The 57,671-nt window shown below is 62.2% G+C and carries 47 protein-coding genes, 2 pseudogenes and 1 riboswitch (2 of these 50 running past the window's edge); of the genes and pseudogenes, 15 read left to right on the top strand and 34 right to left on the bottom strand.

Annotation, left to right across the window (positions count from 1 at the left end; all coding sequences use genetic code 11):
• The 8 genes from GA566_RS19130 to GA566_RS19165 form a co-directional block, all read right to left on the bottom strand.
• Positions 1–133, bottom strand: partial view of a tripartite tricarboxylate transporter substrate binding protein gene (locus GA566_RS19130; RefSeq protein ID WP_160473699.1) — the beginning only. It extends 851 nt beyond the left edge of the window; only the first 133 of its 984 coding nucleotides appear in the window; it begins with the start codon at positions 131–133; its stop codon lies off the left edge, out of view.
• Positions 134–235: 102 nt separating this feature from the next.
• Positions 236–1,021, bottom strand: a complete 786-nt coding sequence (locus tag GA566_RS19135) for a heme ABC transporter ATP-binding protein (RefSeq protein ID WP_160473700.1) — start codon at positions 1,019–1,021, stop codon at positions 236–238.
• 1 nt (position 1,022) lies between these two features.
• Positions 1,023–2,012: an iron ABC transporter permease gene (locus tag GA566_RS19140; RefSeq protein ID WP_137928034.1), complete on the bottom strand. Its 990-nt coding sequence runs from the start codon at positions 2,010–2,012 to the stop codon at positions 1,023–1,025.
• Positions 2,012–2,863: a hemin ABC transporter substrate-binding protein gene (locus tag GA566_RS19145; protein WP_137928033.1), complete on the bottom strand. Its 852-nt coding sequence runs from the start codon at positions 2,861–2,863 to the stop codon at positions 2,012–2,014. Before GA566_RS19145 ends, GA566_RS19140 begins: the two co-directional genes overlap by 1 nt.
• A gap of 31 nt (positions 2,864–2,894) precedes the next feature.
• On the bottom strand, positions 2,895–3,929 hold the full coding sequence (locus tag GA566_RS19150) for a hemin-degrading factor (RefSeq protein WP_160473701.1): 1,035 nt from the start codon (positions 3,927–3,929) through the stop codon (positions 2,895–2,897).
• Positions 3,930–3,954: 25 nt separating this feature from the next.
• Complete coding sequence (locus GA566_RS19155) at positions 3,955–5,289, bottom strand: HmuY family protein (RefSeq protein ID WP_237380481.1); 1,335 nt, start codon at positions 5,287–5,289, stop codon at positions 3,955–3,957.
• A gap of 24 nt (positions 5,290–5,313) precedes the next feature.
• Complete coding sequence (locus GA566_RS19160; protein WP_160473702.1) at positions 5,314–7,299, bottom strand: TonB-dependent siderophore receptor; 1,986 nt, start codon at positions 7,297–7,299, stop codon at positions 5,314–5,316.
• 243 nt (positions 7,300–7,542) lie between these two features.
• Entirely contained in the window at positions 7,543–7,911 is a 369-nt protein-coding gene (locus tag GA566_RS19165; RefSeq protein ID WP_237380483.1) for a winged helix-turn-helix domain-containing protein, read from the bottom strand.
• A 68-nt stretch (positions 7,912–7,979) separates the two neighbouring features.
• Here GA566_RS19165 and GA566_RS19170 point away from each other — a divergent pair, with 68 nt between their 5' ends.
• Positions 7,980–9,113 (top strand): substrate-binding domain-containing protein, encoded by a 1,134-nt coding sequence (locus tag GA566_RS19170; protein WP_237380485.1) that lies wholly within the window; start codon positions 7,980–7,982, stop codon positions 9,111–9,113.
• A gap of 65 nt (positions 9,114–9,178) precedes the next feature.
• Here the strand turns inward: GA566_RS19170 and GA566_RS19175 are convergent, their stop codons facing one another.
• Positions 9,179–10,483: a sensor histidine kinase gene (locus GA566_RS19175; protein WP_137925182.1), complete on the bottom strand. Its 1,305-nt coding sequence runs from the start codon at positions 10,481–10,483 to the stop codon at positions 9,179–9,181.
• A 45-nt stretch (positions 10,484–10,528) separates the two neighbouring features.
• On the bottom strand, positions 10,529–11,824 hold the full coding sequence (gene cqsA / locus GA566_RS19180; protein ID WP_137925183.1) for an alpha-hydroxyketone-type quorum-sensing autoinducer synthase: 1,296 nt from the start codon (positions 11,822–11,824) through the stop codon (positions 10,529–10,531).
• A gap of 378 nt (positions 11,825–12,202) precedes the next feature.
• Between cqsA and GA566_RS19185 the strand changes: the two genes are divergently transcribed.
• Genes GA566_RS19185 through GA566_RS19200 form a run of 4 tightly spaced genes read left to right on the top strand, consistent with a single transcriptional unit; the run spans position 12,203 to position 16,973 of the window.
• On the top strand, positions 12,203–12,475 hold the full coding sequence (locus GA566_RS19185; protein ID WP_137925184.1) for a hypothetical protein: 273 nt from the start codon (positions 12,203–12,205) through the stop codon (positions 12,473–12,475).
• Positions 12,472–13,521 (top strand): multidrug transporter subunit MdtN, encoded by a 1,050-nt coding sequence (gene mdtN / locus GA566_RS19190; protein ID WP_160473703.1) that lies wholly within the window; start codon positions 12,472–12,474, stop codon positions 13,519–13,521. Before GA566_RS19185 ends, mdtN begins: the two co-directional genes overlap by 4 nt.
• Positions 13,502–15,454 carry an FUSC family protein gene (locus GA566_RS19195; protein ID WP_160473704.1) on the top strand — a complete coding sequence of 651 codons (1,953 nt, stop codon included), beginning with the start codon at positions 13,502–13,504 and terminating at the stop codon, positions 15,452–15,454. The genes mdtN and GA566_RS19195 overlap by 20 nt, the downstream gene beginning before the upstream one ends.
• Positions 15,441–16,973 (top strand): TolC family protein, encoded by a 1,533-nt coding sequence (locus tag GA566_RS19200; RefSeq protein ID WP_160473705.1) that lies wholly within the window; start codon positions 15,441–15,443, stop codon positions 16,971–16,973. The genes GA566_RS19195 and GA566_RS19200 overlap by 14 nt, the downstream gene beginning before the upstream one ends.
• A 27-nt stretch (positions 16,974–17,000) precedes the next feature.
• Here the strand turns inward: GA566_RS19200 and GA566_RS19205 are convergent, their stop codons facing one another.
• From GA566_RS19205 to GA566_RS19220, 5 genes are all read right to left on the bottom strand, one after another.
• A complete protein-coding gene (locus GA566_RS19205; protein WP_160473706.1) occupies positions 17,001–17,630 on the bottom strand; it encodes a LysE family translocator in 630 nt (209 codons plus the stop codon).
• Between the two features lie 279 nt (positions 17,631–17,909).
• Positions 17,910–18,296 carry a VOC family protein gene (locus GA566_RS19210; RefSeq protein WP_160473707.1) on the bottom strand — a complete coding sequence of 129 codons (387 nt, stop codon included), beginning with the start codon at positions 18,294–18,296 and terminating at the stop codon, positions 17,910–17,912.
• Positions 18,297–18,322: 26 nt separating this feature from the next.
• Positions 18,323–19,879, bottom strand: coding sequence for a serine hydrolase (locus GA566_RS19215; RefSeq protein WP_370459327.1), 1,557 nt, complete (start codon positions 19,877–19,879; stop codon positions 18,323–18,325).
• On the bottom strand, positions 19,876–20,019 hold the full coding sequence (locus GA566_RS33280) for a serine hydrolase (RefSeq protein ID WP_237380489.1): 144 nt from the start codon (positions 20,017–20,019) through the stop codon (positions 19,876–19,878). The genes GA566_RS19215 and GA566_RS33280 overlap by 4 nt, the downstream gene beginning before the upstream one ends.
• A gap of 131 nt (positions 20,020–20,150) precedes the next feature.
• Positions 20,151–21,053 carry a LysR substrate-binding domain-containing protein gene (locus GA566_RS19220; RefSeq protein WP_160473708.1) on the bottom strand — a complete coding sequence of 301 codons (903 nt, stop codon included), beginning with the start codon at positions 21,051–21,053 and terminating at the stop codon, positions 20,151–20,153.
• 110 nt (positions 21,054–21,163) lie between these two features.
• On the opposite strand from GA566_RS19220, the gene GA566_RS19225 reads away from it, so the two are divergent.
• A complete protein-coding gene (locus GA566_RS19225) occupies positions 21,164–22,159 on the top strand; it encodes a tripartite tricarboxylate transporter substrate binding protein (RefSeq protein ID WP_171020404.1) in 996 nt (331 codons plus the stop codon).
• A 13-nt stretch (positions 22,160–22,172) separates the two neighbouring features.
• Positions 22,173–23,624 carry an amidohydrolase family protein gene (locus GA566_RS19230; protein WP_160473709.1) on the top strand — a complete coding sequence of 484 codons (1,452 nt, stop codon included), beginning with the start codon at positions 22,173–22,175 and terminating at the stop codon, positions 23,622–23,624.
• Here GA566_RS19230 and cobW read toward each other — a convergent pair.
• The 4 genes from cobW to GA566_RS19250 form a co-directional block, all read right to left on the bottom strand.
• Positions 23,613–24,677: a cobalamin biosynthesis protein CobW gene (cobW, locus tag GA566_RS19235; RefSeq protein ID WP_160473710.1), complete on the bottom strand. Its 1,065-nt coding sequence runs from the start codon at positions 24,675–24,677 to the stop codon at positions 23,613–23,615. The genes GA566_RS19230 and cobW overlap by 12 nt on opposite strands.
• A 20-nt stretch (positions 24,678–24,697) precedes the next feature.
• A complete protein-coding gene (locus GA566_RS19240; protein ID WP_160473711.1) occupies positions 24,698–26,920 on the bottom strand; it encodes a TonB-dependent siderophore receptor in 2,223 nt (740 codons plus the stop codon).
• Positions 26,921–26,952: 32 nt separating this feature from the next.
• A riboswitch (cobalamin riboswitch) is annotated at positions 26,953–27,204 on the bottom strand.
• Between the two features lie 96 nt (positions 27,205–27,300).
• A complete protein-coding gene (locus GA566_RS19245) occupies positions 27,301–28,965 on the bottom strand; it encodes an ABC-F family ATP-binding cassette domain-containing protein (RefSeq protein WP_160473712.1) in 1,665 nt (554 codons plus the stop codon).
• A 255-nt stretch (positions 28,966–29,220) separates the two neighbouring features.
• On the bottom strand, positions 29,221–30,153 hold the full coding sequence (locus tag GA566_RS19250; RefSeq protein ID WP_137925196.1) for an MBL fold metallo-hydrolase: 933 nt from the start codon (positions 30,151–30,153) through the stop codon (positions 29,221–29,223).
• 461 nt (positions 30,154–30,614) lie between these two features.
• Here GA566_RS19250 and GA566_RS19255 point away from each other — a divergent pair, with 461 nt between their 5' ends.
• Positions 30,615–32,120: an aminotransferase class V-fold PLP-dependent enzyme gene (locus tag GA566_RS19255; protein ID WP_160473713.1), complete on the top strand. Its 1,506-nt coding sequence runs from the start codon at positions 30,615–30,617 to the stop codon at positions 32,118–32,120.
• Positions 32,121–32,135: 15 nt separating this feature from the next.
• Here the strand turns inward: GA566_RS19255 and GA566_RS19260 are convergent, their stop codons facing one another.
• Both GA566_RS19260 and GA566_RS19265 read right to left on the bottom strand, forming a co-directional pair.
• Complete coding sequence (locus GA566_RS19260; protein ID WP_137925198.1) at positions 32,136–32,672, bottom strand: ProQ/FinO family protein; 537 nt, start codon at positions 32,670–32,672, stop codon at positions 32,136–32,138.
• Positions 32,673–32,878: 206 nt separating this feature from the next.
• The gene (locus tag GA566_RS19265; protein ID WP_160473714.1) at positions 32,879–34,300 is read right to left on the bottom strand and encodes a PLP-dependent aminotransferase family protein; all 1,422 of its coding nucleotides are present in this window, start codon (positions 34,298–34,300) and stop codon (positions 32,879–32,881) included.
• A 152-nt stretch (positions 34,301–34,452) separates the two neighbouring features.
• Here GA566_RS19265 and GA566_RS19270 point away from each other — a divergent pair, with 152 nt between their 5' ends.
• On the top strand, positions 34,453–34,899 hold the full coding sequence (locus GA566_RS19270) for a carboxymuconolactone decarboxylase family protein (RefSeq protein ID WP_137925200.1): 447 nt from the start codon (positions 34,453–34,455) through the stop codon (positions 34,897–34,899).
• Between the two features lie 57 nt (positions 34,900–34,956).
• Here the strand turns inward: GA566_RS19270 and GA566_RS19275 are convergent, their stop codons facing one another.
• A complete protein-coding gene (locus GA566_RS19275; protein WP_160473715.1) occupies positions 34,957–35,847 on the bottom strand; it encodes a serine hydrolase in 891 nt (296 codons plus the stop codon).
• Between the two features lie 350 nt (positions 35,848–36,197).
• Here GA566_RS19275 and GA566_RS19280 point away from each other — a divergent pair, with 350 nt between their 5' ends.
• Positions 36,198–38,060 carry an McrB family protein gene (locus tag GA566_RS19280; RefSeq protein ID WP_137925202.1) on the top strand — a complete coding sequence of 621 codons (1,863 nt, stop codon included), beginning with the start codon at positions 36,198–36,200 and terminating at the stop codon, positions 38,058–38,060.
• Positions 38,057–39,334: an McrC family protein gene (locus tag GA566_RS19285; RefSeq protein ID WP_160473716.1), complete on the top strand. Its 1,278-nt coding sequence runs from the start codon at positions 38,057–38,059 to the stop codon at positions 39,332–39,334. The genes GA566_RS19280 and GA566_RS19285 overlap by 4 nt, the downstream gene beginning before the upstream one ends.
• 246 nt (positions 39,335–39,580) lie before the next feature.
• Here GA566_RS19285 and GA566_RS19290 read toward each other — a convergent pair whose 3' ends face one another.
• From GA566_RS19290 to GA566_RS33690, 5 genes are all read right to left on the bottom strand, one after another.
• Positions 39,581–40,786 carry a PepSY domain-containing protein gene (locus GA566_RS19290; RefSeq protein WP_237380493.1) on the bottom strand — a complete coding sequence of 402 codons (1,206 nt, stop codon included), beginning with the start codon at positions 40,784–40,786 and terminating at the stop codon, positions 39,581–39,583.
• Complete coding sequence (locus GA566_RS19295; protein WP_160473717.1) at positions 40,786–43,326, bottom strand: TonB-dependent siderophore receptor; 2,541 nt, start codon at positions 43,324–43,326, stop codon at positions 40,786–40,788. The genes GA566_RS19290 and GA566_RS19295 overlap by 1 nt, the downstream gene beginning before the upstream one ends.
• A gap of 80 nt (positions 43,327–43,406) precedes the next feature.
• On the bottom strand, positions 43,407–44,459 hold the full coding sequence (locus GA566_RS19300) for a FecR domain-containing protein (RefSeq protein ID WP_160473718.1): 1,053 nt from the start codon (positions 44,457–44,459) through the stop codon (positions 43,407–43,409).
• Positions 44,460–44,461: 2 nt separating this feature from the next.
• Positions 44,462–44,998: a sigma-70 family RNA polymerase sigma factor gene (locus tag GA566_RS19305; RefSeq protein WP_160473719.1), complete on the bottom strand. Its 537-nt coding sequence runs from the start codon at positions 44,996–44,998 to the stop codon at positions 44,462–44,464.
• 102 nt (positions 44,999–45,100) lie between these two features.
• Positions 45,101–45,289: a hypothetical protein gene (locus GA566_RS33690; protein WP_160473720.1), complete on the bottom strand. Its 189-nt coding sequence runs from the start codon at positions 45,287–45,289 to the stop codon at positions 45,101–45,103.
• A gap of 135 nt (positions 45,290–45,424) precedes the next feature.
• Here GA566_RS33690 and GA566_RS19315 point away from each other — a divergent pair.
• Positions 45,425–46,635: pseudogene (locus GA566_RS19315) on the top strand (nitrate/nitrite transporter).
• A 70-nt stretch (positions 46,636–46,705) separates the two neighbouring features.
• Here GA566_RS19315 and GA566_RS19320 read toward each other — a convergent pair.
• On the bottom strand, positions 46,706–47,881 hold the full coding sequence (locus tag GA566_RS19320) for a hypothetical protein (RefSeq protein WP_237380495.1): 1,176 nt from the start codon (positions 47,879–47,881) through the stop codon (positions 46,706–46,708).
• 181 nt (positions 47,882–48,062) lie between these two features.
• Between GA566_RS19320 and GA566_RS19325 the strand changes: the two genes are divergently transcribed.
• Positions 48,063–48,656 carry a hypothetical protein gene (locus tag GA566_RS19325; protein WP_160473721.1) on the top strand — a complete coding sequence of 198 codons (594 nt, stop codon included), beginning with the start codon at positions 48,063–48,065 and terminating at the stop codon, positions 48,654–48,656.
• Between the two features lie 372 nt (positions 48,657–49,028).
• On the opposite strand, the gene GA566_RS19330 is transcribed toward GA566_RS19325, so the two are convergent.
• Complete coding sequence (locus GA566_RS19330; protein WP_160473722.1) at positions 49,029–50,222, bottom strand: DUF4382 domain-containing protein; 1,194 nt, start codon at positions 50,220–50,222, stop codon at positions 49,029–49,031.
• Positions 50,223–50,585: 363 nt separating this feature from the next.
• Here GA566_RS19330 and GA566_RS19335 point away from each other — a divergent pair, with 363 nt between their 5' ends.
• On the top strand, positions 50,586–50,867 hold the full coding sequence (locus GA566_RS19335; RefSeq protein ID WP_137925210.1) for a DUF2502 domain-containing protein: 282 nt from the start codon (positions 50,586–50,588) through the stop codon (positions 50,865–50,867).
• Positions 50,868–50,963: 96 nt separating this feature from the next.
• Here the strand turns inward: GA566_RS19335 and GA566_RS19340 are convergent, their stop codons facing one another.
• From GA566_RS19340 to GA566_RS19350, 3 genes and pseudogenes are all read right to left on the bottom strand, one after another.
• On the bottom strand, positions 50,964–51,764 hold the full coding sequence (locus GA566_RS19340; RefSeq protein WP_137925211.1) for a YecA family protein: 801 nt from the start codon (positions 51,762–51,764) through the stop codon (positions 50,964–50,966).
• Positions 51,765–51,964: 200 nt separating this feature from the next.
• Positions 51,965–52,807 (bottom strand): lysophospholipid acyltransferase family protein, encoded by an 843-nt coding sequence (locus GA566_RS19345; protein WP_137925254.1) that lies wholly within the window; start codon positions 52,805–52,807, stop codon positions 51,965–51,967.
• A 331-nt stretch (positions 52,808–53,138) separates the two neighbouring features.
• A pseudogene (locus GA566_RS19350) lies at positions 53,139–53,327 on the bottom strand (L-serine ammonia-lyase, iron-sulfur-dependent, subunit beta); the annotation flags it as partial.
• Positions 53,328–53,507: 180 nt separating this feature from the next.
• Between GA566_RS19350 and GA566_RS19355 the strand changes: the two are divergent.
• Positions 53,508–54,416: a LysR family transcriptional regulator gene (locus GA566_RS19355; RefSeq protein ID WP_160473723.1), complete on the top strand. Its 909-nt coding sequence runs from the start codon at positions 53,508–53,510 to the stop codon at positions 54,414–54,416.
• Positions 54,417–54,844: 428 nt separating this feature from the next.
• Here GA566_RS19355 and GA566_RS19360 read toward each other — a convergent pair whose 3' ends face one another.
• Together GA566_RS19360 and GA566_RS19365 are read right to left on the bottom strand one after the other, a co-directional pair.
• Positions 54,845–56,338, bottom strand: a complete 1,494-nt coding sequence (locus GA566_RS19360; protein ID WP_137925213.1) for a DUF1254 domain-containing protein — start codon at positions 56,336–56,338, stop codon at positions 54,845–54,847.
• Between the two features lie 90 nt (positions 56,339–56,428).
• Positions 56,429–57,671, bottom strand: partial view of a DUF1254 domain-containing protein gene (locus GA566_RS19365; protein ID WP_160473724.1) — the 3' portion only. Its footprint extends 188 nt past the window's final position; the window shows 1,243 of its 1,431 coding nt (coding positions 189–1,431); its start codon lies beyond the right edge, outside the window; the stop codon is at positions 56,429–56,431.

Below are 57,671 nucleotides of genomic sequence, written 5' to 3' on the forward strand. Positions count from 1 at the left end.
CGCCGCCGGGTGGGTAAGGCGCAACGAGGCGAATGGGCCGGCTGGGATAGGTTTCAGCGAGGGCGTTGCCGGAAACGGTCACGCCGAGCGCCACGGAGAGCAGGGTGCTGCGCAGGAGAAAGCGGGAAGACATGAGGACAACCGTACAGAAAGGCCGTGCAGGTTACCCCGCCTTCCGCTCCAGCCAAACAACTGATCTGCAATATGGATATAACGGCGTCCGACTTCCGGCGATTTACCCAAACACCACCAGCGGCACCCCCACATGCACCGGCGATGGCAACACGCTTGCCGGCATGCCGTAGACCTTGGCGAGAATCTCCGGGGTCAATACCTCGGCGGACGGTCCGTACGCGGCGGTGCGGCCATCGGCGAGCAGCAGCAGTTGATCGCACCATCGCGCCGCAAGATTGACGTCGTGCAGCACAACGAGCACCGCCAGGCCATCGGTGCGGCTCAGCGTCTTCACGGCGTCGAGCAGCAGAAGCTGGTGGCGCGGATCGAGGCTCGAGATCGGTTCGTCGAGCAGCAGCGCACGATAGGTATCCGATTCCCGGCAAGCCAGTACCTGCACCAGCGTGCGGGCAAATTGCACGCGTTGTTGCTCGCCGCCAGACAGGCTCTGGTATTCGCGCGTGGCCAGGTGTGGCACATCGGCCAGGGCGAGTGCACGGCGTATGAGCGCGTTCAGTGCCGTGCGGTCGAGTTCCGGGAACGGATATGCGCCCATCGTGACCACTTCGGTGACATCGAGGTCGAAGCCAAGTCCCGGCGATTGCGGCAGTACAGCGCGGCTGCGCGCGAGTTCCTGCACGGGCCATTTGCCGAGCGCACGATCGTTCAGTGTGATGGCGGCATCGTGCGCAGGAATCTCGCCCGCAAGCACGCCCAGCAGCGTGCTCTTGCCCGCGCCGTTCGCACCGAGCACACCGAGCACCTGCCCGGCGCGCAGTTCGAGATCGATACCACTGAGCACTTCGCGGCGACCGCGTGTGCAACGGAGATTTCTGGCGAGCAGCATGTCAGGTCTTTTTCCGCGTCAGCATCCACAGCAGGAACGGCCCGCCCACGATGCTGGTCACGATGCCGATGGGAAGTTCGGCGGGGATGACGACCGTGCGCGACAGCCAGTCCGCGAGTGTCATGGCAATCGCGCCACCAGCAATCGCATTTGGCAGCAGCCAACGATGATCCGCACCAAGTGGCATGCGAATCAGGTGCGGCACGACGAGGCCAACGAACGAAATGGTGCCGGTCACGGCGACGACGGGGCCGACGAGCAGGGCGGTCAGCACAATCAACCGGCGCCGTAGTCGCTTGAGATCGAAGCCGAGGTGTTGCGCTTCGCGCTCGCCAAGCAGCAGGGCATTCATCGCGCGCCAGTCCCGCAGGAGCAAGGCGCAGAGCACGGTCACCAGCGGCACGAGCCACGCCAGCATCTGCCACGTAGCACCAGCAAGGCTGCCCATGTTCCAGAACGTGAGATTGCGCAGTTGCACGTCGCTGGCCTGATACGTGAAGAAGCCGACGATAGCCGCGCAGATCGCATTGATGGCGATGCCGGCCAGCAACAGATTGGCCACGCCGCCGCGCCGCGAACCGAGCCGGTACGCAAACGCGGTGGCGATGAGACTGCCCAGGAACGCTGCCGGTGCAATGCTGCCCAGCCCTTCGGCGCCGAGCACGATCGCGGCCACGGCACCCGCCGCACCGCCGAGCGAGATGCCGATCAAGCCCGGTTCGGCCAGAGGATTGCGGAACAGCGCCTGCATGACCGCGCCGGACAACGCCAGCGCGGCGCCCACGGTCACGGCCAATACGATGCGCGGCAACCGTACTTCGATCAGCACGTTGCGCCACATCGCGTCATCCCCGTCCGTGGGCGATGACCACAGCAGCGGCAACAGCTTGGCATGCGGAATGGAGAGCGCGCCGCTGGCGGCCGCCCAGAGGGCGGTGAACACCAGCATGGCGCAGAGGGCGGTGAAGACGCCCAGTCGGTGCGCGCGCATCAGCGAGCAGCCGATGGCGGCGAAGTTGGCGCTGAAACCAGGCCCGTTTGCAGCAGGCGCAGCGCTTCCGGCAACCGGGGACCAAAGCCAAGCAGCAGCAGGTCATCCATCACGACGATGCGCTTGTTTCGCGCAGCCGGCGTGGCGTTCAAGCCCGGCTGGGCGAGGAATGCTTCCGCGCTTCCGCTGGCGCCTACCGACATCGTCGTGGTGACAATGACATCCGGCTTCAGTGCCGCCGCTGCCTCGGCAGAGAACGGCTTGAAGCCGGTCTGGTTGCCGAGCACGTTCGTCGCGCCCGCGAGCTTGAGCATCGCATTGCCGGCCGTATCCGCGCCCACCGCCTGCATCTTGCCGGTATGGCTGCTCACCATCAGCACGCGCACCGTGCCGCTGACGGGCTTGATGTCGCGCAGTTCGGCGTGCAGCTTGTCGACCAGTGCGCGCCCGCGCTCCGGCATTTCCAGCGCGTTGGCCGTGCCGATGATCCGCTGATCGAGCGCCTCGATCGTTGGCTCGGATGGCAGCGTCACCACCTTGCTGCCAAGCTTGCGCACTTGCTCCAGTGCTTGCGGCGGGCCGCTCTGATCGGAGGCGAGCACGAGATCGGGCTTGAGGCTCGCAATGCCTTCGACCGAAAACGACCGGTAGTAGCCTACCTTCGGCAACTTCAATGCAGACGCCGGATAGATGCTCGACGAATCGGCACCGACCAGCGTCTTGCCTGCATCGAGCGCGTAGACGATTTCGGTGACCGCGCCACCGAGCCCGACAACGCGGGCAGGCGGCGCGGCCTGGGCAAGACCTGCCGCGCACAGCAGGGACAACAGCGCAGGGCGCAGCAGTTTCATCGCTTGGTTCCTTGTTGCCATCACACTGCCATCAGGCCGCCAGTGCCACCGGGCACAGCGACTGGAGCAGCGCGCGCCATTCGGCCAGTTCCGGCTTGCCGGGCTTGCGCTCGCCGAAGAACTGCACGATCAGCTCGCCACTGGCGCCGTACAGCTCCAGCGACGTCACCCAGCCATCGACGGTCGGCTTGTTCACTACCCAGCTCGACACCACGGCCTCGGTATTGAGGTGCAGGTTGAACGATGGATCGAGCACGTTGAACCACGGGCCGGTACGCACCAGCTTCTTCACCGGACCGGTGTGGATCTGCACGATGCCGCGGTTGGCCACGAAGCACATGATCGGCAGGCCGGTTTCCGCGGCGCGGTGCAACACGGTTTCCACAGCGATGTCATTGACCTGTTGCGCAAGATCCTGCCCCGCCGTACGCAGTGCGCCGAGACGTGACACCTTGAACTGCCGCAGCATGGAGAAGAAGTCGTGCGTGTCTTTCAGGCCGCGCCAGTGGGTCCGGAATGCATCGCCATCGGCGGGCACGTCGGCTTCCTGGGTAGCTACGACCGGTTCGATTGTGACCGGTGCGATGGCATCCACCGCATGGCGGTCGATGTACGCCTGCCATGCGGCAGCGTCGGTGGCATCGGTCTTGTAGACCTTGTGCACCGCATCGCCGGCCTTGTCGAAGAACTGGATGCTCTCGCGGCCGTTCTCCGTCACGGCGTAGAAATGCCGCCAGCTGCCAAAGAACATGCGCAGGTCGATGTCCGGGCCGAGCACGATGCCCATGGGTCCTTCGGCTTCGATACCCGTGTACGCACCGTGGCGCTCATGCACGGCATTGTCGTTGCGCGACAGTGCCATCACGGCACCCAGCGTACCGAGGTCGCGGAACAACTCCTGTGCCGTGCCGCCGAGTTGCTTCGATACCAGGCCGCAACCTGCGGCCACCAGTTCGGCCTCCGTCACACCGAGCCGCTGTGCGCGGTCTCGGATGCGAAGCTTGGGCTCTGCTGCCACCAACGCCTCATGACGTTGGCGCAGCGTTTCAACATCCTGTTGTGTCATGTTTGTGGGGACTGTAGTCATTCAATCAGGGCTGGACGTCGAAATTGATGGTCCAGGTCTGCTGGCTGCTGTTCACGTTCGGGTCTGCGTAGGCGATCTTCGTCAGGTGGAAGCGCGCATACGTGGTGCCTTCGCCGCCACGGATCAGGCCGCCGGCATCGGTATTGGCCGCGATCAGGTGAGCGACAGACGGCAGACCATTGGCGGCGGCGGCTGCAGCGGTCGGGAAGTACGAGAACCAGCCGTAGTTCAGCGGGTTCGGATACGTGCCGGTGTAGGCCGGGTTCAGCACGGAAGCCGTCGAATCCTTGACCCACGCCGAGGCAGAAGCCGGTACGGCCAGCGTCAGGTCGGACAGGTCAGCCAGCGTGGCGGTCAGGTTGTTCACGTCGGTGAACTTCGCTGCCACAGGCTTGTTCGACGAATCATAGAAACCAGCCGGGGTCTTGCCCAGGAAGCCCGCGACCGTGCCCGTGCCCGACTCGCCACCGTTCAGCTTCACGTTGTAGCGGTTGAAGGCGATATGCCACGTACCCGTCGAGGTGGTGGTGACGCGGTTCACGAGGTCGTAGTAGACCCAGTCGGTCGAGGCATTGACCTGTGCCGTGTAGACGGTAGCCGGCGCATTGCGATCCACGAAGCGGAAGCTCGGATAGCCCGACGTCGTGCCGCCTGCACCACCGTAATAACCGGTGACCTGGAGCGCGAACACGGTGGACGGCGTAGCGCCCGTGGCATCGGCCGCAGCGCTGTTCGTGGTGATCACGAACGTACGGAACGTGGGATACAGCGAGTGGTCCGTCGCCGCGCCGGTCACGCCGTATTCGAACGTGGCGGAGCCGATATCGTTGGTGCTGGCAAACACGCCGCTGGCCGAGTCCTTCAGGAACACGGCTGCGGGCAGGGCGCCGTTGACCGGATCGGTCGTGGCATTTTTCCAGGCCGACAGGTTGCTCCAGGTGTGGTCGAACGGGCTGCCGAACGCGCCGCCGTTGCCGGTGCCGCTGGTGCCGCTGTTCGTCCACAGCTTGGCCGTACGGCCACCAGTATCCGTCTTGACCTTCAGGTCCCACGCCGTGCCCGAGCACGCGGTCTCGGCCTTTGCGTTGAAGTCGTAGCAGAGCGATGCACCAGCCGCCGGCAGGGCGAAACTCCATTCGGCTGATTGCGTGAAGGCCGTGGTGGCTGCCGGCGGCGTGGTCGTGCCGCCGCCCGTGTTGGAGTTGCCACCGGTGCTGGGCGTCGTGGTGGTGCTGTCGTCGCCACCGCCGCCGCAGGCGGCGAGCGTCAGCGCCAGCGCGGCCACGCCAATTGCGCCCAGCGTGCGGCGATGCAAGGAGAGTGTGTCGTTCTTCATCATGAGTGCTTCCCCGTTGAGTTCTTGTTAGCGAGCGACGTCGAAGTTGAACCGTGCGCCCAGGTAGATAAAGCGCCCCGCCACGGGCCCGAAGTCACTGGCATTCGCAAAATCGCGTTGACGATTGAAGAGGTTGTTGACGCCGACGAAGCCCGTGACGTTGCGTCCGATCTTCTGGTTCAGCACCAGGTCCAGCGTGCCCCAGCCCGGCGAGCGAGCGCCCGTCACGGAGTCGGTCAGTTCGCTGCTCTGGAAGCGCGCGCGCGTGGTCAGTTCGGTAGACGGGAAGATGCGCCAGTCAGCGCCCACGCGGCCCATATGACGCGGACGGCGAGTCAGTTCGGTGCCGGTATTGAGGTCTTCCGTGTCTGTGAAGGTGTAGGCGGCCGTCAGGTTCAGCGTGTTGGTGGCGCGCCAGCGCAGCGAAGTTTCCGCGCCTTGCGTCTTGGCGCGCGCCACGTTGCGGTAGGTGTAGACCGCGATGCCGTTGACCATCTGGAAGTTGGTCATGTCGGTCTGGATCAGGTCCGTCACGCGGTTGTAGAACAGATTCGCATCGAGCGTGACGCGGTCGCGCCAGCTCAACTGGCCGCCAAGCTGGAAGCTGTTCGACGATTCGGGCTTCAGGTTCGGGTTGCCGAGCACCACATAGCCCAGCGAGCTATGGTCGAACAGGTAATGACGTTCCTTGAGGTTCGGCACGCGATAACCCTGACCGTAGTTGGCGCGCAGCACACCCTTCCAGGTTTCGGTGGCCAGCAGGTTGGCGCGCACGCCCACCTTCGGCGCGAAGTGGCTGCCAAAATCGGAATCGTGCTGGCCGCGCAGGCCGAACACCATTTCCCAGGTCTCGTTGAAGATGACGTCGTTCTGCACGTACAACTCGCCCGCTGTGCGTTCGGCGTTGCCCGAGCCCGCAAGCTCGGAGGCACCGTTGACGTTCTGGTTCAGCGTCTCGCGATGGAAGTCGCCGCCGAACTGCCACAGTTGCCGATACCAGGCCGGCATGTCGAACTGCGCGGAGACGTGATCGGTCTGCTGCGCGGAGTTGCGCGTGGAAGTCTGGAAGCCGTTCGAGTATTCGCGCGACGTGCTGTCGTAGGTTTCGTGTACACCGGCCAGCCGGGCACGCACACCATTGTCGAAGCCCCACTGGCCGCCATACGTATAGCGATTGCGGTCGATATCCTCGGTCTTGCGCTGCGGCACGTACTGCGGCGGCGCGTAATACTGGTAGCGCTGCTCGTCGGTCTCGCGATAGGCACTGGCATCGAACCAGAACTTGCCTGCCTTCGTCGGTAGCCATTCGAGCCGGCCCGAATACTGCTGGCGGCGCACCTTGTCGCCATGGCGCGTCCAGTTGTCCGGCTCCACGGCAAAACCCTTGTTATCGAGCGCATCGGCACTGACGCGCGCCCGGAAGTGCTCCGTGCCACCTTCCAGCCGAACGTTTCCGTGCAGCGCGCCGGGCGAGCCGTCGGCGTTCTGGCCGCCATAGGTGCCTGCATCGGCCGTGGCTGCACCACGGAAACCCTTCTCGATGGGACGCGTGATCACATTGATGACGCCGCCCATGGCGGAGCTGCCGTACTGGGCCGAACTGGCGCCCTTGACCACTTCGATGTGATCGACTTCGGTGAGCAGGTATTGCGAAACGTCTACCGTCGAACCAGTGCTGGCGGTGATGGGCAGCCCATCGATCAGGATCAGCACCTGATCCGCCGTCATGCCCTGCAGCGTGACCTCGTACCCCGATTTGCCGTGGATTTCGCGCAGTTGCAGGCCGGGCACGTTCTCCAGCGCATCCTTGAGCGTGCGGGCGTGGGTACGTTCGATTTCCTGGCGGTCGACCACTTCGGTACGGATCGGCGTCTCGTCGAGCGTCTTTTCCGAACGGGTGCCGGTGACCACCACGGTGGAGAGGGACGTATCGGCAGCGACCGGCTGGGCACGAAGATGCGGCGCAGTGGAAAGCAGAGTGCCGGCGACGACGGCAAGGGTTTTCAGACGCATGAAGGGGGCGGACCTGCTCGGTTAGAAACAGACGCAAATGATAATGATTCTGATATCCACTTTTATTAACTTTCCTTAACCGTTTATGGCAACGGTGCGGCGTGGTCATGCGGGGAAGCGAAAAACGGGGAAAGAGGTAGAAAGACGGAAGGAAAGCGAGGGAAGGCGGGGGAAGGCGAAAGAAGAGGGCGGGGTGGGGCGGGGAGGGACGGACGCGCCGGACGAACGTCCGGCGCTGGAAACTCAGTTCAGCAGTTCGAGCAGGGATTCAATCTCGCTGGCGCAGGCGCGGGCAGCGATGGATTCGATGCGGCGATACAGGTCGATAACCGCTTCACCTTCCTTTGTGAGGACGGTGCCACCCCGCGCATCGCCGCCATGTTCGGAGACAACAGCCGGACTCCGCATCGCGGCGTTCAAATCCTGCACCAGCAGCCAGGCACGCCGATAAGACATCTGCATGCTGCGCGCTGCAGCGGAAATGGACCCATGATCCCGAATAGCTTCAAGCAGCGAGATCTTGCCGGGGCCGATGGCGATGACGTCCGCAACGGTCACCCGCATGCGAAACCTGACCTGGGCCTGGTTTTTGGTTTCCGGTTTTTTTGCCATGGCGGGCAGTCTACTGCATCCCATCCCGTGGGAGTGCGCTGTGCTGCTTCAGTGGCATCGATCGTGTCATGCTCCGCCGTTATATCCAGTGGTATATTTCGGGAACCGCGCTGACCCGGATACCTATCGCCATGAAGTTCCGCTTCGAATTGTCACCGTCCATCGATCTCGCTGAAGGCCCGCAGCCGGCTGGCAATGTGTTCAGCCTGCTGGGCGCCATTCGCGAAACCGGCTCGTTGCAGCAGGCTGCGCTGCGCGTGGGGCTTTCCTATCGCTACGCATGGGGCTCGATCCGCCACTGGGAGAGCCTGTTCGATCGCAGCATCGTCACGATGCAACGGGGCAAGGGCGCCGAACTGACGCGCTTCGGCGAGAGCCTGCTGGTGGCGGAAAACCGGGTCCGGGAAGTTGTCGAGCCGGTCATCGAATCGGCAGCGGCGGAATTCCACCGGTATCTGGGCGATTCCCTGACGTCGCGCACGCAGGTGCGCTTCTCCGGCAGGCCAGATGCGGCGATCGACGTCATGAAGGATTCGCTTGCGATTGGCGAGGCCGATATGTCGCTCGATACCGTGTTCTGCGGTGCCGTGGATGGATTGATCTGCCTGCACGAACGTCAGGCGGAGCTGGCGGGTTTCCACGTGTCGCCGGTCCATCAACCGGGCACGCGGCTTCATGCTGCGTTCAAGCCCTGGCTCAAACCGTCGGACGTGCGACTCGTGCGCGTGGCATGGCGCGATCAGGGACTCATGATGGCGCCGCGACTCGCCAGATCGGTCAAAAGCGTGGCGGACCTGGCCTCGCCCGAGATCCGCTTCATCAATCGTGAGCGCGGTTCCTCCACGCGCGCACTGTTCGACCAGGTGGTAGCATCGGGTGGCGTCCATGCCGAGCGGATCGCCGGCTACGAGCGCTATGCCTTCGGCAATCGAATGGTGGGAGAGGCCGTGCAGCACGGAGAGGCCGATGTAGGCTTCGGCCTCCGGTCCACCGCCGAGACGCTCGGCCTGCACTACGTGCCGTTGACGCGCGAAGCGTATTACCTGGCCCTGCGCAACAGCGACCGCGACGCAGCATGGGTCACGGCGCTGCTCGATATGCTCCGGTCAGAACAGGTGGCTGGCCAGATCAGCGCCATTCCGGGCTATCAGCCGGAGCCTTCGCTGCGGCTGATGCCCGTGCATGAAGCCTTGCCCTGGTGACAGAGAGCCGGGCACGGGCGCAGGTCGCGCCGTTCGCAGACGGGGTGATCGAAGAATTTGTAGACTCAGCCCTTCGGTCTTGGAAACTGCAACTCGAACTCCGTGAACTCGTGTTCGACGGAGCGGCATGAGATCGACGCATTCCAGCTACGCAGCACGTCGCGGCAGAACGCCAGCCCGATGCCGGTTCCCCGGTGCGCCGGGTACGAGAAAAATGGCTGGAACATCTTGGCCAGTACGTGCGGCGGCATGCCCGTGGCGGTGTCGCGGAACACCACGCGGATGCCGGTTGGAGTGCCTTCGCAGCGGATGCGGATGTCGCCCTTGCCGGCCCGGCGAATGGCCTCCAGTGCGTTTTTTGTCAGGTTGGTGATGACGAGTGCGAACAGTTGCGCGTTGCCCATCACCAGCATGGGCTCGCACGTTTCAATCGTCACGATGTGCTGATGCTCGGGTTCGAATGGAAAGCGCTCGATGCTCTCGCGGACCGCGCTGCCGATATCGAACAGTTCCTGTCGCGCTGATCTGGGGTCCTTCGAATTGGCCACTAGTAGCTCGATGCTGCTATTCACATGGGCGATGTCGGCTTGCAATCGCGCCACTGCCTGCAGCAATGCCTCGCGCTGGGGGGCGCCGGCGTCCAGCGCGGCAGGCAGGCGGTTGCGTAGCGCGGTGGCCGTCATGCCGAGGCTGGTCAGCGGTGTGCGCAGTTCATGCGCCACGGTGGCCAGCGCCACGGCCATCCCGCGACGCTTCTGTTCCATCAGAAGCTGACGGTCGAGCTTGATGACCACCAGCACGGCAATCACGAAGGCGATGATCGGGATCTGCAGCAGCAAGGATGCCCAGGGTATGCCGGCCATGGAGTGGCCCGCGAGGACGAACATCGCAAATGCACCCGCAGCGCCTGCAATCAGGGCGATGGTCGCAAACGCCGCACTGAAGTGGTACAGCACCACCACGGCGATGATGACGGATTCCGCCCAGACCAGCGAGCCGTGATTCTCCAGGTAGAAAAAGATAAAGGCGAACGGCATCCCGACCGTTATTGCAAACAGGGCATACGCAGGCAGCCACCGTTTGTGCGAGAGCGCCGAGGCAAACAGCAGCGGCACGAACAGCGCCGTGCATATCAGCCTCAGCCAGATGTTCTCGTACGGTTGCGGAAAGACATAGGACCAGATGACGAAGTACAGCGGATGGCCGAGCACACCCAGCGCACCCACCATCTGGATGCGCCGCAGCCGCATGACGCTCTCTTCGTCGAGCAGTGTGGTGCGCGACGCCGACTCGAACACAGCCCGCCATAACTTCATGGCAGGCCGTGTCTGCGGTGCGTCGCCGCTTGCTTGCTCTTGCGTGGCTTCCATCTCCAGCGTTGTCTCCTGGATCCTAGAGGGTTCGGGCGCTTTCGTTCAATGTTGTTGCTCGTCTTTCCCGCGGCTCGCCGGCTGCGTGTTGCGGGGAACGCGGTGCGCGCGGCGCGTGGACGACCATTCTGCCAGCCTGACCTCGTCCCGGATCTCCGCAAGCACACTGATCAACCGGTCGATATCCGAAGCGGCTAGTTTCGCATGCAGAGTAAGGCGCATCAATGCCCTATTCTTGGGGGTGGCCGGCGAGCAGAATACCGCGCCGAAAATGCCGCGTCGCTGCAAGGCATCGCGCAACACCATGACCTGTGGCTCGGTGCCCGCCTCCAGCCCGATGATCTGCTCGGACCCGTCACTGATGTTGTAGCCTAGTTCGGCAATCGCGGTACGCGTATGGCGCGTGATCGCATGCAGGTCGGCGCGCCGGTCGTCCGCTGCCGCAATGAAGTCCGTTGCGGCATCGAACCATGCAATCTCATGCCGCAACAGGCCAGAACTGAAAATGGCCGGCCGTGCTTCCACGGCAAAAAAGTCCTTGAACGCCGTGGAGCAGGTCACGAATCCGGCCCGCCCCGCAAATGCCTTGGCCAGCGATGCCGTCCTGAAATGCACGCGCTCCGAGAGTCCGAGTTCCGGCACCAGGCCGCCGCCGGACGGCCCGTGCGTGCCGAGCGCGTGAGACTCGTCCACCACAAGTACCGATCCCGATTGCTCCGCCACCTCGACAAATTCGCGGATGGGCGCGACGCTGCCCGTCGTGCTGTAGACCGAATCCACCATGATGACGCCCGGACCATTGCGCTCGATCTGCCGCGCTGCATGGCCAAAGTCGTTGTGGCGAACCGGCACGGCGGTGGCGCCTGCCGCGCTGATACCTTCCCACAGCGAAGCGTGCCCATTCGTGTCGATGTACACCGGCACGCCGGGGCCGGCAATGCATTGGACCAATCCCACGTTTGCCGCCCAGCCAGACTGTGCGATCAAGCCATCCTCCGCCTGCATCAATGCGGCCAGCTTGCGCTCGACGCGCTGCTGGGGGGTGTCGCCGTGGCGGAAGACGGAAGACATCAGCAGTTCGGGCTGTTCGTCGAGCAGCGCGCGGGCCTGCGCCTGCACCAGCGGCGCCTCGCCCAGCAGGCAGAGATAGTCGTTGCTGCTCAGGTGAAGGGCATCCGGTCCCGGGGTCCGACCATGCAGCAGATGATCCCCTCCCCACAACGTGCCCATCCGGTCGATGAAATGCGTGTCCATCCGGGTAGAGATCCAGGCCGGAAGCGGCGCGGATTTGCTGCGACTGACAGAATTTGTCAGGTGTTGGTGAAGATCGGAAAACGACATCGGATTCCCTCCAGGTCGTAACTGCCAGGGTTAAAGGTGAAAAACGAGTGAAAAAGCGTGTTGAGAAAGCTTGAGGCTTACAGAGGTAACGCACAGTGGGCCCTCCTGCCTATTGGTACGAACCGAGGGAGTCCCCGATAAGAAACGTCGCCAAATCACAACATCAGGAACGTTTCACCCCCGGCAATCACCGGGAATCTCCTGATCTTGACGAATAACGGGACGCGATCACGCCAAGCATGATTCCGCCAGGCAGATCATGCGTCCGGACCGGTCAAGTCCAGCATGGATTAACGCCCGAGCCCACCGGACGGATACCAGACAATCCGAAAGGGGCGCTGTTATATTGCCAACACCGATTCTGCCGCTCCTCCGCCCATGGCACGCCCGTTTGCATTGGTTGCGTTGATTGCGTTGGCCACTTCCCTGCACGGTTGCGCAGGCGCTCCCTCCATTGGTCTGTTCGGGGCGTATTTCCCGCTCTGGCTGTTGAGTGCGCTGGCTGGCATTGCTGGCGCCGTCGTGGCCTGGCGGGTATTCATCGCAACGGGACTGGTTGAAACGGTCCCGTTTCAACTGCTGGTCAACACAGCGATTGGCCTGATGATTGCCGAAATCGTCTGGCTGATCGGGTCGGGACACATTCCATGAAAATGGCTGGCACCCCCCGTCGTCCCCTGCGCGGGAAACTGATCGCGCTGGCTATCGTAATGCTGGCCGTTCTCCTGTCCGTCTACGCCTGGCAACGCACGGCACGCTATCCATCCTCCGACGATGCTTCGCTGGACGCCGATATGGTGCACGTGGCATCGCCCGTGGGTGGCCGCATCGCCCGCATCCTGGTCACGGAAAACCAGCACGTAAAAAAGGGCGAGGTCCTGTTTGAAATCGATCCGGTGCCTTACCGGCTGGCCGTGGAGCAGGCCCAGGCAGATCTGGCCCTTGCGCAGGCCACGCTGGGCACGCGCCGGCGGGCCATTGGCAGTGAGCAGGCCACCGCATCGGTGGCGTCCGAGCAAATCGCCCGCGCGGAGCAGAACTACGCGCTGACGGTGCGCACGGTGGAGCGCCTGCGCCCACTGGCCGCCGATGGCTACGTACCGAAGCAGCAATTGGACCAGGCCGAGGTGGCCAGGCGCGATGCGGCGGTATCACTCAAGCAGGCACAGACACAGCGGGCCGGTACGGCGCAGGCGGTAGGCAAGGATGACGATGCAATCGCCACTGTGCGTGCCCGCGAGGCCGCATTGGCCATCGTGCTGCGCGCACTCGACGACACCGTGGTCCGCGCGCCGCACGATGGCCGTATCAGTGGGCTGAACGTGTTGTCGGGCGAAGTGGTCCTCCCCAACCAGTCCCTGTTCCTGCTCGTGCATACCGGCGAATGGTTTGCCGTCGCCAACTTCCGCGAAACCCAGCTTGCCGATATCCATATCGACGATTGCGCCACGGTCTATTCGATGATCGATCGCCGCCACGCATTGCGCGGTACCGTGGAAGGCATCGGCGTGGGCATTACCGATACCGACCGGATCAATCTGCCGCGTGCGCTGCCCTATGTGCAGCCCTCGGTGAACTGGGTGCGCGTGGCGCGCCGTTTTCCGGTACGGATCAAGCTCGATGAACCGCCCGAGAGTCTCGCGCGGGTAGGTGCCAGTGCAACCGTAGAGGTGCGCCATGGCGCCGCCTGCCGCTGAACCATTGCGTCGCCGCCCGCGTGACCTGGTCGCGCTGCTCGCACCATTCCCGGGACGCACTGCCGCTACGACCCGCATCGCAGCGGCCAGCACGCTGACGGTACTGATTTCGGCGATTTACGGCACCCCCGAAGCCGCCATCTCCGCCTACGTGATCTTCTTCATCAATCGCGCGGACCGCACCAGCAGCATCGTGATGAGCGTGGCGGCGCTGGTACTGGTCAGCATCATCATTGGCCTGGTGATCCTGCTGGCGGATTTCACCGTCGATAACCCGATGCTGCGCGTGGCATGCATGGCTCTGGTGTCAGCCGCGCTGTTGTTCCTGACTTCGGCCAGCAAGCTTCGCCCGATCGGTGCCATCCTCGCCATGATCATCGGCTTCGGGCTCGACGAGCTTGGACTCGTTCCCGCCGGCGAACTCGCCACGCGCGCGCTGTTGTACGCGTGGCTGATGGTGGCGATTCCCATTGGCGCAAATGTCGTGGTCAACCTCGCCATGGGACCGTCGCCACGCCGCCTTGCTTGTGATCGATTGGCGCAATGCCTGCGCGTGGCAGCGCAAGTATTGCGTGCAGGTCATGCGCGCTCCGATGTGCCCCCTGATGGCGTGCAGCCCGTGGCCGGCTGGCTGAAGCTCGCCAGGCTGGAAGGCACCGTCAACGCTGCGGATTTTCGGGCGCTGCAACAGGCGGCGACATCGACGACGGCCATCCTGATGGCTGTCGATGTGAGCGGCCGGGAACCGGCTGCGCAGTTGCCGCATGGGTTTGCGATGCCGATGGCCGATACGGTTGATGCCATGGCGAGCATGCTGGAGAAGGGCGGGTATCCCGTGGAGATTGAAGTGGTGATGCCAGACGCCAGCCTGCTGACGCCGGTGCAGCAATCCATCGTCGCGGCATTGCGCTCGGCCATCGAGGGCTATGCAGAAGGTATCGAAGAGAAGTCTCCCGCTTCACTACAGGCCGAAAAAACCGGCGGTTTCCTCGATGCCGACGCCTTCACGAATCGGTCCCACATCCACTACGCGCTCAAGACCACGGGCGCCGCCATGTTCTGCTACGTGCTCTATCAGCAGTTGAACTGGCCGGGTATTCACACGTGCTTCATCACGTGCTATCTGGTGTCGCTCGGCACCATGGCGGAGACCGTAGAGAAACTGACGCTACGCCTGACTGGCTGTCTGGTGGGCGCGGTCGCCGGCACGGCGGCCATCGTCTACGTGGTGCCCGAGTTGACCTCGGTGGGTGGACTGCTGACGCTGGTGTTCGTGGGAACGTGGCTGTCGGCATGGGTCGCGCAGGGATCGCCGCGCATTGCCTATGCAGGCTTCCAGATCGCGTTCGCGTTCTACCTCTGCGTGATTCAGGGCGCGGGACCCGGCTTCGACCTGACCATAGCGCGCGACCGTGTCATCGGCATCATCATCGGCAATCTGGTGGTCTACCTCGTGTTCACGCGGATCTGGCCCGTCAGTATCGCCTCGCGTATCGAGACAGGTTTCGTCGCCTTGCTGCGCCAGTGGCAGCAACTCGTTGATGCACGTCCGTCGAGCGCACGGCGTCAGCACGCTATCGCTGCGCTCGCCCTGCAGGGGAGTGTCGCGCAGGATCTTCAACTGGCGCGATACGAGCCGGCTTCGGTCGGCCCCGGTACGGACTGGATCGAAGATCGGCGCAAACAACTAAGTGTGCTCGATGCCATCGCCGGCCCTTTGTTCTTGCTGGCGGAACGATATCCCGGCGATCCGGCCATTGCGGATCGGCTTCGCCGTTTGCAATCGATGGATGCACCAATCCCAACCACTGGTCATACGGCGTCACCATCCGGCGACGACACGCATTCGGTGCTGCTCGCCATGGTCGATCGATCGTTATCCAGACATTCTCCAGGCGATACCTACTCATCTTCACCCCATGCGCAAACCTGAGCTGCTGGCGCTTTCGATGATCGTTCTGGCCTTGAGCGGATGCGCGACATCCTCGCTCGATCTCGCGCCGCCGCAACCGGATCGTCCGTGGCAACCCACGACAACGGCCACTGGCGAAATCGTCGCGGGCGCTCCTGCGAAAGCGGCGCCGCAAGACAAACCTTCCCGTTACACGCTACCGGCCAATAGCGCACTGGCCACGATTGCCCCTCCATCGCAGCTCGACCCGACGCACGCCTATTCGCTGCCCGAACTGATCGATCTGGCGGAATCGTCGAATCCGCTGACGCGTATCGCGTGGAACGATGCGCGCAATGCGGCACTGGCCGCCGGCATCGCGCGTAGCAGCTACCTGCCGCATATTTCGGCGGCGGCGATGGGCGGCTATCAGAACGGGCACTTGTCCACGCCAACGCCTCTGGGGCAGGCGGGTGCCGATGGGTCGCACCATGGCGCGGTATCGGTGCTGTCGCTGCAATGGTTGCTGTTCGATTTCGGCGAAAGGGCTGGCATCGTGGAGGCGGCGGAGCAAACCACGGTTGCGGCCAATATCGCGTTCACGGCGTTGCACCAGCGCATCATCCACGATGTCAGCGTGGCGTACTACCGGTTCCAGGCAGCCCGCTCGCGTTCGGCCACCGTCGAGCAGGCCATGAGCAATGCCGATGCGGTGCTTGTTGCAGCCAAGGCGCGCTTCGATCGCGGACTAGGCACGGTAGTGGAAGTTGCTCAGGCCACCCAGAACCGGGCGCAAACCAATCTGGCGATGGTGCAGGCTCAGGGCGCCCAGACCGACGCCTATCTCGGGTTGATCACTGCGATTGGCATCTCGCCGCTATCGAAGCCACGCATCGCGGAGATGCCCGTGCGGACACTGTCTCCTGCGCTGAGAAACTCCGTCGAGCAGATCGTCGAGAACGCGATTGCGCAGCGACCGGACGTGTTGGGTGCATACGCGGTGGAGCGCGCCAATCAGGCGCGGGTGAGGGCGGCCGAAGCGGCGTTCCTGCCGAAGGTGTTTGTATCCGGCTTCGTTTCGTATGCATCGGGCGGCTCGGCGATTACCGCGATTCCCCCAGTCGGCCAGCAGCCACCGACGGTCAACCTCAACGGCTATCGCTACGGCAACAGCGTGTTCCTGGGCGTGACCGTACCGATCTATGACGGTGGCCTGCGCTCGGCAACGCTGGCGCAGGCGCGTAACGATGTGGACAGTGCCTCGGCAAGACTGACGCGTGCCAAGGAGGAATCGGTACGACAGGTAGTGGTCAGCCAGAGCGCGCTGGAAACAAGCCTGGCAGCGTACGACGCCGCCCGCGCATTGGCCGACGCTGCGCAAACCACCTACAACGCCGCATTCGCGGCATATCGGAAGGGCGTGGGCACCATCACGGAAACCAACCTCGCGCAAAACCAGCTACTGCTGGCACGCAACGCATCGGCCGACGCCTACAGCGGCGCGCTCGCTGCCGCGGCGGGACTGGCACTGGCGACGGGCTCGATAGGGAACGGGCGGTAGGGGTGTGCCGCGTTTGCGGCGTTGCGTTTACAGCTTCTCGGTAGCGAGCTTGGCGCCCAAGCTCACAAACATCGCTCCCATCAGCTTCGTCATCCAGGCGGAAATGGTTGGACTACGTCGAAGGATCGCGGTCATCTTGGACGCGACGAAAACGTAGATGACGCTGGTCGCGATACCCACCATGTTGCCCGTCACACCAAGAACAACGAGTTGGGTCATCGCATCGGAATCCTGTGCGCTCACGAACTGAGGAAGCAACGCAATGTAGAACAACGCGACCTTGGGATTCAATACATCGCTGAGAAATCCCTGCCAGAAGATGCGTCGTAGCACAGTTTTCTGAAGGCCAACGTCCTCCGGAAGAGCGAATCCGCCCTTGGCCCTTATGGCTGTCCATCCGAGATAGATGAGATACGCAGCACCTGCAAATTTCACTACAGCAAATGCTGTCGCAGATGCCAGGATCAACGCAGACAATCCGGTGATTGCGGCGAGCAAATGGACGTACGCGCCGAGATTGATACCCAATGCCGCACTCAAGCCAGCCGCGCGTCCTTTGGCGACCGTCTGGCCCAAAAGGAAGAGCATGTCAGGTCCGGGCACAAGGCAGAGCACCACGCTGGCGCCGATAAACAGCATGTAGGTGTGGATACTCACGGCACACTTCCCCCCCGAACCGGAACAGATGCCAATGTAGCAAACGTATCGCGGAAGCGGACGCCCATGAAGAGGGGTATGGCAAAACACAGCGTATGCGAAATGCCTTCGTCCTTTGCTATGCGCTCCCCTCTCCCATGTCAGTGGGAGAGGGGTGGGGGAGAGGGCATGCGCTTCAATTTGCGACGTGTTGGTGATTGCACCGCTAGCCCTCTCCCCCAGCCCCTCTCCCGCGTTGCGGGAGAGGGGAGACCACACGCTGTATTGATCCCGCCTGCGTCACGCAGGCAGATGACAGACCGCCTCGATATTATGGCCATCCGGATCGAGCACGAATGCACCGTAGTAGTCAGGGTGATAGTGCGCCCGGATACCAGGGCCACCGTTGTCGCGGCCGCCGGCCGCAATGGCAGCCTGATAGAACGCATCGACCATCGCCCGGCTATCCACCCGAAACGCCACATGAATCGGCGGCTGGTTCGGCGTACCCCGGCTGATCCAGAACTCCGGCTTCGCCGGCGGCCCGAAACCCGCCACATCCGTATGCCCGGTCACGCTGGCCGGTATCTCCATGACCTTGACCATGCCGATGGCACCCAGCGCCGCCGCATAGAACGCAAGACTCTTCACATAGTCACTGACTGATATGCCGGTGTGGTCGATCATGGGGTACTCCTTGGTGGGGGGATGATCTAAACGCTTCTCAGCGCCAGGAATGTGCCATTCGGCTGGTGGAAGATGATGCCGTCCACCTCGTCGGACGGGCGCCGGAATTCCACGCGAAACCCTTTCACTTCGCCAAGTTCGAATGTCCTGCCGTCGAGAGGCAGCAATCGGTGGGTCTGCTGCTTGCCGATTTGCAATATGAGGTTGCCGGCGGCGTCGAGACTGACTTGAATCTCTTGCGACCCATGTGAATAAGTGCCCGTGCAAAGCGCGAGAAACCTTGAATCCGTGACATCGCCTGCGGCGACGCGACGAAAAACGATATCGGCAACCATCGGTTCCAGGGGTGCCGAGAGCCGGTCGATCGCACCTTCGCGGTTGTAGCCAAACATCAAGGGCAATTCGTCGGGGTGAATCTCCGATGGCTTGCGCGTGGTCGTGAAGACATCGTAGTGACGGTGGTGAAGCGAGCATGACATCCCACGCCAGCGCCATGTCAACGTGTCGCCTTCATTGCCAATTTGCATGCGACCGTAGGCGGGATGCTCGTACGCACCCGCATACTCGTGAAGCGCGTGGCTCGGTGTGGTTTCGGTCCGGCGACTTTGTTCGCTTGCAGTGCCGTCCACCGACCGCTGCGCCGTTCGCTTCCGGCGCATGTCACTGAAGCGGCCATGCCAGTCGATTGGCTCGAAGCCGCACAAGCGATCCAGTGCGGTATGGGTCAGCAACTCCGTAGCGACGCTTGCAGCATGATTGGTCAATACCGCCACGGCGATACGACGCTCCGGAAGCATGGTCATTAGCGTTCCCCAACCCACCCAACTTCCTGAATGCGTGATCATCCGCTCGCCGCGATATTGACCTGAGGCGAGGCCCATTCCATAGTGGACCTCGCCCATTTCCGCCAGCGAAGAGCGCCCCATATGGACACGCGGGGTGGACATCTCCCGGATGACATTCGCTGACAGGAGCTGTCTGCCATCGACGGCTCCGTCGCTCATCAAACAGCGCATCCATCGGGCGAGATCGGCAATCGATGCGTTCAGGCCGCCCGCAGGCAGGACGCGGATTGGCGTCAGGCTCGCGCGTACGGTCTGATCTTTCTCTTCGATGTGGGGATGTGCGTGGTCCGGAGCGTCAGCCAACGCCTCGATGGACAGGCTGAAATGCCGGAAGCCCAGCGGATGCAGCAGACGCTCGGTAATGAAGGCGTCCCAGCGCATGCCCGTGATGCGTTCCGCGATGTGCCCGGCCACGAGATACGCGAGATTCTGATACTGATAGGTGTCACGGAGATCGCGATTCGGTTCCAGATGCCGCAGTGCAGCCAGAATCTCCTGGGTCGAAAGATCGCCCGGCGAATGGATCCAGTCGTGTCGGGGCAATCCACTATGGTGGCAAAGGAGATCACGTACGGTCACGCGCTCGGTTGCCACCGCATCGAACAGACGAAACTCCGGAAGGTATTCGCGCGCAGGCCGCGTCCAGTCGAGCTTTCCTTCGTCCACCAGCAATCCCAGTCCTGCCGCCGTGAAGGACTTCGTGAGCGAGCACAGCAGGAACTGCGTGTTGGCTGTCACTGGCGATGCGAATCCACGTCGCGGACGCCATAGCCTTTCAGCAGCATCGTCTCCTGACCCTTGATCACGGCAAGCGCGAGGCCCGGCACTTGCCACTCGGCCATCGTCGCTTCCACAAGCCCATCGAAGTCTTCCAACATTCGAACGCTCCTTCCCGAACCGGCAAAGACGCCAAATGTAGCAAACGTATTGGACGAGTGGGCTCCCATGAAATGGGGTGTGGCCGCGCTGTCACACAAGGACTCGTGTTCCAAGCTGGCTTTTGGCCCTTTCACTCCGACCGTCGCGCCAACAACCATTCCCGCAGCACCCGCACAGCGGGCGCGTCCATACGCTCGCGGCGGCGCACCAGGTAGTAGCCACGTTGCGACGGCAGCGATGGACGATTCAGTTGCACGACACGTCCTTCGCGCAGACTGTCAGCGCACGCGTAGTTCGGCGCCAGCGCCGCGCCCAGCCCGGCCTCGGCAGCCTTGAGCGCAAACGTCACGAGGTTGTACTCCGTGCCGCCGGGCAGCGGAAGCTCGATCCCATCATCGAGGTCGCGCAGATAGCTCGCCCACGAACTCGGCGCAGTGGTGTGGTACAGCAATGGGAGGGCGGCGATGCGCGCCGCTGACATCGGCAGTCGACCGGACACGAGTTCACGCGATGCCACAGGCAGGGTGCGGACGCTGTGCAAGAGGTCGGCATGCTCGTCGTCGAGACCGTTTTCCGCAAAGACGATGGCCGCATCGAGCCCCGCATCGCGCAGCGATACGGCCCCGATATGATTGGCGACGTGAATGCGAATCTCGGGATGCGCGGCCGCAAAGCCGCACAGGCGCGGCATCACCCATAGCAGGCCGAACGTGTTCGGCACGGACAGGCGCACTTCGCGCATGCGCTGGGCGGCACCGGAGGTGGCGACGGTTGCCGCTTCCAGCTGATCGAGCAGGGGACGGATACGCGCGAGGTAAGCGGCGCCCTCGTCGTTCAGTGTCAGCCGTGCGTTATTGCGGTCGAACAGCGCTGTGCCCAGAAAGCCTTCCAGATCCAGAAGCTGCTTGCTGACCGCGCCTTGGCTGAGGCCCAGTTCATCTGCCGCCGCCGTCACGCTGCCACGACGCGCGATGGTCTCGAACGTGTTCAGGTTCACCACGGAGGGAATGTGACGCCGGGCAGGATGTTTCATGTCATCAAAAAAAGGAATGGATGCTTGCCGAAACTTCGATATACATCGACATGTGCGTGGGCGCACCATAGCGCGTTCCTACAGAGTTTGCACGCCCCGAGAGGTTGACGATGACGACATCCCCGAGACACAAAGCCATTGAATTTCTTAAAGCCGGAGCGATTGCGGCCGTGATGCTGACGGCCGGTGCCGCACAGGCCGCCGATTGGCCAGCCGGCAAGCCCATCACGCTGATCGTGCCAGCCGCAGCGGGCAGCACACCCGACCAGTCGAGCCGCAAGCTGGCGCAATACCTGGGTGAAAAACTCGGCACTTCCGTAGTGGTGGACAACCGCCCCGGCGCGGCGGGCAGCATCGCCATGCAGACACTGGTGCGCAGCAAGCCGGACGGCTACACCATTGGCTTCGGCAACATCGTGACGATGGCGATCAACCGCAGCCTGCTGGCGCGTCCTGGCTATGACGCGGACAAGGATCTTGTACCCGTGAGTGCGACTACGACCGTGCCGAACATCCTGGCGGTCAATGCAGGATTGCCGATCCGCAGCGTCAAGGAACTGATTGACTACGCACGCAAGAACCCCGGAAAGCTGACGATGGGCTCGGGCGGTAATGGCACTACCAGTCACCTCAGTGGCGAAATGCTTCGGGATCAGGCGCATATCGACTTCCGCCATATTCCCTACCGGGGCGCTCCGCAGGCGCAGATCGATGTCATCAGCGGCCAGGTGGATTTCATGTTCGACAACGTGCCGTCGATCCTTTCCGCGGTGCAGGGCAACAAGCTGCGCGCCATTGCCGTGACCAGCAAGTCGCGACTGCCGGTACTGCCGAACGTGCCGACGATGGATGAATCCGGGCTGCCCGGTTTCGAGGTCAACGCATGGGGCGGCATCGTGGCGCCCGCCGGTACGCCGCGCCCCGTGGTAGAGCGTCTTAACCGCGAGATCAATGCGTATCTGCAACTGCCCGCGACGCGCAAGGATGCCGAGCAGAACGGTTCGGTCGTGGTGGGTGGATCGCCCGAGGCGTTCGCGCAGATGATTGCGAAAGAAAGCCGCAAATGGGGCGATCTGATCCGCAAGGCCAATATCAAACTCGACTGATCGGGAGTTCACCATGTTCGATTTGATATTGCGCGGCGGCGATGTGATCGATGGCACCGGTGCTGCGCGCTACCGTGCCGATGTGGCAGTGCAGGGCGGAGAGATCGTCTTCATTGGCGATGCCGTGGGCCAGCGCGCCCATCGCGACCTTGACGTAGCCGGGATGGTAGTTGCGCCGGGCTTTATCGACAGCCATGCGCACGATGACCGTGCCGTGCTGGAGATGCCAGGCATGGCGCCGAAGATTTCGCAAGGCGTGACCACGGTGGTGAACGGTAACTGCGGCATCAGCCTGGCACCGTACAAGCAGAGTGGCGGCGATCCGCCGTTGCCGCTGCGTACCGTCGATCCGCAATGGCGCTTCGCGGCGTTCGGCCATTATCTCGATGCACTCGATGCCACGCCTGCTGCGGTCAACGTCGCTTCGCTGGTTGGTCATACTGCGTTACGTGCCGTGCATCAGGCAGACCTGGATCGTCCCGCCACGGAAGCGGAAGTCGAGGCGATGCGACAAGCCGCCAATGCCGCGCTGGAGCAGGGCGCGATCGGCATGTCCACGGGCACGTTCTATCCGCCTGCAGCCTCGGCACCCACCGAGGAAATCATTGGCGTGGGCCGCGACCTGAAACAGTTCGGTGGCGTCTATGCCACGCATATGCGCACCGAAGGCGACGGTGTGATCGAAGCCATCGAGGAATCGGCGCAGATTGCACGCGCGCTCGATGTCCGGCTGGTGATTTCGCATCACAAGGTTATCGGTAAGCCGAACTTCGGACGCACGCGCGAAACGTTGGCACGCATCGGTGAACTGGGGCGCAGCCAGAAAATTTGTCTGGATTGCTATCCGTACACGGCGTCGTCGTCCCTGCTGCGCGCGGAGCGACTGGCCATCAGCGATGAAATCCTGATCACGTACTCACGTTCGGAGCCGAAGAGCGCGGGCCGCAAGCTGTCGGATCTGGCGCAGGAATGGCAATGCTCGCGCGCCGAGGCGCTGGCCCGCGTGATGCCCGGCATGGGCATGTACTTCTTCATGGACGAAGGCGACGTACAGCGCGTGCTGGCGTATCGCGACACGATGATCGGCTCCGACGGCATACCGTCGGACGACTATCCACATCCGCGCCTGTGGGGCACGTTCACGCGTCTGCTGGGGCACTACAGCCGCGATCTTGGGTTGCTGACGCTGGAGCAGACCGTACACAAGATGACGGGCATGACCGCGCATGCGTTCGGGCTGGCGGGGCGCGGCGAGATTCGCGAAGGGCATGCCGCCGATATCACCGTGTTCGATCCGCGCACGGTGAAAGACGTGGCGACCTATCTCGATCCGCGGCAACCGTCCGCCGGTATCGCCCGCGTATTTGTGAACGGGCAGGCGGTATGGGAGCACGGCGCCGCAACGGGCATACGACCCGGACAAAGCCTGCGGCGCCGCGCTCGCAACACGACCTCAACCAGCTAGCGCGGCGTCCAGCGCAGCCTGTAGAACGGCACCATCGAGGTCCTGCCCGATCAGCACCACACGCGTACCCTTCGGCTCTTCGGCCCGCCATGCGCGGTCGAAGTAGCTGTCGAAGCGTTGGCCCACGCCATGCAGCACCAGCCGCATCGGCTTGCCGGGCAGTTCGGCGAAACCCTTCACACGATAAATCGTGTGGTTGCCCACCAGCTTCTGCAGCGCGGCGATCAGCGCGTCACGATCGACAGTGCCAGCTTCCACGACCACGGAGTCGAACTCGTCGTGATGGTGATCGGCGTGATCCGGATCATCGGCGTTGCCATGGTGATCCACGCGCAGATGGATCGTGTCTTCCGACGCGCGATTGAGACCCAGCAGGCTGTTCACATCGAGCGAACCGGCCTGCGCCGGGACGATCTTCACTTCCGCAGGAATCTCCGGACGCACCAGTGCTTCGACGGCGGCGATCTGCGCAGCGTCCATCATGTCGATCTTGTTCAGGATCACCAGATCGGCGCTGGCAAGCTGATCTTCGAACAGCTCGTGCAGCGGCGATTCATGATCGAGGTTCGGATCGGCGCGGCGTTGTTCGTCCACTGCGACGGGATTCGCTGCGAACTGACCGGCTGCGGCAGCGGGACCATCGACCACGGTCACCACGGAATCCACGGTAAAAGCATTGCGGATGCTGGGCCAATGGAACGCCTGCACCAGCGGCTTGGGCAATGCCAGACCCGACGTCTCTATCAGCACATGATCGATCTGGTCGCGACGCTCCAGCAACTGCTCCATGACGGGGAAGAACTCTTCCTGCACCGTGCAGCACAGGCAGCCGTTGGCCAGTTCATAGAGTTGGCCCGTAGGTTCGCCCGCATCGTCGCAGCCGATGCCGCAGCCCTTGAGAATCTCGCCGTCGATACCCAGTTCGCCGAACTCGTTGACGATCACGGCGATGCGGCGACCGTTGGCGTTATCCAGGATATGGCGCAGCAGGGTGGTCTTGCCGCTGCCGAGAAAGCCGGTGACGATGGTTGCAGGGATTTTCGAGGTTTGCATGGAATTGCCCTCTCTGGGCCTCAGAAATAGAAGTTAGCGGACAGCTCCGCCGAACGCGGACGTCCCAGCAGCCACTGCTGGCCGCCATTCGAAAACGACTCCGCGTAGTCGCGGTTGAACAGGTTATAGACGCGCAGCGTCAATGCTACCTGCTTCGATACGCGCCATGACAGCGCAGTATCGACGGTGGTATAGCTTGGCACGCGTACCCGGTTGGCGGTATCGGCGTAACGGCCGCCCACGTAACGCAGGCCCGCGCCGAGCGTCCACTGCGGCACGAAATTCCACGTCAGCCACGCATTGGCGGCCTGCTGCGGCACGCTGGTCGGCACGTTGCCGGCGCGTGACACCGAGACGCCGCCCACCGCTTCGTTGAAATCGTCATAGCGCGCGCGTAGCACCGTGCCGTTGACGTCGAGGCGCAGGCCACGCAGCACTTCCACGCTGGCCGATGCTTCCAGCCCGCGCGACGACTGCTCGCCTACCTGCTGCGTGATCGTCGGATTCACGGGATCGCGCGAGAGCAGATCTTTCTTGCGAATCTCGTAGGCCGCAAACGTCCATTCGCCGCGATTGCCCCAGAACGCCTGTTTCACGCCCACTTCCACCTGCTTGCCCGTGGCAAGGTTGAAGTTGCGCTGCGCATCGCTCGTGGTGATCAGCGCGCCCAACGGATCGGTGGCCGTCGCGTATTGCGCGTAGACCGAGACGCTCGGCGTGAACTGATACACCGTGCCCACGCGCCAAGTGGTGTTGGCGAAGGTCTTCTCCCAACCGGTGTTGGCGATCAGATCGGTGCGATACAGCTTGGCATGATCGAAACGCACGCCACCGATGACAGACCACTGCGGCGTGAACGCGATGCGGTGTTCGCCAAACAGCGCGTATTGCGTGGTGTTGGAGCGCGTGCGCGGCGACGTCACGATGCCCGGCGGGCTGAAGAACATCCCCGGATCGAAGTCGTACGCATTGACCGTGGAGCTGCCACCGTATGGCGAGTTGTTCGAATGCGTGAAGTTGATCTTGTTGATGTCGAAGCCGACGGTCGTGGCGTTATCGAGACCGAACACCTTGCTCTTGACCGTCATGTCCGCACGGTTGCCCACCTGTTCCTGGTCATGCAGGATTTCGAGGTAGTCGCCCCGGCGCACCTGCGAGGTGGCCGGCAGGTACGTATAACTCTCGCTGTCGCGCCAGTGGCGATGGCTGGTCAGGTAGTAGAACTGGTTGCGCACCGTGACGCGATCGTTCGGCGTCCATTCGGCATTCAGGCGCGTCCAGCGGTCCCGGTAGCTGATTTCCGCATCGCCGACGTTGTAGTTTTTCTTGCGCAGCGAAGTGTCCAGGCTGCCGTTGACCAGCGGCGTGCCGAGGTACTGCTGCGGATGCTGCGTGCCATCGTCATAGGACAGCGTCAGGTTGAAATCCGGATTCACATCGAGACGCACCGATGCCGATACCATCAGGTTGTTCGAATCGCCGCGATCCACCCATCCCGCCGAGCGGTTGTAGGCCGTGGCAAAGCGGTACGAGAGGTTGTCATTCACTTTGCCGCCACTGTCGAACGCGACGCGTGCGGTTTTCTCGGTGCCGCCCGCGATCTGCAGTTCGTTCTCGATGGGGCCGCGAATCGGTTTCTTCTGCACCACGTTGACCACGCCGCCGATGGCGCCTTCGCCATACATGACCGATGCGGGGCCGCGCAGCACTTCGATGCGATCGACGGACCACGTATCGAACGGGAACGTCACCGTGCCCGATGCCACGTACATGCGCGTGCCGTCGAGCAACTGCATGACCGAGCCCTGGCCCGCGAAACCGCGTGCGGCCAGTGCCGTGCCGCCGTTGCCAGGTGCCGGGTTGGCCGTGATACCGGTGGCGCGGGTCACGGCCTCGCGTACGGATTGGTCGCCCCGCGCGCGGATGGTTTCACCGCTCAATACTTCCACGCTGGCCGGTGTTTCCAGCGGCGTCAGGCCAAGGCGGCTGCCCGTGAACTCGGGTTTCGACAGAGACAGTCCCGGCAATGCGGTCTCGCTGACCGTGACGGCGGGCAGGGTCTTGTTGTCGGACTCGGATGCGGATTCCTGTGCGAACGCGCAGGGAATGTTGAAACTGGCGACAGTGCCGACGGAGGCAACAGATGCGACGAGCGCACGCGAGCGCCGTCCACGCGCGGTACGCGACGAGAATTCAGCCGTGCGCGAGCGGCCAGCGGGATGCGCAGACAGGTTGTATTTCATCGTGAAGCCGGACGACCCCGTCCGGACAATAGGTGTCGATGATGACAACAGGCCGGTATCCGGGCTCGCAGGCTGGAAACTGATGTTTCCGGGACACCATCGCCTTCCCGCGGCAGTGAAGCTGCCACAGTGACCGTCGATCCGACAAACTCAGGATCGACTTGATGGTTCCCAAACCTGCTTACCGTTGCGGGGGCAGCACAGGCTTCGCCGCGAAGGGCGGCATTCCTGTTTCCCGTTTAACCCATGAATGACTCACAGGCACCTGCATCACGTACGGCACGCAAGGGGTGCGTGCCGCGGGCCGCATTTTACTCCTATTGTTTGCTCCCCTCTCCCGCCATGCGGGAGAGGGGAGCAACACCGGCCCGCCAACCGCGTTAGGCTGCGGCGGCTTCCTCGCGCATGCGGCGCGCTTCGTCGCGCAGGAACTGCTGGTAATCGTCCAGGTCGCCGTCGAAAGGCTCGACCCCGCCCTTGGTCACCAGCCAGAACTCGTCGCACACGGCGCGCAGCAGGGCGCGATCGTGGCTGACCAGCATCACCGTGCCTTCGAATTCATTGAGCGCCATGCCGAGGGCTTCGCGGGTGGACAGGTCCAGGTGGTTGGTCGGTTCGTCGAGCAGCAGCAGGTTGGGGCGCTGCCACACGATCATGCAGAGCACCAGCCGCGCCTTTTCTCCGCCGCTCATCGTGCCCACGGCCTGGTGCACCATGTCGCCACTGAAATTGAAGGAGCCCAGGAAGGTGCGCAGCGCTTGCTCGCCACCGCTCTGGCCGGGGGCGCGCAGATGCGGCGGCGTGTCCTTGGCCAGGCGAATCATGTGCTCCATCGGCGTGTCCAGCGGCCGCAGCACGTCCAGCTCCTGCTGCGCGAAGTAGCCGATATTCAGGCCCTTGCCTTCGCTGATCTCGCCGGTAATGGGTTGCAGCGCGTGCGCCACCGTCTTCACCAGCGTGGACTTGCCCTGGCCATTGGCACCGAGAATGCCGATGCGCTGCCCGGCCAGCACGGAGCGGTTGATGCCCTTGACGATGACGGTGGGTGGCGTGCCCGGCTGCGCTTCCTCCGGCGCCGGATAGCCGAAGCTCGCATCGAGCATCGACAGCAACGGGTTGGGGATATTGAGCGGTTCCTTGAATTCGAACGTGAACTCCGCATCGGCCAGCACCGGCGCGATCTTCTCCATGCGTTCGAGCGCCTTGACCCGGCTCTGCGCCTGCTTGGCCTTCGACGCCTTGGCCTTGAAGCGGTCGATGAACTTCTGCAGGTGCGCGATCTTTTCCGCCTGCTTGGCCACGGCGGCCTGCTGCAGCACAAGCTGCTCGGCGCGCATGTCTTCGAACTTGCTGTAGTTGCCGCCGTAGCGCACCAGTTGCTGGTTATCGACGTGCACGGTTACCTGCGTCACTGCATCGAGGAATTCGCGATCGTGGCTGATTACGACCATCGTGCCCTGATACCGCTTGAGCCACGCTTCCAGCCAGACCAGGGCGTCGAGGTCCAGGTGGTTGGTGGGTTCGTCGAGCAGCAGCAGATCGGACGGGCACATCAGGGCACGCGCCAGTTGCAGCCGCATGCGCCAGCCGCCGGAGAAGCTGTTCACCGGCTGGCTGAGTTGCGCCGCGCTGAAGCCCAGGCCCAGGATCAGCGCCTGCGCACGCGCGGGCGCGTCGTGCGCGCCGGCATCGTGCAAGGCCATGTAGGCGTGCGCCATGCGCATGCCATCGTCGCTGGCCTCGGCCTCGGCCACTTCTTGCTGCGCGGCCAGCAACACGGTGTCACCTTCCACCACGAAATCGGTCGCGCTCTGCTCGGTCTCGGGCATGTCCTGCGCAACCTGGCCCATTTTCCAGGACGGCGGAATCGAGAATTCGCCGCTGTCTTCATGCAGCGTGCCATTCAGCAGGCCGAAAAAGGACGATTTGCCGGCGCCATTGCGGCCAACGAGCCCAATTTTTTCGCCAGGGTTGAAAGTGACGGACGCGCGGTCGAGCACGACATTGACGCCACGGCGCAGCGTGACATTACGGACGGAAATCATAGGAGCGGCTTCGGAGAGGACACGCATGATAGCCGACCAGGCGGTGCAGGGCTGTGTCTTTCTGGCAGGAGACCTCTGCCGCCCACCCATCGACACCCCAGAAAAAGCGTCGCTAGCCGCACTCCGATGCCACAACGCATGGCGTCGCACGCTACAAAAAAACGCCGCGCGTCTCGTGAACGCGCGGCGTATGGAACACCACAAGTACTGACTATCCGCCGGAGCGCGACGGGTAAGCCGGGATCCGTCAGTGGATCAGTAGTCCCACTGCACCGGCACGAAGCGGAACTTCTTGCCATCCTTGGCAACGTGTCCGATCGACGGGAAGGCCACGTGTGCGGCGGCCAGCATCGAGCCCGTTTCGGCGGCTTCGTTCAGCAGCGCGATACGGACTTCCGTGGCCACTTCGGGTTCGTGTTCGAAGCCGTTTTGCCAATCGGGATTGTGGAAGCCCACTTCGAAGATCGCGTCGCCCACGAACGTCAGCTTCTCGCCCTTGGATGCCACGTCCACCACGCAGTGACCCGGCGTATGGCCTCCGGTCACGCGTGCTGACACACCCGCAGCCACTTCCACGGTCTGGTCGAACTGGACGATGTTCTCGCTGTAGAGCTGCACGAACGTATTGGCGGCCTTGCGCAGCGCGGGCGGCACCGCTTCCGGCATCACCGTCTTGCTGAAGTCCGGGTTCTTCCAGAACTCCACTTCCGCGGCTGCCACGTGGATGCGCACGTCAGGACGCAGCTTGGCCTTGACGCCGTCGTTGTTCAGGCCGCCCACGTGGTCCATGTGCATGTGCGTGATCACGATGTCGGTGATGGCAGCCAGGTCGATCCCCGCCGTCTCCAGGCGCATCACCGAGCGGCCGGCACGCGAGAAGTATTCGAAGCCGTCGCCCACGCCCGAGTCCACCAGGATCAGGCGGTCGCCGCTGCGTACCAGGGCGATGTTCAGCGCCCAGTCGAACATGTCACGTTGCAGGAAGCGATCGTCGAACCATTGGTTGCGGTCCGATTCGGACACGTTGGTAGACATGGTGGAGGTCGGCAGCGGCAGGACGCCATCGCTGATCAGCACGACATCGACATCGCCCACGCGCACGGCGTAGCGGGAAGACACGAGTTCGCCAGCACTTTCCTTGCCAAGGGCGGCGATCACCGGCTGCACATTGCGGGTTGTTTCGGTCATTTTCAGGTCCTGTTCATCAAGTGGGGTAACCCGCGCTCGGCGGCGGGGTGCGATCCGCTTCATTGCGCGGACATCCTCTCCTCGACAGTCGCGGCGGCTTTCTTTGAAGCTTGTGCAGCTATCGTTGGAACGGATTGTAGGCAGGCAGGACGTGCGCCAGTAGACGCGTGGAAGCGCTCAGCATGTTGAACGGAAGGCAACAATCACCGGAGGGAACGGACCCCGGCGCGCTTCACCTTCTCGCGGCCTCGGCAGGACCGATGCTGACGATCTGTAGGGAAGGCGAGCCGTCGCGGATCACAGGCCATCAGTCCGTGGCGCCGCACACGATGCGCCAAATTTTTCTATCGGATGCGTATTCGCGAGCATCGCATGCTACGTAGACGCCGGTCGGGGAGGGATTTTGGAAGCAAGTTCCGGTGCCTTCGTCGTAGCATTTCTATCCTTCTGAAGGATGAACGATGAGCACGGACACTCTGCGGTATTTCGACTATGCGGCCACTACACCGGCGGACCCCCGGGTCATGGAGGCCATGTTCCACTGCCTGGGGCCCGCTGGCGTATTCGGAAACCCTGCGTCGAACACCCACGCGGCAGGGCTGAAGGCAAGGGACGCAGTCGAACAGGCCCGTGCAAAGGTAGCCGCGCTCATTGGTGCGGAGCCATCCGAGATTGTCTGGACGTCCGGTGCGACAGAGTCGAACAACCTCGCACTCAAGGGCTTTTTCGACAGCGAGCCGACGCGCCGCCATCTGGTGACCAGCAAGCTTGAGCACAAGGCCATTCTCGATACGGCGTCGCACCTGGAGCAGCTCGGCGTGTCCGTTTCCTACCTCACGCCGGACCCATCGGGCGAGATTTCGCCGGCCGCTGTCAAGGCGGCTTGCAGCCATCACACCGGCCTCGTCTCGCTGATGATGGTGAACAACGAGATCGGCACCCTCACCAATATTGCCGAGATCTCGCAGATCGTTCACGCCGCCGGGGCGCTGCTTCACGTGGATGCGGCGCAAGCTGCCGGCAAGACCGCGATTGACGTGAAGGCGATGGGCATCGACCTGTTGTCGATGTCGGCTCACAAGTTCTATGGCCCGAAAGGCATCGGCGCGCTCTATGTGAGTCGCCAGGCGGCATCGCGCATCGCCTGCCAGATGCACGGCGGCGGACATGAGCAGGGGCTGCGATCTGGCACCCTTCCCACGCACCAGATCGTCGGTATGGGAACGGCTTGCGAGCTGGCGCGTACCGAGATGGCATCGGACAACGCACGCATCGCGCAACTCGGCGAACGCTTGCTGAACGGCGTGCGAGCGTTGGGGGGTGTAACGCAGAACGTCAGTGCCGCGACCCGCATCCCGCATACACTCAGCCTGACTGTGGAACTGCCCCGTTTTCTGCCGAGCATGCTGTCCGACGATCTGGCCATTTCTTCAACGTCGGCCTGCAATTCGGCGGCCGGCAAAGCGTCGCACGTGTTGACGGGCGTCGGTCTGGATGACGATGCCGCGGCGCGCACGGTCCGCCTGAGCCTTGGACGCTTCACCACGGCGGAAGACGTGGATTTTGCAATCGATTGCTTCCGCAAAGCGATGGAACGCTGCAGGGATGTGGGCGCGGGCCTGCCGGGCATGCAGATCAGGCAACTCTCGGATGACATGAGCGTGGCGCCGCAGTTAAGCGAAGCCGACGTGCGCGCGGCGCATGCGCTGGGGTTCCGTTCCATCGTCTGCAACCGGCACGATGGCGAGGCTGCCGGGCAGGTCCAGTTCGAATCAATCGCGGAGGTGGCCAGCTCGCTTGGCATGGCCGCGCACTACCTGCCCGTCAAATCCGGCGATGTCACGGCGGAAGCTGCCACTGCCTTCGGCGTGCTGATGGCCGAACTGCCGAAGCCCATCCTTGCGTACTGCCGCACAGGAACCCGGTCGGCCACGCTGTGGCATATGGCTGGCGCCGGGCAAGGCTGACGGGGCGGCAGGGGACTAGCCGGCGTTCTCGGTAGGGGATTTCTGCCGCCGGTTGCGCAGATGCCGTGCACCGGCAGCTTCGGCTTCCGTGACATGACCGGCAGCGGACCCATCCAGCGCCAGCCTCGCGGCGCCTTCCACCACCGCATCCCAATACCGGATGCCGCGGCACCACATGGAAAGCGCTGCACGAATTTCCTCCTCGCTCATGCGCAGCGAATCCTTCTGCAAAAGAAGGTCCTCGAGCATGCCGACCTTGAGGGGCACTTTGGGAGCTGGCTTCTTGGGAAAAGCGAGAGGGAACTGCTTCTGCAATCGTCCGAGCAGAACCACCGTCGGATCCACGTCATTCTTGGGTGAACGCGTGGTTGCCGGCGCCTTGGGAGGCCTGGAGGCGCGCGACTTGCCGCGCCGCGTCTCCTGGGCAGGGTCTGCCACTTTGGCCTCGGCGGCTGCGCCCGTCTTCGGCGATGGCGTCTTTCGTTGCTGGCCTTGCTCGCGAGCCTTCGCTGCGAGGAGCGCCTTCAAATCTGCTAGTTGTTCGAAACCCATAAGTCACTACCCGTGGAAACTGCGCGCCATTGTAACTGGGTCGGTCCTGCACCTGGAGGACGATGCGTCCATTCAGGTGGAAGCCGGCAAATCGACCAGCAACTTTCCGGCCGGCGACAACGTATCGCGAAGTCGCGCGAGCAGATGGCGTTAGGCCCAGAATACACACGCGAACACGTTTCATGCTGCGGCTCACCACTGTGGATTCAGCGCATGGATGCAACGATTCTCGCAAGCGTTTCGCACGCGGCATCGAGGTTGTCGAGGCGCAGGTTCGTCGTGCTGAGTAGCAGGCCCTGTTGCGCGTGACTGCGGCGAAGGTACCAGGCCGAGAGGGCTGAAGGCGCGAGGCCGCGCGAGCGGGCAATGTCGACGACAGCGGTGTCGTTGGCGGTCGGTGGAAGCGGTGCGATCAGGCCAAGGCCCGCAGTCAGCGTGCCAGGCAGGAACGCGTTGAGACGGTCCAGCGCAAGACTGCGGCGCCTGGCATAGAGCGTCTTCATCCGGCGCAGGTGCCGCAGAAAGTGCCCACCCTTCAGAAACTCCGTGACTGCCAACTGGGTGGTCCGGTTCGGAGCCGGCGCCAACACGGCAGCGACCTCGACCAAACGCTCTGCTACCGAGTGCGGGGCGACGACGAAACCGAGACCCAGCGCCGGGCTGATCGTCTTGCTGAACGCGCCTATATGAACCACGCGCTCCGCGCCTTCACCCGCCGCAAGGGCCGGTGCTGCCCGGCCGTCGATCTGTAGCTCTCCCAGATAGTCGTCTTCGATGATCCAGGCGTTCTTTGTCGTTGCCCAGTCGAGCAAGGCGTGTCTTCTTGCCGGCGACAGGGTCACGCCAAGCGGTGCGTGCTGGCCGGGGGAGACCAGCGCCAACAGGGCGTCTGGCGCGCTGGCGATGCCATCTTCCACGCGCAGGCCCTCGGCATCTACGGGGACGGGTTCCACTTCGGCCCCCATCAGTTCCAGCGCGCGCCTTCCGAGCGGGTAACCTGGCTCCTCTATCCACGCCTTGCGCCCGTGCGCGCGCAGTGCCGTCAGCGCAATCATCAGGCCCTGCCGGTATCCGCTGGTGACGATGATCTGATCGGGATGGCATTGCACGTGCCGGCTGACGGCCAGATAGCTGGCGATCTGGGCCCGTAACCCGGGCTCCCCGCGTGGATCGGCGTAGGTCGTGAACGTGATGGCATCGGTGCGTACGGCACGTGTGCGCAGGCGGGCCCAGAGTTTGGCGGGAAACGCGTCATCGGCGGGTACGCCCATCTGGAACGGCAGCGGAGCGCTCGAATACGGGCGAGTGAACCCTGCCAACGGCCCGTCGAGTGGCGATTCCTCGTCGGCTCGCCCGGCCAGCAACCGCGCGCATACGCGGGTGCCTGCGGAGCCGGCGCCGAGCACCAGGTTCTCGGCAATCAACCGATCGTAGACCACGCGGATGGTGCCGCGCGCGACACCGAGCTGCGTCGCGAGATCCCGGCCAGACGGCAAACGCTGGCCGGATGCCAGCCGACCGTCGACGATTGCCTGTCGCAGGCTCGCATGGATCTGGTCGCCGATGGGCACGGCTGTGGCACGGTCCACCTGGATGGAAAGCGTAGCGGGCGCATTCGGGTCGGTCATGTTGGATCAGTCGTTTTGGCAGTTTTTGGGTCTGTTGCTCCAATGCCCGGCGGAGTAACGTGGCTTTATGACATGTTCCGCGCCCGGCGTCGATATACGGACCGTGCGCCCTGACTGCTCTTTACGTCCCTCAACGACAGGAAAGGACCGAGATGACCCGCTTGAACTGGCAAGACATCGCACCTGACGGCGCGAAGGCACTATTTGGTATCCACCACTATGTAACCAGGAAGACGAACCTGCCGGAAGAACTTGTCCACCTTGTGTTTCTTCGCGTTTCGCAGATCAACGGCTGCGCCCACTGCATCGACATGCACAGCCGCGATCTTCGGAAAACCATGTCGATCGACAAGATCACGTTAATACCGGTCTGGGATGAGGTGCACCATCTGTTCTCCGACCAGGAACGCGCCGCGCTGGCCTGGGCAGAGGAAGTGACCCGCGTCAGCGAAACGCATGCCTCGGATGAAGCGTATGCCGCGGCCTCGGCAGCATTCACGCCCAAAGACCTCGTCGACTTAACGATCACGATCGCCGCAATGAATGCGTTCAACCGACTCGGTGCGCCGTTTCGGCTGCCTGTTGCCGCCGAGGCGTGAGCTGGCTTCGAGATGCACACGAGAAATGATGGATATTGGGCGGATCAACGTATCTCCTCAGCAAGTTGATTTCAGCGCCCGACGTATTTGCTCGACAACGAGGGCTTCGATATCCCCCTCGTTTGAACCCGGGGAGAAAACTGCGCAGCAGGCCGCGGCTTCACCAACGGCGCCACGGTAGACCGCCATCACGCTTCCGGGTCCACATCCGGTATGTCCGGTGAGGGTCAGGCCGCCATTAACAACGCCTCGCATAAGACCCAAGGCGTATCCTGGCGAAATCCAGGGGCGCCCGGCAATCGGGCCACCCAGGCCCCGGGTCTCCTGCATATCCCGAAGCAAGTTGGCGGGAAGAAGCTCTCCTGCGAGCAGACGATCCAGGAGAAGAGCGGCTTGTGAAATGGGCCCGATCAGCAATCCGTGATAGACCCAGGAAGGGTCGTATTTCAAGGAATTGCCGAGGTAATCCTGGTGGGGATCCGTGCGCTCCGTGGCAAAGCGGGCCGTCGAGATATCGAGAGGCGCCAAGACCTGCCGCCTGACGGCTTCGTCCAGCGGCAGGTCTGTCGCAGATTCGATGAGCCTTACTACGAGCATGTAGCCAACATTCGAGTAGCGCCAGCCAGCGCCGGGTGCGTATCGAAGCTGGTGGCCGTCAAGACGGCGCATCATCTCCGCCGGTGACCATGCGGCTTCATGGTTCGCAACGGCAGCGTGGTACTCGGGAAGCTCGCCATAGTCTGCTAGGCCAGCCTCGTGCCGCAGGAGTTGGCGCAAGGTGAACGCTTTCTCGGGAAGTAAAGCATCCAGATCGAGCAGCCGGTCACGCACCAGTGTCAGAGCTGTCGCGGCCAATACTGTTTTAGTAAAACTCCACCATGGTACGGCGGGTTCAAATTGCCCAGGAGACGGTAGCGATTGGCCGTTGGAGATAATAGAGATCAGCATTGAGGACATCAAGCGGATGTGGCGGGGTGGTACTAGACCGTAGAGTTGGCAAGATACTCCATTCACCGGTAGCGTAGTTTTCAATGAAAGCGCCAGCCTTTCACCTTGGGCTGGCGTGCGAAGCCACCAGTGGTGAATCTCCGCCCCTGCGTCCGGAAACGACCACATCATCGAGCGGTACAATTCCGGTGCAGAAATAGAACCGTTCTATAATCCAAGACTCGGCTTGGGTCAGTACTACCTAGCAGATCCGCTTCAGTCGCACTTAGTTTCAGCCTCGGTTAGTCACTCGCTCCCCGCAGATCCGTTTTTGCTACGGGGCTACTCGCTCGCATACTCCGGCCTCGCACATGCCCTCGAATCCCCCGCTTAATCAAATCCTCTATGGCCCGCCGGGCACCGGCAAGACCTATGAAACGATTAATGCTGCTCTTGAGATTCTGGCGCCCGAGTATCTGGCAGCGAACATTCGGAACCGCAAGGCGCTCAAAGCCCGCTTCGACACACTGAGCGACTCCGGGCATATTCGGTTCGTAACCTTCCACCAAAGCTTCAGCTACGAAGATTTCGTAGAGGGACTTCGGGCCACTACGGATGAGGACGAGACACTGAAATACGAGGTTGCGGACGGCGTCTTCAAGCTACTTTGCGAGTCCGCCGCCGTGCAGGTAACCGAGAAGGCCGCGGCGCCACTCGATCTCGCAGGCAGGACGGTGTGGAAGATGTCGCTCGGAAATACGCTCGGAAGCGATGCCGGGATCTTCGAAGAGTGCATAGCGAATGGTTACGCGCTACTTGGCTACGGCCAAACTATCGATTTCACCGGAGCCCGGACGCGCAAGGACATCTACGAACGGTTCCAGGCGGCGGGAAGTACCCTTTCCAGCGACGACTATGCAGTAACCGCCGTCACTACCTTCGTCCTCAAGATGAAGGTCGGCGATTTGATCGTTGTCACCGACGGCAACATGAAATTCCGGGCGATCGGGCAATTCACTGGCGAGTACAAGACGCTGAACCGCGACGCGCAGGGCGACGACTACGGACAATGTCGCACGGTGAAGTGGCTTCGCATCTATAAGCCCTCGCTACCCTTCGACCAACTGACGGCGAAGCAGTTTTCCCAAATGACCGTGTACCAGCTATACCCAGGCTCCTTGAATATCGAGAAGCTGGCGACGCTCCTGAACACTAAGTCCGGGCAGCGTAAGCCATTCCAGGAGGGCGAGTCATTCGGCAGCGGCTACGTGATAACGAAGGCCAGCCAAGACGTTCTGGAACTCCGAAAGCCAAAAGGAAATCAACTCGACATCGGCATGCGTATGCTTGGAACGCTTGCCGAACATGTTCGCCGAGGCCAACTAACTATCGAAGATATCAAAGAGAAGCGAGTCTTCGACAAGCTTCCCGATACCACGCTCGAGCCGTTTATTGTCAACGGCTACAACAATATTCTCCCTGCGCTTGTGCAGCGGATGGTCGACGGCGAAGCAGCACCGGTGGATCCGCTCGATCAGGCGGCCACTCGCGACGCGAGAGTGTTGATCATTGATGAGATCAATCGAGGCAACGTCTCTCGGGTATTCGGAGACCTCATCACCCTGATCGAACCTTCGAAGCGGTCAGGGAATGACGAGGCGTTGGAGGTGACCCTTCCATATTCGAAGAATCGTTTCAGCGTCCCCGCAAATCTCCATATCATCGGGACAATGAATACGGCCGATCGATCGCTTGCATCATTGGACCTGGCGCTACGCCGCCGATTCAATTTCCGCGAGATGCCACCTCGCCCAGAACTTTTGGTAGAAGTCGATGTGGCCGGTGTCAGCGTCGCATCGATCTTGAGTGTAATCAACGCCCGTATCGAGATTCTGTTGGATCGGGATCATTGCATCGGCCATGCGTACTTCATGCCCCTGGTCGACACTCCGACACTTCGTGAACTTGGAGCCATTTTCCGAACGTGCATCCTGCCACTGCTGCAGGAGTACTTCTTCGAAGATTGGCAGCGCATCCAATGGGTCCTCAACGATCATCGGAAGTCCGTGGCAACTCACCGATTCATCGACAAACCAGTGAGCAAGGTATCCGAACTATTTGGTGACGACGTTTCTTTCGGCGACCAGAACCAGCGATGGATCATCAACGAAGACGCGTTTTTCGTCCGTGAAGCCTATGTCGGCTTGATCGGTGACACCGGCTCGGAATCGTGACCCAGCACATTACGGTCCGCGAGTACGCAAGGCTCACGACCGATCCAGTCCCGAACCCGTCACTCGACCGCGCCCAAGTCTCAGCTACGGCGTTCGACTGGCTCTGTCGACTCAATTCAGGGATGAGCGCGGCCGGCGCATCGTTGGTTCAGATCGATGACCGCCGCTGGCTCCGCCTAGACAACTACGTAGGAGTGCTAGAAACACCTTGCGGAACAGTGCTGGAAATTCTCCCTAAACATGAGGAGAGCGCCGACACCCTTCCCCGCAGCCGGGCACTACTGCAACGAATGATTACAGCGGCCCTCGACCTACCCGTGCGGGAAGGTAGCGAAACGGCACTAGAACGCTTTGACGCCCCCCTAAGCGAATGGGTCATGGCCCAATTCCTGGCCGCCCTAGACCGTCTCGTCAAGCGCGGCGTCCGGTCAGACTACGTACGCGTCGAAGACTCCGAACGCTTCTTGAGAGGCCAACTCAACGTCTCACAACAAGTCCGACAATCGCCCGGGAAGCAGCACGTTTTCCAGATTCTCCACGATGTCTTCATCCACGACCGCGCCGAGAATCGCCTACTCAGGCTAGCCGTCGAGCTCGCATGCCGCACCACCAAGAGCCCCACGAGTTGGCGCCTAGCCCAAGAGTTGCGAAGCCTCTTTCAAGAGGTCCCGCCAAGTCGCAACGCCGCACAAGACTTCCAACGCTGGCGTACGGATCGGTTGATGGCTCACTACCAAACATTGAAGCCTTGGTGCGAACTAGTGCTATCGCAGCAGATGCCACTCTCGACCACCGGCGGATGGCGCGGCATCAGCCTTCTCTTTCCGATGGAAAAGCTCTTCGAGCGCTACGTGGAAGCGATGCTTACGAAGCAACTCGCTGAAGGCGCTCGGTTAAGTGCCCAAGTCCGCAGCCAATACCTATGCGTTCACGAAGGGCAGGGCATGTTCCAACTTCGGCCCGACTTCGTTGTTACCCAGGGTGAGAAGCGATGGGTGCTGGACACGAAGTGGAAACTGGTGAACGGTGAGAGGAAAGCCAATAAATATGGGCTTAGTCAGGCTGACTTTTATCAGCTGTTCGCGTATGGTCATAAGTACTTGGGCGGCAGTGGCGAGCTTTTTCTGATCTATCCGCGGCGACGAGCTTTCTTAAAACCACTACCCGAGTTTCAAATGGGGCCAGAACTGAAGCTTTCGGTGATTCCGTTTGATCTCGAGAAGGGGCGATTGATTGGTCAGGAAGGAATTTCTCCGATTTTTGCACAGCACTGAGAGCGCTTGTGGGCCTCGCTCGACCGGGTCAATCTGATGATTTTCGTCAGACACCTCCGAGCAGGTGCGCTCGTTCCTTTCGGGGGGGGTGGACGGTAGCTCTCCGATTCGCGCCCACTGTGGCCCAGGTAAGTCCATGGACGTTCGGGCGTTTTCACACACCCTCGACCCAAAGCGGAAGGCCACCCCCGGAGGCGAACTTGAAGCGGGTTGTGTTGCGGCTACATGCCGATGGCCCGTGGCCACCTACGACCGAAGGCGATTCGTCCTGCGCGCTCTACGCTTGCGCATCCAGATCACGAGGCCGGTCATGCTCAGTGCCGCAACGAAGATTCCCATGAACGACATCAGCACGCGTCCCGGCATGCCCAGCAGACGGCCGGAGTGAAGTGGCAACTGCGCCTGCATGAAAATGTCGCCCGCAGTGCCTTGCCCCGGCACCTTCTCGCCGAGGATCGCACCGGTATTCCCGTCCAGATAGAGGACCTCGTTCCCCATGCCGTCGTCATCCCGGTCGTCTTCCGGTGTGAAGAACGCCACGCCGTAGATGCTGAAGCGTTGAGCATAGAAGATGGACCCCGCAGGACGGGTCCAGCCGCGGCGGCGACCTTCGGCCTCTGCTGCCGCGATGGCCTGCTCGCGGCTCAGTATCGGCTCGGCAATTTCCCGCTCGCGACTGCCTTGGCGCACCTGGAATGGCGAGGGCGTCAACGGAGAGAAAACCGACACGAGCGGTCGCATGACTTGCGTTCCCAGATTCAGCGAGACCGAGGTCACCGCCAGCATCAGCAGCAGACCCCACACCCAGACGCCGCCGGAGCGGTGGATATCGAAATTGAGTTTGAATCCGCCCTGGCGCAATCGGAAGGTCAGCGATTTACGCCAGGCGCGCGCGCTGGGAAACGAGACATATAGCGCCAGGAAGCAGTCCACAATCCAGACAGCGGACACCACGCCCATCAGCCACACGCCAATATCGATACCCCAGCCCTTGGGAATGTGCATGGTGTAGTGCAGCTTGTAGAGGAAGGGCAGCAGGTTCTCGCGCGATAGCGATATCTGGCCCCATTGACGCCGCCCCTGCACGTGGCCGCTGGCCGGGTCCACCGCCACCTGGTTGAAGCCAAGGGCGTATGGCGCGCCGGTGGCGGGGTCAATGCGCGCGGCAACACCCAGCATGGCCGTATGACCGGGCTCCAGCGTCAGCGGCAGGAAGCTGACCCGCAGTCGCGGCTCCTCCGCCTCGATGCGGCGCGCCAACTCAAGAGGCGGAAGCGGGCTCTCCGTCGCACCGGAGGTGGCCTGGAACAGCCGGGGATTCACCCACTCGTCGAGTTCATGATCCCAGGCGATCACCGCGCCGGTCAGGCCGGCGATAAACAGGAAACCGGCGATGAAGAGGCCACACCAGCGGTGCAGCACCACCAGCGCGCCACGCATGCGGCCCCGCATCAGAACTGGTAGCGCGCGGACAGCATTGCATTGCGCGGCTCGCCATAGACGTTGCTCGGGAAACTGACGCTGCCGGACAGCGCGTTGTAGTACCGCCTGTTAAAGAGGTTATTGATGTTGAGTTGCAAGTCCAGCTTCGGTATCGGCTGCCATCCCACTACCAGATCGACCAGGGTGTAGGCACCCTGGGCGATGCGGAATGGCACACCGCTCGTGGTGCCCTGGTTGTAAATGGAGTCCTGCCCGTAGATCGAACCACCAATGCGCCAGCCCTGCAATGGGCCGCGCAGCCGGTACATGGTGGACAGCTTGAACAGGTGCCGTGGCGTGTCGGTGTCGAAGATCGCGCCCACGTTGCTGGCTGTGGCGTCCTTGCGATAGCGCGCAATCGCCACGGTGTAGCCAGCCCCCACCTGCCAGTTGGGCGTGATGGCGCCTTGCACTTCGAACTCCACGCCCTGGCTGCGCACCTCGCCGGCGGCCGAGTAGCACACTACGGTCGGGTAGCTGGCGCACTGGGTCTGATCGGCGCTGCGGAAGGCACGGTTGTTCTGGTCGATGCGGAAGACTGCCGCCGAGGCATTCAGCGCACCTTCGAAATACTCGCCCTTGATACCGATTTCGTAGTTCTTGCCCACCACCGGGTCCAGCAGCTTGTTGCTGGCATCCAGATAATTCTGGGGCTTGAAGATATCGGTGTAGCTGGCGTAAAGCGAGTGGTGGGCGTCAAGGTCGAAGACCAGTCCTGCATATTTCGTCAGTTGGTTGTTGACGCTGTATCGGTTGTGCGCACTGACGGATGGCGTGTTGGCGTTGAAGTTCGGATAAGTGTTGACGGTGTCGTTGTAGTCGAACCAGTCCAGCCGTCCGCCCAGAATCAGTTTCAGGCGATCGGCCAGATTCAGGCGCGTGGTGGCATAAAGGCTTTGCTGGCTGATCCTTGCGTCCATCCAGTCCCGTAACGGAATGTTCGGATCTGCGACGGCACCCGGATTGAAGTTGTAGAGGTTGAGGTTGCTGTTGAGCACCAGGCCCTGGCGGCTATTGCCGTTGAAATCGACGTTGCGGTAGCTGGCGCCCAGTACCAGCTCGTGTTTGCGGCCCAGCAGTTCGAAGGGGCCATTGGCATACACATCCGCACTGCTTTGCTTCTCCCGGTGTGCATTGCGCGCACCCAGCTGGCTGTAATTTCCAGTGGCATAGCTGTAGCTGAGGTAATGGCCCTCCATGTCGACATCGGCCTGCGCATAGTAGGCCGAGAGGTGCATGCGCCAGCCGTTGTCGAATCGGTGGTCGAGTCCGATGAAACCAGAGTTCGTGGTCTTGTTCCAGTACTCCCAGTCATTGGCGTAGGAGGTGGATCGCGGAAGTCCGAGATCGCTGCCGTCCCGCGCCACGGGCAGACCGGTGAAGCCGTTGCCGTGCAGTCGGCTTTCCTGATGCAGTCCGCTCAACGTGAGCGTGGTGGCGGGCCCGAGATCTTTCTCCAGGATGCCGTAGAACGTCTGGCCGTTGCTGTTTTCGCCGCGCTTGTAGCTACCGTAGTCCTGTGCCGCGATCACCGCGCGACCGCGCAGCGTGCCGTCCTCCGACAGCGGGCCCGAGGCATCCACCTCCGCGCGATAGCGGTCCCAGCTTCCAGCTTTCACACCGACGGACACCTGCGGCACCTTGGTCGGCCGCTTGCGCACAAGATTGATGGCCGCCGATGGGTTGCCCGCGCCCTGCACGAGGCCGGTGGCGCCACGTACGATCTCCACACGGTCGTAGATCGCCATGTCGGTGGCCAGCAGGTCTTGCGACAGGTTGGAGCTGTCCAGGCCCACGGGCAGGCCGTCGTACATGATGTTGTCCACATACAGGCCGCGTGAATAGAAAGAGGCGCGCTCGGGCCCGAAACGCCGGAACGTGAGACCCGGAGCGGTCTGCACCACGTCGTTGACCGTTGCCAGGCCCTGATCCTGTATGCGTTGATTCGTGATGACGGTGACCGCCTGCGGCGTCTCGCGCAGCGCCAGCTCAAGCTTGGTGGCCGTGCTGACCGGCCCGGAGTCGGTGTAGGAGCCGGTGCCCTCGGTAGTACCGCTCATGCCTCCAGCCTGCACGACGACTTCGGGCAGCGTTGCGCCGTGTCCGGCATCGCCGGTGATTGCTACCTTGCGCAGTACGTAGCCCGCCGATGTCGGTACGGCGGTGTAGCCGCTGCCGCGCAACAGGTGCTCGAATCCCTCTTCGCGACCATAGCTGCCGTGCAGCGCCGGCGCCTGCATGCCGTGCAACTGTCCGGCGTCCATCACGATCGATACGCCCGATTGCTGCGCGAAGCGGTTCAGCGATGTTGCCAGCGGCCCGGCGGGAATGTCATACCGCGTGGCCTGCGCTGCGGTCTGTGCGCTCGCGGGTGCCGGCGTGGCAAGCCAGAGCGCGGCGGCAAAGCTCAGGTGGGCCGCCACGGCTAGCGGGGTCAGCCGCATATGGCGGCGTGCAACGGTCAGGGCTGGGCGCCGGAAGCGGGCGTTGCGGTGCGGTGTTGCGGACATGCTTGCGGTTCCTCGATTCGTGATCTCTCATGGCCTTGACGCATGAAGATCGGAATGCGGAACCGGTTCGAAGAAAAAGTTTATCGGACCGATGCGGCGGGCATGTCGATGTACACGAGGTAGGGCGTCAGTGTCCGGATGCGCAGGGCGGGGTAGTTGATTGCCAGTAGCTGCAGCGCGCGGTCCGTATCGTCCAGCGGCAGGACGGCATTGACGCGGATACCGGTTACTGCGCCGCGGTCGAAGTACAGCCCGCCCCGTCGGCTACGCGCCAGTTCGTCGAGCACATCGGCCAGCGGGCGGTCATTGACCACAAGCTGATGATGCCGCCAGGCATCGTCAAGACTGCGCGCATCAATGGACTCCACCGGACCGATGCCATCCGGCGTGATCCGCACGCGCTCGCCCGCCTGTACGGCGGTCCCTTCGCGCTCCCCGGTCTGACGCTGGCGTGGCGTTTGGGCCAGGACTCTGGATTCGATGACGTCGAGTACCGTGGCGTCAGCCTCGCGATCCACGACGAACCGGGTGCCTAGCGCCCGCATGCTGCCGTCGGCGGTCTCCACCACGAACGGACGGGCGGCATCCTTGGCCACGTCCACCAGTATTTCGCCTTGCACGAGTTCCACGACCCGGCGCGCCGCGTCGTAGCGCAGGTTGACGGCGCTTCCGCTGCGCAGCGTGATGCGGCTGCCGTCGATCAGCGTGTGCGTCTTCCATTCGCCAGAAGCGGTGCGGATATCGGCAAGCAGGTAGGCGGGCGGCCAGGCATGAAAGGCCAGCCACGCGGGCATGACGACGAGACAGGCAAAGGCCAGTGCCATGCCGGCGCGCTTGAGCCGCTGCTGACGGCGCACGCCGGCACCCGCGGCGTCAAGCGCCGAGCGCGCTGGCCGTCCAGAGCCCGCTGTGCTGTTGCGCACGCCACGAACTTTCCCGAGCAGGTGCTCGAAACTTGCTGCGGCCGCCGCGTGACGAGGATCGGCGCGCTTCCATCTCTCGAAATCCGCACGCGCCTGTTCACGTTCGTTGGGGTCGTCGGATGAAAGCGCGACGATCCATTCCGCAGCTTGCTCCAGCAGCAGGTCTTCGGATGATGCGGGGGTGCGTTCGGCAGTCGAGCGATGCGGCATGTTCACAGTGGGTGATCCGCCAGGGCAGCGCATCGGGCCCGGCAATGCAGCAGCGCCTGCACGAGATACTTCCGCACCATGCGTTCGGAAACGCCCATGTCTACGGCGATGGCTGCCTGTGTCTGATCATCGAGATAGTGGCGCAGGAACGCTTCCCGCACGCGCGCCGGCGCGCCTTCGAGCGCATCGGCAATCTGGGCCAGGGCCTCGACGGCCATGGCAATCTCTTCCGGGGAGGGGTAGCCGGGCAGCGTATCGGCAATGAGCGCGATCTCAGCCAGATAAGCCTGCTCCACCAGTTGCCGGCGTGACCGATCGATCAGGAGACGCTTGGCAATGGTGGTCAGGTAAGCGCGCGGCTGGTCAATGCCAAGCAATGCATCACGCGAGCTGATAATCCGCACGAATGTGTCTTGCGCCACGTCCGCGGCATGGTGCGCGCACCCCAGCTTGCCCTGCAGCCAGCGGTGGAGCCATCCATGGTGGCCGCTGTAGAGAGCCTCGAGTTCTTGACGCTGCGCGAGATCGGACGAAGACACGTTTGGCCTGCTACGCCCGGATAAGTCGAGTACGGGGCGCGTTCAGTAAATGAGAATGGTTCGCATTGTAATGCAACTTGGGCGCGCGGCCCAGCGCCGGAACTATTGGAAGCAGATGCCGGCGGCTTCGTCAGGCGAGCACATCATGGTTGGCGCCATTGAGGCTGGAAATGCCAGCTTCATTCGTCCGCACGAAAAGCTGGGATTCGCGCATGTTGGCTTGATGCGGTAGTGGGTACGAAGTTTGGCAAGTGGCTGGCCCTGGTTTTCATGCAGTTCAAGGTCGATCATTGCCGTGATTCGGATGGAGTGAGCAAGCAGTAATTCCCCATCGCTACACATTTCCTTCCCCTAGAATTATCCGTGTCTGCGCTGGCTGGCGATGCCATTCGCGTCGGGAGCCAGCGCCGCATGCATTTTCAGAACATGATTCCCCCATCGAATACCGCCTCGAGATCGCGGACGTCGCGTCTCAATCCCGTACTGGCGATAGCCACGGCCCAATTGTTTGGCACATCCTTGTGGTTCAGCGCCAATAGCGCTGCCGATGACCTCGCCAGGGCATGGGGGCTGACCGCCGCGAATATTGGCATGCTCACGGCAGCCGTCCAGGGTGGTTTCATCCTTGGCACGCTTGTGTTTGCACTGTTCGGTCTGGCTGACAGGTTCTCCGCGAGTCGTATTTTTTGTATTTCGGCGTTGCTGGGCGCCGCCTTCAATGCTGGTTTGCCTGCTTGTCCGGGGACTTCACGGCGGCAATCGGACTTCGGTTCGCCGTGGGTATTTGTCTTGCCGGCATTTACCCGATCGGGATGAAACTGATGATTGGGTGGGCCCCCGAGAGAGCAGGCGCCGCGCTCGCGTTGCTGGTAGGCATGCTGACCCTGGGAACTGCCTTGCCGCACGGGTTGCGCACTGTCGCGGCGCAATGGCCGTGGCAACTCGTGATGGCGGGATCGTCTGTGCTGGCGTGCATTGCAGCCGGTATGGTCATCTACCTGGGCAATGGCCCGCACTTGCCGGCGCGCCGTGCTGACGGACCGAATCCAGGAAATCCGTTGCAAGCCTTTCGAGCCCGCCAGTTTCGCGCTGTTGCCGTGGGCTACTTCGGGCATATGTGGGAGCTCTACGCGTTCTGGACGATGGTACCCATGCTCATCGCGCGCACGTCGCTTCCTGCCCAGTTTGGGGGGCAGGGCGTTTCCGCACTTGCGTTTGCCGTGATCGGTATCGGCGCCTTCGGGTGCGTCTTCGGTGGATGGCTGACGCGTTGGGTGGGAAGTGCCAACGTCGCGCTGACCGCGCTGGTCATTTCCGGTGTGTGTTGCCTGCTACTGCCAGTGGCCGCCGATACGCTGTCGCCTGGTTGGCTGCTGCTGTTCTTCCTGGTGTGGGGCGCCGCAGTCGTGGCCGACTCTCCACAGTTTTCGGCGCTCGCGGCCAAGGCATGCCCGCCGGCATTGATCGGTGGCGCGCTGGCGATCCAGAACTCGATCGGATTTGCGCTGACTGTGGGGTCTATCGCGCTGGTCTCCACACTGCTGGGCGATCTCGGTATGAAGATCTCCTGGCTTCTCCTGCCGGGGCCGATCGTCGGTGTGTTGGGCTTTCTCTGGCTTCGTCGTAGCGCTCGCTGAAAGACTTTGACCGAGCGATCCCCACCAACTGCAACATGCCGCCATTGCGCTCCCCGCCGTCCCCCCGGTGTTAGCGGAGCGCCGGACCCGAGTCGATATCCGGAAAGTGATATAGATGCCTGTTACTTGCCGGTTCGCCGATCCGGATTCCCGCGGGTTGGAACAGGGCGCGACGGCGGTAATTTTCGCTATCGGACTTTGCCGCTGTCTTTGCAAGAGAGACTGCGTCGGCATACGTCATGGGTTCTTTCTCTTTTTCGATTCGAAGTCGCTTAGTCGCTTCGTCAATGCGCACGCTAAAACGGCCGAGGTTGTAGAGCAAGTACATGGCAAAGAGGTTGTCAAAATCGCGATACTCACCTTGCTCTCTTCGGAAATCGAGTGATAACACCGACGGAAAGCGGTCGGGCAGATTTTTGAAGGCAACTTTTGGATCTTCACGCGGTTCAATATATTCCGATGCTTCGAATTTCTTGTATAGAACCACATCCATCTTGTATTGACGCAGATTCCACTGCTCCATCAATTTCAGGGCCATTTCGGTAGGGACATTTGCTGTCGCCGCCGCAACGACGCGCCGACCACGGAGTAGCTGAGGATCGTTGACCTCGAGACGTTCATAGCCTGCGCCGAACTTGAACGCTGCGCCAATAACCTTTGCACAGTTCAGTCTCAGATAGTCGTACTTGACCTCGCCGTGGTGATACTCCGCGTTATTCGCGTGCCGGTGATAGTCGCCGTTGATACGCGAGAAGTATGAAACCAACGCTTGTTTCTCGGAGGATGGCATGCCGAAGACCCGTATACCGATGACCGAGCGCTTATAAACTTCGCCGTAGTCGAGGCCAAAGACCGCAAGAGCATCCAGCGATGAAGTCGTCTTGAACAAATACTCCATCTTGGGAACACCGACCACCAATTCCTTAGTGTAGAAGCGACCTTCATGTTCAGGTGCACGGTCGGCGTAGAAATTTGCGGAATACACCGTTTCGTCGGCTGCTCCATCGCTGCGTACCGCCAGTGCAATATGCCCGGCCGAGCCGCCCTTGGATGTCCCGAAGCTAATCAGAAGTTCGAGGTCGTAAGGATCTCGACGCAAAAATTCGGCCAGTTCCAGAATGTTGTCCGGCTCAGGGCCTTCCGTGGTTCCGAACTCGGCCGCCAGGCTGCTTTCGACAACGAGAGCGAGCACCAGGAGCGATAACTCGGCTACCCACTTTCTCAAATGTGCAAATGATTGATGCATAAACAAAGTCCTGGGATGAAAATGTGATTTCCCCTGTTACAGCATAGTCGGGCAAGAAAGTGATGCAAGATCGTGCGAGGGCGATCTGGTAGGTCTAAAGGCCATTAGTGAAGCAGATATGAAAGCCTAGAATCCAGATCGGATCGGTCTGACCTTCACCGATGTCCAAAGGAGTACCGTGATGAAGAAGATGTTTCTACTTTCCATTTTCAGTGCTCTTGGGCTGTCGACCGCCGTGCTGGCACAGGCACAGCCTGACATAAAAACGGATGTGACTCGATCGCCGGGTCAGGCGACGGCGACGGGGATGGTAACCGCGACAGCCGTTATCACCGCCATCGATGCAGCGAATCGCAAACTGTCCCTCAAGACACCACAGGGAAAGACCGTCGAGATGACCGTCGGCCCCGAGGCCCGCAACTTCGAACAATTGAAGTTGGGAGACAAAGTGACGGTGTCTTATCGGGAGGCGCTGACAGTCAGCCTGAAGAAGGGGAGCGGCGCGGCTTCCATGAAGGAAAAGGAGATTTCCGAACGCTCACAGCCCGGCGAGCGCCCGGGCGGAACGGTGGGGCGCGAGGTTACCGTTGTATCGCAGGTCGTCGCCGTAAATCGTGAGGCGCAGACCATAACGGTCAAAGGCCCACGGGGCAATCTTGTCGATTTGAAGGTGAACGATCCGGATCATATGACAACCGTAAAGAAGGGCGATCGGGTCCAGGCGGTCTACACCGAAGCGGTGGCGGTCTCGGTCGCGCCCGCCTCAGAAAATTAGACGGCTCGCCAAGGCTTGCGGGCGTTGCAGCGGTGTTTCGCCCGCCTTGGACCCATCGGCCGAGGAAGTCATTCGATTGCGCGAAGCGTTGGCCGAGCAGGTACGGTCACTCAAAGCGTTGAAGACGATGACGGCCAGTTATGGCTGCTCGTGTTACGAATGGTTGCACTGAGGCAGTCGCTTCTCGTTTGCACTCGCAATTGGGTAGAGGAAAGGCCGGCCTGTATCGCCGGCCTTAGTACGTTGAAGCGGGCCGGATCAGCAGTTGGCTTTCTTCGCTTGGCCCGGCGGACAGAAGTTGTTGCCCGGCCCGCCCTGGGGACGGGCCGCAGGACCGGAGTTAGGAAGGCTGACGCCCCTCTTCACACTGGGTTAGAAATTAAAGTTCACGCCGCTCTGGCCGCCGCCGGAAACGTTCGCTGCACTGGTCTGCGTCGCACCGGACGCGCTCGTCGCCTGCACCGAATACTGTCCGGCAACCGATGCGGCCGTCAGGGCGATTGGCAGTGTCGGGCTGTATGTGCCGATCATTGGCGCCGCGGCCGGTAACGTCAGCGAATACGCGCCAGTATCAAGGTTGGCGTTCGTCGAGGCAATTTCGTACGACACCGAGTTAATACTCTGCAGCGCGCGTACCGACGCCTGTGCCGATGCCGTGGCCGTGCCGGACACAGTGTTGGTGACGGACGTTGGCAGTGTGATGGGGGCGCCCGAGGTCGATACCGTGGTCGTCGCGCTCGCCGTAACTGGCACATTCCGGATAATGCCGGTTGCATGGCCGGACGGCAGCTTATTGTCGACAACCACTATGTCATAGGTGCCGTTGGTGCTGCTTTGGATAAGCGGCGTCAGGACGAACTGCCCATTGCCATCGGCTACAGTGCCGCGAATGACCTGGCCATTCTGCTCTGCGTAGACCGTGGCGCCAGCCTGTGCGGCAGGCACGAATCCGGAGATCGTGCCGCTCACGGTCAACGGCGTGGCGGTGACTACCGGCTTCAGGCTGTATGAGCCATTGCCCTGCTGGACAATCGACTTGCAAGCATTGAAGTCAAGAATCAGGTCGACCAGCGTGTTCGCAGGCACCGTAAACGGCTGAATGATCTTGTACCCGCTCTGGGTGGCGCTCGGCGTGGCCAGAGGCACCTCGTTCGTCGTGCCCGAGACGACCAGGGAGTTGGCCAGGGAATTGCCTTGGTTCGCGTTCAGCACCAGGCGCACCTGTTGGTACTGGCCAGCGGGTAAGGGTGCGCGGCCAATGTCGAACAACACGCCGTTGGTAAGAGAGAGCAGGTCCACCTTTTGCGGCGCGGGCAGCGTGATGTCCGTCCAGCCACTGTCGTTGTCCCCGGCATTGCTGCTGCTGTTCACCCGCACCTTGTTGACCGTGACATAGACGTGATCAAAACCGCAGGACGGGGCATCGGTCATTGCCACATGCAGGGTGCCATTAGTCGGTGCGTTGTCGCTGCTGCTTCCGTCACCGCCACCGCACGCAACCACGATAAAGGGCACCGGCAAAACGGCGAATATTTTCTTTAGATTAAGCTGGCTTCTCGTTATCATTTTTTTGATCCTCCTCAGGGCTCGATGGAGCCTGCAGCATAGGGGAAGCGCGTTCGCGGCAACGGGGCGGCATTGCAACGATCTGTAACAGGAATGAAACAGCCGTATTCGCCGTTAAGCTGGCTCCGGAGTTCGAGCGCCTGAGTTTGGACGCGGGATATCTCGAGAAAAATTGTCCCGAATATCAAAGCGCGATACGCGCGAAACCCGAAGAGAACGCGAACGTGCCAGTTGTAACGTCGCATGGAGTTGCCCCCCGCCCACAATGGCGAGCTCCGGTTTGGGCATTGCCATTGACGCCCGATATGCAACCCAAGGTAGTATCGATGGTTTCCTTCTTTCTCCCCACAACAAGGAGCTTCCGTGAAGAAATCTGTCGTTGCGATTATGCTCGCATGCAGCGGTTGGGCCGCGAGCGCGGCTGATGTCAATGTCTTCGTTGGAAATACGAGCATCCACGCGCCCGGTGTCAGCATCACCTTTGGCAGCCGAGATAGCAGGGGCTACTACTGGGATGGCGGGGAGTATCGCGATCCGGATTACTGGCGCAAGCACAACGGCCCCAAAGGCGAGAAGTACTACACCGGCCGCGGCAAGGGAAATGGCGGTTGCCCACCGGGGCAGGCCAAGAAGGCGAAATGCTAGTTGCCTTCTGAAGGGCCGGAGGGGCCCCGGGTAATCAGGCAGACGTCGCGCCGACCTGCCACGTGCAACTGACCACTGCAAGACAGCGGCTTGCCCTTATCCTCCGTGGCACTTCTTGAACTTCTTGCCGCTGCCGCAAGGGCACGGGTCGTTGCGGCCGGGCTGGTCGCCTGTCACCACGGCCTCCACGCGCGGGCCCAGGCTCTTCCAGATCTGGCGCAAGTCGTAGACCGCCCAGATCGCCTCGCCAAAGGTTTCCAGGCGCGCCCGGCTCGTGCTGGGCGGGCCATCTTCGCTGTACATGCGGACTTCGGGCTCGCCGGTGTCGTCCTCGGTCAGGGCGACGATGCTTTCGAGCGCGTCGTCCAGCCACTGGGCGACCTCCTTGTCGCGCGGGGCGGCCCATTCCTCGGGCCAGTTCTCCACCACGAACATGAAGCCCAGCGCCCACACTTGGCCAAACGACGGAATTTCCCGCCCATCCATCTCAGGGCGCTCTTCCTGGGGCAGGCTCAAGACGGCGCCGCGGATGTCCATTGCCTCGGGATAGAAGGTTTGGTCATCCTCCAGTGTCTCCACGGGCTGGTCGAGCTGGTGCTCCACCTCATTCCATCGGCGCTGCCACAGCGCCATGAAACGGGTCTGCTGGGCCGCGTCGTGGAACGCGGGCAGCAACGGCAGCGGGCTGCCCTCGGGCACGTCGAGCACAGCACCGTCTCCCAGCAGCATGGGCAGGTAGTCGGAAGCGGGGATGCGGCGGCGCGTGCAGACCAGGGCCGTAAGAAAGCCGTCGCAGAATTCCCATTGTGGGATTTCCTCAGCGCGCTGGCGCAGGTCGTCCAGCAGATCGTCGAGTTCCTGGAATTCGTCGGGCGTAAGAGCGGTGGCTTCGGTCATGGGGTGGGTTCTCGCGGTGCTGGGTGGAGATGCGCTGGACGCATCGCCGCGAAGTATAGCTCCGGTCGTGCGCCGGTCGTGCGCCGCACTTCCGCAAGCGGCCGAAAACAGGCAACGATGCCGATGCCGATGCCGATGCCGATGCCGATGCTTCCTGCAATGATGGTGCGCGAACCGATCCGGTCGGTAGCGCGGCGCGCTTATTCGGCTGGCCGAGGCGGCGCGCCTGGCGGCGCCTTGTAGCGGTTGTAGCTCCAGAGGTACTGTTCGGGAAAACGGCGAATCAACGTTTCCATCGCGTCATTGAGGACAGCAGCTTGGGCGGTTGGTTTTTCCGGCATCTCGCCGGGCAACCGCGTCAGGTGCAGGCGCCATCCGCGCCCGCTTGGCAGGCGCTCGCCCGACGCGAGGATCACGGCTGCTTTAGTCTGTGCCGCCAGCTTTCCCGGCAGCGTCATGGTGAACGCCTGTCGGCCAAAGAAAGGAACCCACACGCCCTCGCCAAGGCTCGGTGCCTGATCGGGTAGCAAGCCCACGGCACCGCCTTCACGCAGCGTCCGTAGAAAGGCGCGCACGCCTTGCGACGAGGCTGCCACAGCGGTCAACTCGGAGGTGGAGCGAGCGCTGTCCATCAGCGTTCGCAGATATTCTTTGCTGGGCGTGCGGAACATCACGGTGAGCGGCATCCGCTTGGCAACGTATCGCGCCGTAATCTCGAAGCTGCCCAGGTGTGGTGTGAGGAACAAGATGCCCTTGCCCTCGGCGCGGGCGGTATCAATGACGTCCCAGTCGTCGCAGATGACGCGCGTGATGCTGTCGTCACTACGAAACCAGATGCGACAGGTTTCGAGGATCATGGCGCCGGCCTCTCCGGCCGAGTGGCGCGCAAAACTCGCATCCGGATAGCCAGCTTGCGCGGCATTCTCCTGGAGGCGTTGCCGATATCGCCCGGGCAACATGTAGACAAGACGGCCTAGCGCACGACCGATGGCGTGCAACACGGGCAGGGGCAGCACTGCCAGCCCGCGGCAAAGTGTTGGCAGCCAATGAGAGCGAGTTTGGGATTCCAAGACCAAATCGAAAACGGGGTTGACTCTTGCGAGTACGTGATGGTGTTTCTACCGCAACCGCCCCCGCAGATAAAGTGCTACGTTGGAAAAGACTGTTGCGCGGCATGGACGGTGAGCATGCCCAAAATATGGTGCTAAAGGCGACGTGCGTGGCTGTACGCTTGACCGCGTCTCATCCCCTAAGCGGGGATCATTTCAACACGAACAGGCTTCGGTGTTTTGCAGTTTTGAACGGAGATTTCGTTTCTGCATTCTGCGGATACGGCGTCGGCGGCAGCTATTGCGGCACATCACATGTCCGGCGTCAGCATTCGATGACGTTGACTGCCAGACCACCCCTCGCGGTTTCCTTGTACTTGGTCTTCATATCGGCACCGGTTTCGCGCATCGTCTTGATGACCTTGTCCAGGCTGACGTGATGACTGCCGTCACCATGAAGCGCCATCCGAGCGGCACCAATCGCCTTGATCGCGCCGATGGCATTTCTTTCGATGCCGAGCCATTCGCGCCGGCACGGTTTTCCACTACGACGGTCGTGCCCAGATGCCGCGCCACGTAATCGCCCCAGATGCGCGCGAGGCCATCCGCACCGCCGCCCGGGGGAAGCGGCACCACCAGCCGTATCGGCTTGGCCGGAAAGTTGTCCTGAGCGAATGCGACAAAGGGCAGGCAAGTGGCGGCCGCAGCACTGCCGCACGCGAGGGCCAGGAAAAAATGCTTCATCTTGATGGAGACGGGCAGCGTCACCAAGACCGCGGAAAGGCTGGTGCGCACGCAGCCGGGCGTGAGTCGGGATCTCGCCCGACTACGGGAGGAGTTGGCTGACCCGCTGTTTGTCAGGGTGCGAGGAACACTGGAGCCCACTGAACTTGCTCGCAATCTACGCGGCACGGTCAGGCAGGCACTAGAAGCCGTCGACCAGGCGCTGGAGGAGGGTGGGGGGTTTCGTCCGTCAGAGTCAACGCAGGTATTCAAGATCGGCACGACGAGTGCCGTCGAACTCCTGCTGGCGCCGTTGCTGCATAGGTTCCTGGAATCCGCGGCACCTAATGCAGGTGCCTATTTTTTCCCGGCGTACGGGGATGTCACGCCCGTCGAGGATCTCGAAACTGGTGCTGTCGACATTGCAATCGGTCGCTTTGACCATCAGGCGCGCAACATCACGTTCTTTCCACTGTTCGAAGAGCGGCGCGTATGTCTCGTGCGGCGCGATCATCCGCTTGGCGACAAGCGGCTTGAACTGGCCGATCTCGCAGACATGCGCTTTATCAGCACGATCAACATGCTTGGACGCGACAACGATGTCGACAACATGCTCAAAAAGCATGGGCTGTCGAAGCGCAAATTTCCGATGTACGTGTCGACGTTGTCCCTGGCACCGTTCGCCATGCAAGGCAGCAACGCGGCAATAACGCTGCCGGTGCGTGTAGCGCGGATTCTTGCAGACCAGTTCGACCTGACCATGCTGGAATTGCCCGAAGAGTTACCAAATCGCATGTATTCGATTGCATGGCATGCACGTTGGGACACGTCGCTGTCACACCGGTGGTTCCGCGATGCTGTCATATCCATGCTCAGGTAGCTCGGCGGCGAGGCATTCGAAGGTCTCCGATCGACCCATTGCAGACGCTCAGATTTGAGCTGCGGGCGACTGAAACTAGTAGTTCAACGGTCATTCCATTGCCTAAAATCGCTACACCCGCCGCTCGATGCATTCGAGCCCCCGCACATCAGGAATCACAAAGCGAGAGTAGGTGCGCGGATCCAACCGTCTTTCTCCAGTTGCTTGAGCTTCCGGTCACCATCGGGCGAGATCGGCCCAAGAATGCGGGGCCAGACATTCGATTCGGCCGACGCCGATACCACGTCGCTGTCGCTTCGCACCAGCTATGCGCTGGCCAATGTGCAGAATCGATTCTCAGGGCGGCCGTAGGAGGCCGCCACAAGCTCTGGCGCGGTTGAGGCGCAGACCGACCGCCTCGGGGAGTCTTCGCGTGCCCGCACCTGCGCCTACGTGCCAACCAATTCAAAGTCCGGCATCTTGAACGTCTTGTTGTTCATGGCGTCGGTAGCGCCATAGAAGCGCATGGTCGGCATGGGGCGCTTGCCCTCGCTCGGTAGCCAGTTGGACTCCAAGCCCCCCGGTGCCCGGGGTCCAACGTAGATGGTCACGCTGCCATCGGGGTTCTTCCTCATCTTGTCCAGATCATAGGAGGACAGGGTGGTGCGGTTGGAATCGCTGTAGATGAAGGCGAACGTGGCGTGGTCGTAGACGGTGAGCGCCCAGAACTGCTTGACCGGCATGTCGCGCGGCACGTCCACCTTGTACAGCTTGCCGGGCTCGAGCCGTTTGCCGTCCTTGTCGGCCAGGGCGACCATATAGTGCGTGGCAGGGGCTACGCCCAGTTCCTTGGGCATATAGGTGCACCAGAAGTACTCAGCGGCACGCTCTATCAGGTCTATCCGATCGTCGTAGGTGAAGGTGAAGCGACGGTTGGCATCGGTTTGCAGTAACGACACATAGTGCCGATCCGGCCAGTAGACGCGCTTCACCATTTCAGTGTCGAACCACTGCTGCAGGAAGAACCAGGCGTCGATCGCTGCCTGACGCATCGCCCGTTTCGCGGTGTCGTCGGGTGTGAACGGCTTGCCCTTCTCGATTCCGAGGGATTTCAGCATCCCCATCATCACCTTGTCCTGCTCCTTCACCGGCTCCACGCTCAGGATCTCGTGCATGTCCGCGAAATGCCGCTCGTCATAGAACGGCAGCGTCGGATACCGCTGGTTGGCCGGGTCGACAAAGCGCTGGCGCGGCGGGCTGGCAGCTTCGGAGAGGTAGTACATGCGCAGCCGTTGCGCATAGTGGTAGGCGTCCTCCACGGACTTGCCGGGCGCGCGTACCGAACGAAAAGCGAGGGCGATCCGGTAGTTTGGTGACGCCACGTGGATATGGCCCTTTGGGATCGGATCCTTGTAGCCCGGCGGCGTGAACAGGTACTTGCCACCTTTGCCCTTGTCCATGCCGGATGGTCCCACGTCGGCAATCGTAAACTGCCACGCGTCCACCACCTGTCCGTAGACGCTGCCATCGGGTCCGGCCTTCGGTACCTCCAGCACTACCGGGCCCTTGCGCAGGTCGGTGTAGGCGGCGATGTAGGGCGTCGAGCTATTGGCGGTGATGGCCTCGAGCCGTGGCGTTGCCGGTGCGGAGTACGCAATGATGTCGTTGTCCTGCATCCCGAGGTCCGCGAACGCTGCGCGACGGAACGCGAAAATCGCAATCGCCGGCATGTTCCAGAGCACGGCCTCGAAGGCGCGGTGGTATTTGATCTGGTAATCGAAGTCTTTGACGGACGGCGCGCTTCCCGGTGGAGGCTGGCCACCCAGAGGCTCGCGACTTCCCTGCGCGGGGGCAGCGCCCGCAGGCTGGGCGTCCGCCGGTGCGCCCGTCGTGGCGGCAAGGGCACCGCCCGCGGTGGAAACCAGGAATTGACGTCGATCCATCGCAATGCTCCCTAACGTTCATCACGTTTCGGTCGTCAGAAGGCGGCGCCGTCGGCACGGCCGGATTGCCGCCAAAAGTCATGTCTTGCGTTACTTGCTGACACGCTCCATCGCCGGAAGCTTCCAGGCGCCTGAGATGATCGCGTCCTTCGGCTGGTAGATACGCAGCATTGCGTAGAAGCCCCCGCTCGGCGATGGCAGCCAGTTGACGCTCTCGGCCGGTCGTCGCGGCGACACGGTCACCGAGAAGCTGCCGTCAGCATTCTTGTGGATGTCCTGTGTATCGCTGCCAAACTTGTATCGGCTGATGGGGTTGTCGATCAGCATTTTCGTCTTCGCGTCGTAGATCGTGAGCGACCAGAAAGCGTCGTTGGGCGGCTCACCCGAGAACCTCACCACGTAGTCGTTCGCCCCATCCAGTGGCTGGCCTGCCTGGTCCGTGTAGCGGATTGGATAGACCGCTTCCTTCTCGCCCTGGCCGCCAAGGTAGGGGCCGGCCACCACAGCACGCAATGGATAGTCGTATCCAAAGCTGTCCAGTCCTCGCACGTAGTTCCAGCCCTGTCGCACTTCCGATGCCTGGGCGACGGCTGATACAGGGATCATCGGTGCATCGTTGATGGCGCGCATCAGGCCCTTGCGCTGGCTCTCGTTGAGCCTGCTCGGATCGAAACCCTTTTCCGTCAGGCCGATCCGCGCGAACTGCTCTGCGAGCGCCTTGTCCTCGATGCGAATCGGGTTGTCCTTCAGCGCCGCGCCCAGGTGCTTGTAGAACCCAAGGGGATCAGTTCCGATATCCGGCAGTGGCGCGAGCGAGGCGGCAGGTGCCTTCCAGTCCTTCTTGCCCACCGCCGACAGCGGGCGGAGGTCGAACGTATCCTGCAGGGCGTGCAGCTTCTTCATATCCTCGCCAGGGGAGACACGCATACGGCCCCACAGCCATACCTTGCTGGTCTTGATGTCCAGCCGTTTGACACCCGCCGGCAACTTTCCTTTCCAGCCCGGGCCGACAAGGGCAAAGCGGCCGGCCTTGGTGCCTGTCACGCGGCGGCCAATGTAATGCTCCAGCTCTTGCCACATGTTGAAGGTGTCCACTACGTAGTAGCGTCCACCGGTGTCCGGAACCGAGAGGATGTAGGGCTCGCGAGACAGGTCCACCACCGCGCTCAGATACGTGGTGTCGTTGTTCGCGGTTGGCATGTCCAGCGCCGACGGCGTGGCCAGGTCCCGCGCCCAGCCGATCTGGTTCAGCGGGGCCCGATAGCTGGTGGAAGGCTTCGGATTTGGCACCTCGATGTATTCCCGTGCCACGCGCTCCATTCTGACTAGCGGA

It is taken from the genome of Cupriavidus sp. SW-Y-13, from assembly GCF_009793345.1.
Lineage (GTDB): Bacteria > Pseudomonadota > Gammaproteobacteria > Burkholderiales > Burkholderiaceae > Cupriavidus.

Bases quoted from the DNA above. Each gene is read 5' to 3' on its own strand.
- GA566_RS19135 (WP_160473700.1), bottom strand. From the start codon at position 1,021: ATGCTGCTCGCCAGAAATCTCCGTTGCACACGCGGTCGCCGCGAAGTG.
- GA566_RS19140 (WP_137928034.1), bottom strand. From the start codon at position 2,012: ATGCGCGCGCACCGACTGGGCGTCTTCACCGCCCTCTGCGCCATGCTG.
- GA566_RS19145 (WP_137928033.1), bottom strand. From the start codon at position 2,863: ATGAAACTGCTGCGCCCTGCGCTGTTGTCCCTGCTGTGCGCGGCAGGT.
- GA566_RS19150 (WP_160473701.1), bottom strand. From the start codon at position 3,929: ATGACACAACAGGATGTTGAAACGCTGCGCCAACGTCATGAGGCGTTG.
- GA566_RS19155 (WP_237380481.1), bottom strand. From the start codon at position 5,289: ATGATGAAGAACGACACACTCTCCTTGCATCGCCGCACGCTGGGCGCA.
- GA566_RS19160 (WP_160473702.1), bottom strand. From the start codon at position 7,299: ATGCGTCTGAAAACCCTTGCCGTCGTCGCCGGCACTCTGCTTTCCACT.
- GA566_RS19165 (WP_237380483.1), bottom strand. From the start codon at position 7,911: ATGGCAAAAAAACCGGAAACCAAAAACCAGGCCCAGGTCAGGTTTCGC.
- GA566_RS19170 (WP_237380485.1), top strand. From the start codon at position 7,980: ATGCTCCGCCGTTATATCCAGTGGTATATTTCGGGAACCGCGCTGACC.
- GA566_RS19175 (WP_137925182.1), bottom strand. From the start codon at position 10,483: ATGGAAGCCACGCAAGAGCAAGCAAGCGGCGACGCACCGCAGACACGG.
- cqsA (WP_137925183.1), bottom strand. From the start codon at position 11,824: ATGTCGTTTTCCGATCTTCACCAACACCTGACAAATTCTGTCAGTCGC.
- GA566_RS19185 (WP_137925184.1), top strand. From the start codon at position 12,203: ATGGCACGCCCGTTTGCATTGGTTGCGTTGATTGCGTTGGCCACTTCC.
- mdtN (WP_160473703.1), top strand. From the start codon at position 12,472: ATGAAAATGGCTGGCACCCCCCGTCGTCCCCTGCGCGGGAAACTGATC.
- GA566_RS19195 (WP_160473704.1), top strand. From the start codon at position 13,502: ATGGCGCCGCCTGCCGCTGAACCATTGCGTCGCCGCCCGCGTGACCTG.
- GA566_RS19200 (WP_160473705.1), top strand. From the start codon at position 15,441: ATGCGCAAACCTGAGCTGCTGGCGCTTTCGATGATCGTTCTGGCCTTG.
- GA566_RS19210 (WP_160473707.1), bottom strand. From the start codon at position 18,296: ATGATCGACCACACCGGCATATCAGTCAGTGACTATGTGAAGAGTCTT.
- GA566_RS33280 (WP_237380489.1), bottom strand. From the start codon at position 20,019: ATGTTGGAAGACTTCGATGGGCTTGTGGAAGCGACGATGGCCGAGTGG.
- GA566_RS19220 (WP_160473708.1), bottom strand. From the start codon at position 21,053: ATGAAACATCCTGCCCGGCGTCACATTCCCTCCGTGGTGAACCTGAAC.
- GA566_RS19225 (WP_171020404.1), top strand. From the start codon at position 21,164: ATGACGACATCCCCGAGACACAAAGCCATTGAATTTCTTAAAGCCGGA.
- GA566_RS19230 (WP_160473709.1), top strand. From the start codon at position 22,173: ATGTTCGATTTGATATTGCGCGGCGGCGATGTGATCGATGGCACCGGT.
- cobW (WP_160473710.1), bottom strand. From the start codon at position 24,677: ATGCAAACCTCGAAAATCCCTGCAACCATCGTCACCGGCTTTCTCGGC.
- GA566_RS19240 (WP_160473711.1), bottom strand. From the start codon at position 26,920: ATGAAATACAACCTGTCTGCGCATCCCGCTGGCCGCTCGCGCACGGCT.
- GA566_RS19245 (WP_160473712.1), bottom strand. From the start codon at position 28,965: ATGATTTCCGTCCGTAATGTCACGCTGCGCCGTGGCGTCAATGTCGTG.
- GA566_RS19250 (WP_137925196.1), bottom strand. From the start codon at position 30,153: ATGACCGAAACAACCCGCAATGTGCAGCCGGTGATCGCCGCCCTTGGC.
- GA566_RS19255 (WP_160473713.1), top strand. From the start codon at position 30,615: ATGAGCACGGACACTCTGCGGTATTTCGACTATGCGGCCACTACACCG.
- GA566_RS19260 (WP_137925198.1), bottom strand. From the start codon at position 32,672: ATGGGTTTCGAACAACTAGCAGATTTGAAGGCGCTCCTCGCAGCGAAG.
- GA566_RS19265 (WP_160473714.1), bottom strand. From the start codon at position 34,300: ATGACCGACCCGAATGCGCCCGCTACGCTTTCCATCCAGGTGGACCGT.
- GA566_RS19270 (WP_137925200.1), top strand. From the start codon at position 34,453: ATGACCCGCTTGAACTGGCAAGACATCGCACCTGACGGCGCGAAGGCA.
- GA566_RS19275 (WP_160473715.1), bottom strand. From the start codon at position 35,847: ATGCTGATCTCTATTATCTCCAACGGCCAATCGCTACCGTCTCCTGGG.
- GA566_RS19280 (WP_137925202.1), top strand. From the start codon at position 36,198: ATGCCCTCGAATCCCCCGCTTAATCAAATCCTCTATGGCCCGCCGGGC.
- GA566_RS19290 (WP_237380493.1), bottom strand. From the start codon at position 40,786: ATGCGGGGCCGCATGCGTGGCGCGCTGGTGGTGCTGCACCGCTGGTGT.
- GA566_RS19295 (WP_160473717.1), bottom strand. From the start codon at position 43,326: ATGTCCGCAACACCGCACCGCAACGCCCGCTTCCGGCGCCCAGCCCTG.
- GA566_RS19300 (WP_160473718.1), bottom strand. From the start codon at position 44,459: ATGCCGCATCGCTCGACTGCCGAACGCACCCCCGCATCATCCGAAGAC.
- GA566_RS33690 (WP_160473720.1), bottom strand. From the start codon at position 45,289: ATGATCGACCTTGAACTGCATGAAAACCAGGGCCAGCCACTTGCCAAA.
- GA566_RS19320 (WP_237380495.1), bottom strand. From the start codon at position 47,881: ATGCATCAATCATTTGCACATTTGAGAAAGTGGGTAGCCGAGTTATCG.
- GA566_RS19325 (WP_160473721.1), top strand. From the start codon at position 48,063: ATGAAGAAGATGTTTCTACTTTCCATTTTCAGTGCTCTTGGGCTGTCG.
- GA566_RS19330 (WP_160473722.1), bottom strand. From the start codon at position 50,222: ATGATAACGAGAAGCCAGCTTAATCTAAAGAAAATATTCGCCGTTTTG.
- GA566_RS19340 (WP_137925211.1), bottom strand. From the start codon at position 51,764: ATGACCGAAGCCACCGCTCTTACGCCCGACGAATTCCAGGAACTCGAC.
- GA566_RS19360 (WP_137925213.1), bottom strand. From the start codon at position 56,338: ATGGATCGACGTCAATTCCTGGTTTCCACCGCGGGCGGTGCCCTTGCC.